This is a genomic window from Dyella telluris, assembly GCF_014297575.1.
In the GTDB taxonomy this organism is placed as follows: Bacteria; Pseudomonadota; Gammaproteobacteria; order Xanthomonadales; family Rhodanobacteraceae; genus Dyella; species Dyella telluris.
Genome location: NZ_CP060412.1, coordinates 2,168,555 through 2,225,236 on the forward strand (window position 1 = coordinate 2,168,555; position 56,682 = coordinate 2,225,236).

The following is a 56,682-nucleotide window of genomic DNA, read 5'->3' on the forward strand; positions in this document are numbered from 1 at the left end:
GCGTCACCGTCTGGCTCTGCTCGACGTCGGCAGGGCGATAGCGCTTGTAACCGGGGCCGACTTCGAACGACAGCTCGTTGCGGTCGGTTTTCAGCGCGATGTAGCCGTAGCCCACCGAGACGATGCCCTGCCACAAGTTGGCGCCGAAATCGTCATGCTCGTAGCGCAGCGCGGTCACGATGTAGCTGCGCGGATCGAGCTTGTAGCCAACGGACGCGCCGGTGTCGTAGCGGTTGGCCGTGGTGGTCAGGCGATCCACGGTGTTGCCCTGCGGGTCCTGCACCTCGACCTCGCCCTTGGAGCGCAGGCCGTTCAGGAAGAAATTGTTCTTCCACAGGTCGTTTTCCTGGTTCAGGCCGAGCTTGGCGTTGATGTTTTCCGAGCGGGAGTTGCCATAGGAGGACGCGAAACCGAATTCGCCCGAACCCGTCCAGCCGCCGTTATCTGCCGGATTGGCCGGATTGGCCGGCGCGTCGTCGGCCTGAGCGCCAAAACTGGCCAGCGCCGCGAGCAATGCGCCCGCCATCAGGGTCTTCTTCATGAGCACTTGTTCCTTTTTCGTTAAATAGTCGGCATCACGCCACCTTAACGGGGCGGATTGAACTGCCTGTGAACCGGGGATGCGGATGTTCAGCGTAGGCGCGCGACGACGCCCTAGGGGCCGTCCGGCAAGGCTGCCAGGGCTTCATCATACAAACTAAGCTCGGTCGACATACCCACCGTGCCGCTGATGGCCGCCACCATAGCCAGGGCGAGCCAGCCGAAACCGAAGCTCATCAGCAGCAAAGCGGCGCACGGCACCGCGTAGACCAGCAGCGCCGCCAGATAACGCCCCGGCTGCAATTCCAGCCGACCACGCGGCCCCACCACCCGCTGCAGCGCGGCCTGCCAACGCAAGCTTTCCACCAGGCCACGCAGCAGGGCCAGCACCAGCAGGCCGACGATCCATGCGGTGGGATGCAGGTCGGTGTTGTCGGCGCCCTGGCCGGCGGCGCAGAGCCACAGCCACAGGCCGCCCCCGTACGTCGCCGACACCACGCGGCTCAGCGGCAATTGCGTGGCCAGATGGTGATCCATCTCCGGCGCCTGGCGGCGTCCGTCGGCGTAAGCGGTAACGATGAGGCAGCACAGGCTGCACAAGGCCATGGCCGCACCGGCCAGACGCGTGGCCCAGAAGGTGTTGTCACCACGCGCCAGACCGGCCACCGCCAGCACCGGCAAGGTGCAGGCGAGGGCGATCAAAGCATCGCGCGTGGGTCGCGACCCCTTGCCGAGGACCCAACCGTGCCAGTGCGGCATCCAGCGCGAATGAAAGCCCGCCGCCGCCAGTCCAAAAGCCACCAGCAGCGCACCGAGGGCGAGGGGTACCAGCACATCGCCGCGTCCTCCGGGATACACGCCCACGGCCAGCGCCAGCCCGAGCACCATCCACAAGCCAAACCCGTTGTAGCCGCCGACATGCAACAGGGTGGCCGCCAGCGGACGTGGACGCGCCCGGAGCGGGGGTTGTCCGTAGCCCGCGGAGGCATGCCTGGAAGTGGAACGGAGCGGCTTCATGAGGATGGCGTCTTTTGTACGTGAAGGGCGGATCACGCTGGCGTGACTGCGGCGTGGTCTTGCTGAATTTCACCGTCTGGTGGACTTGCGGCTGCCGCCAACCGTGCGCATGCTACGCGGAGGCAGCCGTCGAAAATCATTTCATGGATCGTTACGAGCGCATTCTCACCCTGCACCGATTGCTGAAGTCGGCGCACTATCCCGTGCCTCTGCCTCGTCTGATGGACGAGCTGGAGTGCTCGCGAGCGACGCTTTACCGCGACGTGGCGTTCCTGCGCGATGCGCTGGGCGCGCCCATCGAGAGCGCGGGCGGCGAACATGCCGCATTCCGCTATGCCGCTGGCGAAGGCGAACGTTTCGAATTGCCGGGACTGTGGCTGACCTCCGATGAACTGGCCGCGCTGCTCGCCCTCAACGAACTGATCGGTCGCAGCGGGCCTGGTGTACTTGCGGGTGCCCTCGCGCCATTCAAGGCGCGCATCGAGCACCTGCTCTCCGACCAGGGCACCGGGAAAACGCTGCCCATCGAGCGCATCCGCGTGATCGCCTGGGGTGAGCGCAAGCTCGACCAGCAGGTGTTCCGCGTGGTGGCCGGCGCCGTGCTGGAGCGCAAGCAGCTGCGCTTCCGCTACCGCGCGCGCACCACCAATGCCGACAGCCATCGCCGCGTGTCGCCGCAACGCCTCACGCACTATCGCGACAACTGGTACCTGGACGTGTGGGACCACGACCGCGAAGCACTGCGCAGCTTCGCCGTTGACCGCATTGCCGAGCCGCAGGCGCTGGACGAACCGGCCCGCGACGTGGCCGAGCAGGATCTCAACGACGCACTTGCCTCCAGCTACGGCATCTTCGCCGGCAAACCCAAGGCGTGGGCCACGCTGCGCTTCTCGCAGCACGCCGCGCGCTGGGTGGCGGACGAGCACTGGCATTCGCAGCAGAAGGGCGAATGGCTGCCGGACGGCCGCTACGAACTGCAGGTGCCTTACTCCAATTCCAAGGAACTGCTGATGGACGTACTCAAGTACGGTCCGGACGCGGAAGTCGTGGCGCCGCTGTCGCTGCGCGAGGAAATGAAGATCCAGCTGCAGCTGGCCCTGGGTGGATATCAAAGCGAGAAGTGAGTAAACAGGAGAGAGCAGTGCGAGAGAGCCGCGGGGCCCACTCTCACTCCTCACTTCTCTCCACTCACTTCTTGCCTTTCTGCCCATGAGCGCCATTGATATCGCTGATCCTTCGACGCTTCCCGCCGAAGCCACCGTTCAGAAGAAACCGACCATCGCGCTCGCCCTTGGTTCCGGCGGCGCCAAAGGCCTGGCGCATATCGGCGCGATCGAGGAGATCGAAGCGCAGGGCTACGAGATCGTCGCCATCGCCGGCACCTCCATGGGTGCACTGATCGGCGGCATCTACGCCACCGGCAAGCTGACGGTGTATCGCGACTGGGTCTGCTCGCTGGCCAAGATGGACGTGCTCAAGCTGGTGGACTGGACCTTGTCCGGCGGTGGCCTGATCAAAGGCGAGCGCATCATCGAGACCATGCGTGGCCTGATCGGCGATGTCGCCATCGAAGACCTTCCGCTGGCCTATACCGCCGTGGCCACCGACCTGGACCGCGAACGCGAGGTGTGGCTGACGCGCGGCCCGCTGTTTGATGCCATCCGCGCCTCGATTGCCATTCCCACGCTGTTTCGCCCGCACATGCTGTCCGACCGGCGGCTGATTGATGGCGGCTTGCTCAATCCCGTGCCGGTGACGCCGCTGATTCGCGAAACCGCCGACTACCTGTTCGCCGTGAGCATGGATGGTCCGCCCGATGCCGGCACGCCGGACGTGGTGCCCGCCACGCCCACGGCCAACGATGACAGCTACCGGTCGCGCATCACCGACTTCATCGGCAAGCTGGTGCCGCACGGCCCCGACAAGCCACGCGAACCGGGCATGCTCGAGATGCTGATGCAGTCGATGGATCTGATGCAGGCCAATCTGTCGCGCCTGCGACTGGCCGCGTACGAACCGGATCTGCTGATCCGCATGCCGCGCAACGTTGCCACGGTCTACGAGTTCTACCGTGCCACCGAACTGATCGAGATGGGCCGCCAGCAGGCGCGCCAGGCGTTGGCAAACTGGCAGCCGAACCGCGGTGCGTTGTTCAACAACAGGCCGTAGGGCCTCAGTGCACGTGTTCCTTTAGCAGGGCATCGAGGTAGCACTTCAACGCCACGGCGTTGTTGTGCTCCTCGTCGTGGGCACCGAACAACAGGGTCACACGATGGCGCGCCGCCTGCGTCAGCAGCGGCCGCCAGTACTCGGCGGCGGCATCCAGTTCGGACGCGTAACGATGGCGGAAGCTTTCCCAGCGCGCGGGATCGTGGCCGAACCATTTACGCAGCGCAGTGGACGGGGCGAGCTCCTTGCTCCATGCATCGAGCGCGGCATCGTCCTTCTTCAGGCCACGGGGCCACAAGCGATCCACCAGGATGCGGTAACCATCGCTCTTGGTGGGCTGTTCATACACGCGCTTGACGGCAATGCTCATGGGCGGGCGGCCTCCCAAAGCAGGAATCATCGGCATACGCCGATGAAGGGCACGTCGAAGTGACCTTGCGCTTTTGTGGGTGGGCACTAGTGCGCGACCGCAGCCCTCAGCGTTGCCGCGGTCCAGACCCTTGCCATCAGACGCGCTTGCGTCCTTTTTTCGTAGGCTTGTCGCGCACCAGTGCGCTCCTACAGGGGCGGTGCTACTCAGATCTCTTCGACCTGGGTCACCTTGCCACGACGCATGAGCCACGCCACGCCGCGCAGGTCGGCAATGCCCACCCACAGGCGATCGAGCATGCCGTACTTGGAGGTGCCCGCCGTACGCGGGCGATGACCCACCGGCACGCTCGTGCTCTGGAAGCCCGCGCGCTTCACCAGCGCCGGCAGGTAGCGGTGCATGTGGTCGAAGTAGGGCAGGCGCATGAACACATCGCGATCGAACAGCTTCAGGCCGCAACCGGTATCGGGCGTGGAGTCCTGCAGCATGCGCGAGCGCACCGCGTTGGCGATCTTCGAGGAGATGCGCTTGTTGAAGCTGTCACGGCGCGTGGTGCGCCAGCCGGCGAAGAGCCGCACGTTCTGCGCGGCCTTGTCGCGCTCGGCGAGCAGTTTGGGAATATCGGCCGGATCGTTCTGGCCATCGCCGTCCAGCGTGGCGATCCACGGCGAACGCGCGGCACGCACGCCATTCCACACTGCCGTGCTCTGCCCGCTGCGGGTGAGGTGGCGGACAACACGCAGCTCCGGGTACTTCGCCTTCTCCGCCGCCAGCACGGCCACGCTGTCGTCACTGGAATCGTCGTCCACGTACACGACCTCGAAGTCCACCTTGCCACGCAGGGCGTTGGCGATTTCGGCAAGCAGCGGCGGGATGTTGTCGCGCTCGTTGAATACAGGCACGACGACGGACAGTTGGGGCATGGGGAGGGCCTTGTCTTGTACAGGGGGGCACGGGGGCCAGGGCGATATTCTAGTGGGTGGACGGCTTGGCGTCAGGGGCAAGGGGTTCTGGACGGGGTTGGGGGCGGGGACACTCGGGCGGTGGGTGCCTTTTCTCCCAGGGAGGGACGTCCTTTTTCGTCTCCCCTCGGGGCGCCGGGGCCTGCTCCTTTGCTCCCTCTCCCCTCCGGGGAGAGGGTTGGGGTGAGGGGTCGACCTGGCCTCTCCGCTTCGTCAGAGCGGTCATCCCAGCTGAAGCTCGAGGCGGTTTTCAACCGCCGAAGGGCGGGTCATCCAGTGCCTTTGCTCTGTGCCTTCGGTAGTCATGCCGGCGCCAGCTTGCCGCTTACGCAGCGGAGGCGTTTCGACCTCCTGCCGGAGGCCGAGTCACTTTTCTTTTGTTGGCCCAAAAGAAAAGTAACCCAAAGAAAATGGCCTGAAGAGCTGGCAGCATGCCGATGGGATAAGCCCGAACAGCTGAGGAACGTTGCTGCTTGGCAACCTCCGCCTCTACACTGCGGGTACTTCCAAGCGCTTCGCAACGCGCCGAAGCGAAGAGGACTTAACGCGGAGCGTCGTGCCGCTGCGCGGCACCTCCTTCCTTGCCACTTGGTGGTTCACGTTGAACATCACCTGTCGCTCGTCCTCTCCCGTTCGGGAGAGGACTGGGGTGAGCACTGAGGCGAGAGCGGTTCGGGCCTGATACCAGCGCGAGAGACCCACTGTAGGAGCGCACCTTGTGCGCGACCGCAGCGCCCTGTCGATACCGCTCCGTCAGGTGGTCGCGCACAGGGTGCGCTCCTACAGACAGGCTAAGCCAGCGCTCAACAGGCCGTCGCCTTGCGACGCGATATGCAGCGCAGCTGCACGAGCCGTTTGCTCTTGACCTACCCTCCCCGTTGAGCGGCGGTGAGGGGCGGACGACAGGCCCGCAGGGGGATCGGCAAGGAGGCCGATCCCTTTTCGACAGGACAGGGACGTCCTGTCGAAAAGCCCGGCCGACCCTCACGGACTGGCCGGCTCTACCGGCCAGCGCCGCGATGGGGGTGCCTTTTCTTTTGGTTACTTTTCTTTGGGCAAGCAAAGAAAAGTAACCCGGCCTCCGGCAGGAGGTCGGAACGCCCGCTGCGTAAGCGGCCAGGTCGCGACAACGCTACACGCGAAGACCCAACGCAAAGGCACTGGACCCCTGCCTCCGCAGGGGTGACGGCTAAAGAAGGAAGCCTTCCCGCGAGCACCCACCCCTCACCCCAACCCTCTCCCCGCAGGGGAGAGGGAGGAAGGCTCGCTGCGGACTGCGCCTTGGCGCAGCCCAAACCCACTATCCCTCAGCGAATCTTCCCCAGAATCCCATCCAGCTCATCGTTGCTGTGATAGTGGATCACCAGCTTGCCCTTGCCCCCGCGCCCCTGCGCCAACTCCACGCGCGTGGCGAAACGCTCGCCCAGTTCGCGTTCGAGCGCATCGACATTGGGATCGCGGGACGGCGCATGCTTGGCCTTGCCCTTGGGCGCCGTCTGCGCACGACGCGCGTGCTCTTCCAGCTCGCGCACGCTCCAGCCATGGCGCGACGCTTCCAGTGCCAGGCCCTCGGCCATGCTTTCGGGCAGGGTGATCAGGCAACGCGCGTGGCCCATCTCCAGCTTGCCCTCGTCGAGCAGGCGCTTGATGGACACCGGCAGTTCGGTGAGGCGCAGCAGGTTGGACACGGCGGCGCGCGAACGGCCCACGGCATCGGCCGCCTGCTGGTGGGTGAGGTCGAAATCGTCGATCAGGCGCTTGAGCGCGTCGGCTTCTTCCAGCGGGGTGAGGTCCTGGCGCTGGATATTCTCGATCAAGGCCATGGCCGGCACGGCCACTTCGGGCACGTCCTTCACCAGCACCGGCAGTTCGTGCAGCTGCGCGCGTTGCGCGGCGCGCCAGCGGCGTTCGCCGGCGATCAGCTCGAACTGGTTCTTGCCGATCTCTCGCACCACCACGGGCTGGATAAGGCCCTGCGCGCGGATGGAGGCGGCCAGCTCGTCGAGCGCTTCATCGTTCCAGTGGCGGCGCGGCTGGTATTTGCCGGGCTGGATCTGCTGGATCGGCAGCGTGCGCAGCTCGCCTTCCTGTTCCAGTACGGTCGGCTTGCCGGGCTCGTCCGCCCCACCGCCCAACAACGCGTCCAGCCCTCGTCCCAGGCCCCGTTTTTTCGCAGCGGACATGCTTACTCCTGGTGAACGTCGACGACGTCGTCGAGCGTCTCGTCTGATTCGGCGTGCAGCACCGGCGCGACCACGTCATTCGCCTGATCCTGCGCCGCCGCGTTCAGGCCACGCTCGCGACGAATCATTTCGCCGGCCAAGCCGATGTAGGCGATGGCGCCGCGCGAGCTGCGGTCATAGAGGTGGATGGGCTGGCCGTGGCTGGGTGCCTCGGCCAGGCGCACGTTGCGCGGAATGATCGAGCGCAGCACCTTGTCGCCGAAATGCGCGGTGAGCTGCGCCGACACTTCATTGCCCAGGTTGTTGCGCACGTCGTACATGGTGCGCAGCAGGCCTTCGATCTCGAGCGCGGGATTGAGGCGCTGACGCACCGCCTTCACCGTATCGAGCAGGCTGGAAAGGCCTTCCAGCGCGAAGTACTCGCACTGCACCGGCACCAGCAGGCCATTGGCCGCGGTCAACGCGTTGAGCGTGAGCAGGTGCAGCGTGGGCGGACAATCGATGAGGATGGTGTCGTAGCGATCGGCGACCTTGGCCAACTGCTCCTTGAGGCGGCCTTCGCGGGCAATCGCATCCATCAACTTGAGCTCGGCGGCGGTGAGGTCACCGTTGCCGGGCAGCAGGTCATAGTTCGCCTCGGTCCTGACAATGGCCTGCTCGATCGGCGCCTCTTCCAGCAGCACTTCGCAGCCGTTGGGCTTGGCGTCGCGCTTGTCCACGCCGGACGCCATGGTGGCGTTGCCCTGCGGGTCGAGGTCGACCAACAGAACACGGCGCTTGGCGGCAGCCAGCGCGGCGGCGAGATTGACGGCGGTGGTGGTCTTGCCGACACCACCTTTCTGGTTGGCGACAGCGATGATGCGGGCCATGGTGTCGTCGATACCGTGAACGAGTGAAAAGGGGGCTAGATTAGCAGCCTGATCAGCCCGTTGCCCGACTGGCTCGGGTCAAAGCCTGCCCAGCACCACGAGATGGCGTTCGCCGCCAACGTCAGGCACGTCGAGCGTGTGGATGGCGCGGATCTCGAAACCGGCCGGCACACCGGGCAGTTCTTCTTCCGGATGCCTGCCCTTCATGGCGAGCCAGATGCCGTCCTTGGTCAAAAGGTGACCACCCCAGGCCAACATGTCTTCCAGGCTGGCGAAGGCGCGGGCGGTGATGCAGTCGAACTGGCCTTCCACGTCTTCCACGCGCGACTGCACGGCGCGCACGTTCTCAAGCTTGAGCGAGCGGATGGCTTCGCGCAGGAAGCGGACCTTCTTGCCGTTGGAATCGACCAGCAGCACCTGCCGCTCGGGCGTGGCGATGGCGATCGGAATGCCCGGCAGCCCCGGGCCGGTGCCCAGGTCAGCCAGGGTTGCACCCTTCACGTAGGGAAGGATGGCCAGCGAATCGACCAGATGGCGGCTCACCATCTCGGCAGGATCGCGGATCGCGGTGAGGTTGTAGGTGGCGTTCCAGCGCGCCAGCAGCGCCTGGTAGTCCAGCAGCCGCTCAACAGCGCCCGCCGGCAGTTCCACGCCCAGCGTGGCGATGCCGCGTTCCAGGCGGGTTTGCAGGTCGTGACGGGAGCTCATGGGCGTGCCTTGGGTGGATGGCTTGGATGAAACGGGGCCGCAAGTATCCGGGTGTGTCGCGCCGGATGCCAGCCGAAACAGCCCGACGGTAGGAGCGCACTTAATGCGCGACAACCCCAAAACTCCGATAAGGCCGGTGTGCCGCGATCGCGCGCAAGCGTGCTCCTACCAAGGAGGATCAAAAGAAAAAGCCCGCGGGAGCGGGCTTCAAGGGTCTCCCCTGGGACGGGTGCTCTAGGCCACCTTCGCCCGTACCTGTCCGGCAGCACTCCGGATCAGGCAAATTCCAGTTCCACGCGCGTCACCATCATGCCGCGCTCGCGCAGTGCGCCATTCATGCTCTGCTTGAGGCGCGAGCCAAGGTCGCGGCAGTCGGCGCTGAAGGCTTCCGGCTCATCGCGCAGCGCCGCCAGCGCGCCACCACGGATCAGCTGATCGGCCTGGTCGATCACGGCGTCGGCGCGCTCAGGCTCAAGCACCTGCCAGTACACGGTGCCGCGCACGTCGTGGGCATCGGCGTCATGGGCATGGGGCAGCGGCTCCTCGAAGCGCAGCACCTGGCCGCTGAGGTTGATGCGGTGCTCCACGCGGTCGATCAGCGGGAGGGCCATGTGGGTGCCCGGCTGCAGCAGGCGATACGGCTTGCCTCGGCGATAGAGGCTATGCACCTGGTCGGCCGGCACACGCTTGATCGCGGTAACGAACGTCGCGATCAGCGCCAGGACAACGAGAGTAATCAGGGCATTCATAATAATGAATACAACGAGTTATGTGTGGTTTCTTCGCAAAGAGCTGTAGATTGATAGTACAGCTGCTTGCACCCCTTTAGATTAATCTAAATTTAACGACGAACTAAGACCGTTTTACAACCAGTCATCTGGCCTAAGTCGCTGATTTTGTGAACCCGGCGGCAGGCACGGATGGAGATGCATCGATCTTGCCATCCGTGCCGCCACCGCCAGATTCCCCCTACTGCCCAAGGCTTAACGGCGAAGGCGGCTAGTCCTTGAGCGACCTGGCGAGGCGGTAGCGGCCCAACAAAAACCCCGCCACGCAAAGCGGGGCGGGGTCGAGGGGCGCTGGTTCAGGCCGCCGGGTGGCGGGTCAAAACTTGCCGGCGCGGAAGTCGGCAATCGCCTGATGGATCTCGTCCGGCGTGTTCATCACGAACGGTCCGTAGCGGGTCACCGGCTCATTGAGCGGATGACCGGCCACCAGCAGCACGCGCGCCGCGGTGTCCCGACCGGCAATGCGCAGTTCACCACTGCGCGTCAGTACCGCAAGCTCGCTGCGGGCCAAGGGTTCGCCAGCCACGTCTGCGTCCTTGCCGTCGAACACATAGGCAAAGCCGGCATGGCCTTCGGGCAACGGAATGGTGACCGACGCACCGGGCTGCACGGCGATGTCGAGGTAGATCGGCTGGGTGACGATTTCCGCCACCGGGCCGGTCACGCCGTCGAACTCACCGGCGATCACGTTCACTTCAACGCCCTCGGCAGGACGTGCGACCGGGATGCGCTCCGGACCGATGTCCTGATAGCGCGGCGCGATCATCTTTTCCTTGGACGGCAGGTTCACCCACAGCTGGAAGCCCCACATCAGGCCGTCTTCCTGCTCGGGCATTTCCGAATGCAAGATGCCGCGACCGGCGGTCATCCACTGCACGCTGCCCGGCACCAGGTCGCCGCTGTTGCCGTGGTTGTCGTGGTGCTTCATGTGACCCGCGAGCATGTAGGTCACGGTCTCGAAACCGCGATGCGGATGCTCGGGGAAACCCGCGATGTAATCGCCTGCCTGGTCGGACCGGAACTCGTCCAGCAGAAGAAACGGATCGAGCATGTCCAGGCCGGGCTGGCCAATGACGCGCTTGAGCTTCACGCCCGCACCATCGGACGTGTCGATTCCGCGGATGCGGCGGACAATGCTGCGCTCAGTCATGGCTGTCTCCCAATAAAGTGGACTGCCAATATGATCGCGCTACGGCGCGCCGTACCCAAGACGCGCCAAGGGAACGGATTGTTCGCTTAAAGCGAGAAGTGAGTGGAGAGGAGTGAGAGAGAGCGGGCGCTTTTTTCTCGTTTCTCACTCCTCTCCACTCACTCCTGCCTTCAATGCACCCAGTGCCCGCTGCGCTGGCGCGGCGGCTGTGTGTGGTCTTCGTCCTCGGCGTCAGGGCGCACGGCGGCCTCGACCTCGGCTTCCGTTACCGGATGCTCGTTCCAGTACTGGTTCACCGCGTTGAGCACACCGGGTACCTGCGTCAGGCACTCGTCGTATTCGTCGTCGCTGAGCTTCTCGAACTCGGCGTCGGCGCTGAGGATGCCTTCGTCCACCGCCAGCGCCATCACCGGGCCCAGCATTTCCATCAGCTGCGGATCGTCGGCGAGGCGCTTTTCCCACAGGCCGGCGCGCAGGTCGATGCCACGGCTGAAACCCTCGCACCAGCCGGCGGCAGAAAGTACCGGGCCGGTTTCCGTATCCACTTCGCCCAGGATCGGTTCGTACGCGTCCACGTCGAGCTCGGCACTGATCGAGTCATTGAGCTTGGCCAGCAGCGCCAGCACGCGGTTGCCCTCGGTTTCGTCGCTGAAGGGTTCGTGCAGCACTTCGGGCAGCCATTCTTCGGGCAGCACCTGCGTGGGGCCTACCGCCAGCGCGGAGAGCAGCCCGTGCACGCCGTCGAGCAGAAGGTCGCCTTCGCCGACGTGGCCTCGCAGGTATTGGTCCAGTTCCTCAAGTTCGTTGTCGCCTAGCGAACTGGGCCATTCGGTCTTCGGTGTATTCATCAGCTGCCTGTTGTGCGGGTGTTGCCGACTTGCTTTAGATATCCAGATCCACTGTTACCGGCGTGTGATCGGAGGGGCGCTCCCAGGTGCGCGGTGTGCGGTCGATCGCGGCCGCCTTGGCCGACGCCTTGAGGGCATCGCCGATCAGGATCAGATCGATGCGCAAACCCATGTTGCGCCGGAACGCACCCTGACGATAGTCCCACCAGCTGTAGTGTTCACCGGCCGGTTCGAACAGGCGGAAGCTGTCGTGCAGGCCCAGGTCGGTGATGCGCTTGAGGGCTTCGCGCTCCGGCGGCGAGCACAGGATGTCTTCGCCCCAGGCCACCGGGTCGTACACGTCACGATCGTCCGGCGCGATGTTGAAATCGCCCAGCACCACCAGGTTGGGGTGACGCTCGATTTCGCGGGCCAGGAACTCGCGCATCTTGGCCAGCCAGTCCAGCTTGTACGCGTACTTCTCGTCACCGATGGCCTTGCCGTTGACCACGTAGAGGTCCACCACGCGAACGCCACCGATGGTGGCGGCGAGGATGCGCCGCTGCGGATCGTCCAGGTTCGGAATGTCGGTGACGACGTCCTCGAACTCACCCTTCAGGTCAGCGCGGGCCAGCATGGCGACGCCGTTGTAGGTTTTCTGACCAGAGAACACCGCGCGATAGCCTGCGGCGGCCAGTTCATCCACCGGGAACTTGGTGTCCTCCAGCTTGGTTTCCTGCAAGGCGACCACGTCGGGCTTCGCGTCGGCCAACCACTCGGTGAGGTGCGGCATGCGCACTTTCAGCGAGTTCACGTTCCATGAGGCGATTTTCATGAGGACATTGTAAGCGATGAGCGGCGGGGTGCCGCCGCCACGAAGGCGACGGCAAGGCTCAAGCCAGACCGTGACTCTTGAGCAACGCTTCGGGTTCCGGCGCACGGCCACGGAAAGCGATGAAGCTCTCGAGGGCTGGGCGGCTGGCGCCGACGGAGAGGACTTCCTTGCGGAAGCGATCGCCGGTGGCGCGGTCGATCACGCCGTGCGCCTCGAATTCGCCGAAGGCGTCGGCGCTGAGCAGCTCGGCCCACAAGTAGCTGTAGTAACCGGCGGCGTAGCCGCCCGCGAAGATGTGCGAAAACGCGTGCGGAAAACGCTGCCAGGCCGGCGGATGCAACACGGCCACATCGTGGCGCACTTCTTCGAGCACTTCCATGGTGCGCGCACCCTTGGACGGGTCGTATTCCAGGTGCATGCGGAAATCGAACATGCCAAATTCCAGCTGGCGCACCAGGAACAGGCCGGCGTGGAAATGACGCGCGGCCAGCATGCGCTGGAACAGTTCGTCTGGCAGGCGTTCGCCGGTTTCATAGTGGCGTGCGAACAGGTCGAGCGCTTCGCGGTTCCAGCCGAAGTTCTCCATGAACTGGCTGGGCAGTTCCACCGCATCCCATTCCACCCCGTCGATGCCGCCAATCGAGGGCAGCGCGATCTCGGTGAGCAGGTGATGCAGGCCGTGGCCGAATTCGTGGAAGAGGGTGAGCACGTCGTCGTGCGTGAGCAGCGCGGGGCGGCCCTCGGTAGGCGGCGCGAAGTTGCAGGTGAGGAAGGCCACCGGCAGCTGTTCCTGCTCACCGTCGCGGAAGCGGGCGCGGCACACGTCCATCCACGCGCCGCCGCGCTTGCCGTTGCGTGCGTAGAGATCGACGTACGCACCGGCGAACACGCGGCCATCGGCGTCGCGCACGTCGTAATAGCGCACGTCCGGATGCCAGGTGTCGACATCTTCGCGCACACCCAGCGCGATGCCGTAGAGACGCTGGGTAAGGCCGAACAGGCCGTCGATCACCGCCGGCAGCGGGAAGTACGGCTTGAGCTGTTCTTCGTCCAGGTCGTATTCGCGCTGGCGAAGTTTTTCCGAGGCGTAGCCAACGTCCCAGGATTCGAGGTTGTCGAGCTTCAGTTCCGTGGTGGCGAACTCGCGCAGGTGGTTGAGTTCCTGGCGCGCCACCGGCTTGGCGCGGTTGGCCAGGTCACGCAGGAAGGCCATGACCTCTTCCGTGGAGCCCGCCATCTTGGTGGCGAGGGATTCTTCCGCCGCGTTGTGGAAACCGAGCAGGCCGGCTGCCTCGTGGCGCAGCGCCATGATGCGTTCGATGCGTTGGCTGTTGTCGTACTTGCCGGCCTGCGGGCCCTGGTCCGAGGCACGGGTCTGGTAGGCCCAGTACACGCGCTCGCGCAGGCCGCGGTTGTCGGCATAGGTGAGCACGGCCTGCACGCTGGGTTGCTTGAGCGTGACCAGGTAGCCGTCGAGGTTCTGTTCCTTGGCGTACTGGCGCAGCACGGCGCGGCCGGATTCGGGAATGCCGGCCAGGTCACGCTCGTCGGTGATGTGTTCGTGCCAGGCATCGGTGGCATCCAGCACGGCATTGGAGAACTCGGTGGACAGCCGGCTCAGCTCCACGCCGATCTCGCGATAGCGGGTGCGTGCCGGTTCTTCCAGCGCCACGCCGGAGAGGTGGAAATCGCGCAGCGCGTGTTCCACCAGGGCGCGCTCCGGACGCGGCAGGCTGGCGAAATCCGGCGCGTCGGCCAGTGCCTGCACGGCCTGGTAGAGCTCACGGTTCTGGCCCACTTCGATGGCGTGTTCGGTGAGCTTTTCCTCGGCCGGGCCGTAGACCTCGCGCAGGGCTTCGCTGTCCGCCACCGCATGCAGATGGCCCACCGGCGCCCAGGCGCGCGCCAGGCGCTGCTCCAGTCGTTCCTGGGTGAGCATGACGCTGGCGAAATCGTGCGGCGCGCCGGGCTGGGTCAAGGCCTGGATGCCGGCGCGGTAATCGGCCAGCAGGGCATCGATGGCGGGCGTGACGTGTTCGGGGCGGATCTGCGAAAACGCCGGCAGCGTGTCGTCGGCCAGCAGCGGATTGTTCTGTTCCATGGTGTCTCCTGAATGCCCCGCCAGCGTGGCGACCCGATGGGTCGAAATCAAGCGGGCGTCACACCGCCTCGCTGACTGTTTGTCATATCCCCGACTCATTATCCCGCGCCATGTCCAAGCCTGATTTTTCCGCCCTTCTGCGTCGAAGCGACGTATTCGGGCACCTCGGGGACGAGGCGCTGGCCGCACTGGTTCCTGAACTGCAATGGTTTTCCCTGCCCGGCGGTCGCACCCTGTTCAAGCAGGGCGACCCCGCCGATGCGCTGTATTTCGTGGTCAGCGGCAGCCTTGGCGTGTTTGCCGGACCCACCGACTGGGTACGCCTGGTGGCGGCGGGCGACAGCATCGGGGAAATCGGCCTGATCACGGGCGACCCCCGCCACCACACGGCACGGGCGCTGCGCGACAGCGAGCTGCTGCGACTGGACCTCGCCACCTACGAGGCGCTGACCCAGCGCCATCCGCAGGCCATGCTGGGCGTGGCGCGGGTCGCCATCAACCGATTGCAGGAGCGCATGCGTGGCGACGAAAGCCCCGGCATCGCGCGCACGTTCGCCCTGTTGCCCGCTACTGCCGAGGTACCCGCCCGCTCGCTGGCGATGCAGCTGGCGATGGAGCTGGAGCGATGGGGCAGCTGCGTGGTGATCGATGCCGAGCATGGCACGGGCCGCGGCAGTGACTGGTTTGCCGAGCGCGAGGCGCAGGCGCGCTTCGTCATCTATCTGGACAGCACGGGCGACACGCTGTGGCGGCAGCGCTGCCTGCGGCAGGCGGACGTGCTGCTGCTTCCGACATTGGCAGCCCAACAGGCCCGGCCGTGGCCTGAATCGCTGCCCATGCATCCCTCCCGCGCCGGCCATCGCCCACGCCACCTGGTCCTGCTGCACCCGGGCCGGCAGCCGGCGCTGGGCGCGGCGCAGCGCTGGCGGGCCGAATTCAGCGGCGAGCTGCAGCACCATCACGTCGGCGGCCGGGCGGATATCGCGCGCCTGGCCCGCGTGATCAGCGGCAACGCCCGCGGGCTGGTGCTGGCCGGTGGCGGTGCACGCGGGGTGGCGCATCTGGGTGCGTTACGTGCGCTGTACGAAGCCGGCCACGCCTTCGACGCCATCGGCGGTACCAGCATCGGCGCCATCATCGGCGCCAGCGTGGCGGCCGGCTGGGAGCTGGACGCCACCGTGGAGACGTTCCGCCGCGCCTTCGTGCAGGGACGCCCGCTGTCGGACTGGACGCTGCCCATCGTCGCGCTGACGCGGGGGAGACGTGCGGCCATGATGCTGCGACGCTCCTTTGGCGCGCTCGATATCGAAGACCTGACCCTGCCGTTCTTCTGCGTGTCCACCTGCCTGTCGGGCGAGGGCATGATGGTCCATCGCGAAGGGCCGCTGTGGCTCTGGCTGCGCGCGTCGAGCGCGATTCCCGGCGTGCTGCCGCCGGTACTGCATCACGGCCGCGTGTTCGTGGACGGTGCACTGGTCGACAACCTGCCCACCGACGTGATGGCCGACGATGGCCTGGCGCACATCACGGCCATCGACATCCGCGCGGAGATCTCCCTGGCCACCACGGCCGAGGAGTTCGCCACGCCACCGTGGTGGCAGCTGCTGCTGGGCCGGCAGGACATCCAGCGCCCCGGGCTGGTCTCCACCCTGGTGCGCGCCGCTATGGTCAACAGCGAAGGCCCCAGCGAACACCGCCGCGAACGCGCCGACCTGTTGCTGACGCCGCCGCTGGAACACATCGGCATGCTCGACTGGAAAGACTGGGAGCGTGCGATGGAGGCGGGATACCTGTACACCAAGAAGATGCTGGAGCAGCAGCGCTGACACCGTCGCCTCCCTGCATCCTGCAGGAGCGCACTTGTGCGCGACAAACTCCTGAGCGGGGAAGCGGTCGCTTTTTTTGGTCTCGCGAAAATGGGGGAAGTGCCGTACACGGTGAGCCACGGTCGCGCACAAGTGCGCTCCTACAGAAGAGCATGGCGCGGGGGTACCATAGGCCGATGGATCCTCTACGCAAATACAAGGGCATCTGGCCCACCCTGCACCAGCGCGTCTACGTGGACGTGGCGTCCACCGTCATCGGCGCGGTGGAGTTGTTCGACGATGTCTCGGTCTGGCCGGGCGCCGTGCTGCGCGGTGACGTCAACTTCATCCGCATCGGCGCACGCACCAACATCCAGGACGGTGCGGTGGTGCACGTGACCCACGATGGCCCGTACACGCCTGGCGGCCAGCCAACCATCGTCGGCGAAGGCGTCACCATCGGCCATGGCGCGGTGATCCACGCCTGCACCATCGAGGACTACTGCCTGATCGGCATGCACGCCACCGTGCTCGACGGAGCTGTAGTGAAGAAGCACGGCTTTGTGGGCGCAGGCAGCGTGATTCCACCGGGCAAGGTGGTGGGCGAGGGCGAGCTGTGGCTGGGCAACCCTGCGAAAAAGGTGCGCGTGCTCAGCGATGAGCAGATCGAGCAGCTGCACTACTCGGCCGATCACTACGTGCGCATGAAAGACGAGTATCTCGCCGCGCGATGACCGCGCGGCGCTGACACGCCCCGCCTCAGGGCATTGAACCGCTGCCTGCCGACTGCTGCTGCGCCTGCATGGCGGCAGCGCGGGCTTCGTCCTGGCGGGTCTGGATCTGGCGTTGGGCATCGAGCTTGCCGCCCAGCAGCGAGAGGATGTAGTTGGTCTTGTCGAACTCGCGCAGCAGCGATAGCTCTCGCTGGGCTTCGTCGAGTTCGTTGTCGTTGATGGCGCGCTCCACGTCCGCGGAAGCCGATTCGAAGGAATCGTGCAGCTGGGCCTGTGCCAGCTGGTTCTGCGGGTCGAGCTGCAGCACGCTGAGGTAGAACTCGTACGCATTGCTGCCGGCCGGCGCCACCAGGCGCTTTTCGGCCTCGGCCGTCTTGGCCAGATCCAACAGGATGCCCACGCCGTTATCGTCCTTGCCTGCCGTAGACGACGCGCTGGCCAAACCGCTGCCCGTCATGCCGGGCACGCTACCGGTTGACCAGGCATAGATGCCGGCACCGATGACGACCAGCGCGATGAGGGAAACGGCGACGATCACGCGTTGGCGTGACGCGAAGAATGCGGAACGTGACATGGCAGCACTGCGTAGGGTGAAAACCGCACACAAGAAGGCCTGCCCCAGGCGTCCCGGCGGAGCTGCGTCACATTGTCGTTACACTACATGTCAGGTATGTGACTCACGAACCTCACGGCCGCAGATGCATCCACGCGCCCGGCCGGTCAGCTGAAACGTCCGCCAGTGATGCGTCCATCCTTGTCGAGCTCGGGGTAATAGCGGCTGTTGTTCATGCGGAACTCCAGCGTGGTGACCGTGCCCGGCAACACCAGCTGCACGTCGGGATAGGCCGCCCGGAACTGATCGGGCGTGGGATGCGTGGCGATGAAGGCATCGAAGGCCTTCATGTCGGTGACATAACCATGCACGGGCGCGGGCGCGGTGGGCGTGCTGGCCTGGCATCCCCCCAGGACCACGGCAACGGCAAGCACGGCAGGGGCAACGAAGCGCTGCATGGCTGAACTCCTTGATGGGCCACGGCCGATTATGCGCGTTCGCACGTGAGCCCAGCCCTCACAGGCGGAATTCGATGCGCTGGTGCATCGGCGCGGCCACCGGCTTGCCATCCTGCATACCCGGCGAGAACTGCCAGCGGGACACGGCACTGAGCGCCGCGCGATCGAACACGTACTTCGGATCGGCGTCCGATACCGTCGCACCGATGACACTGCCGTCGGGCTGCACCGTAAAGGCGACATCCACCCAGCCTTGGCGACGCGTGCGCTTCGCTTCAGGCGGATAGGCCGGCTCGACCCGATGGACAAGGACAGGCGTGCTGCCACCACCCGCACCTGCCACTGTCGCGGGCGTGGCCGAGGAAGCGCGCGGACGAACGGCGGATGCGGGCGCGGCTTCCACCGTTGTCGATTCGACATGCAGTTGGGCCACCGCTTGCTGGGCCGGCGTCAGTGCATTGGCCGGCTTTGCCGCCGGCGTTTGCGTGGGCACCGGCACAGCTGGCGCCGCGGGTACGGCGGCCGCCGCCACCACCGGCGTCGCCGCCGTCTTGCCGGCAGGCGGCGTCTGCTCGCGATGATTCGGCAGCGATGCCTGCTGCGCCTGTTGAGCCACCGCCGTGCGCTGCGCCTGCAATTTGGAACGCAGCAGGGTCAGCGTGTAGTTCTGCGGGTCGGCGCGCGTCAGCAGGTCGATCTGACGCTGGGCTTCCGCGTCATCGCCACCGTCGATGGTCTGCTCCGCTGCGTTCGCGGCGAACGGGAAGACCTCGCGCAGCGCATCCTGCGCCACGCGATTGCCGGGCTGGCGCTGGAGCACGGCCAGGTAGAACTCGAAGGCATTGTTGCCGGCGGGCGCCAGCAGGCGCTGCGCGGTCATGGCCTCGCGCGCATGCTGCAGCAGTTCGTCCGTGCCCAGCGTGGTGCGCGCCACCGATCCCGAGGCAGCCACTACGTCGTGCGTGGGTTGCTCGGCATCGTTGCCGTGGCGGATCTGCCAGTAGATCAGGCCGCCCGCCGCGGCGATCAGCGTGATGAGGATGGGCAGGCTGTAGCGAACGACACCTTGGGCACGACGACGCGACGAAGCGGGAGACATGAGCCACACATGGACGAAAAGGCCGGCGCGCCGGCAGGGCGCGCAAGCTTAGAGGCGTCATATTGCGAAGATGTTGCCCCCTGTCCAGAACTGGGACGCCGCTCGCACGCCGGGCAGGATGGCACCGGCGTGCGACGGGTGGGGTCTTCCTCAGCGACCGGGCAGCAGGCTGCTGCTCGGCGCGCCGTCGGGATGGGCGAACCAGGACACGCGGTTGGCGCCATCCGGGCAGCCCTTGCCCGAGGCGTAGCTCGCCACCGCGCCGGACTGCGTGGTGAGCGATGCGCGATAGCAGCCGCCCAGCGTGTCGTGGAAGGCAAACGCCTGCGCACTCTGCTGGCCACTGTGGCTGGTGAGGTTGCCGTTGGCGTCGAACACCAGGGTGTCCTGCGAATCCACCGTGTTGTCGACATTGGCGCCATAGGCCAGCAGCCCGAACAGGTGCTGCTCGTCGCGCTGGCGATAGCCCTGGTGCACGGTGGAAGCCGCGCTGGTGCTGCCGTCGCTGGCCAGCTGCTGGTTGTAGTCCAGCGTGAAGGGATAGCTGACGTGCAGCTGCCGCTCGGTCAGCGGGAAGTTGCCCAGGCGGCTTTCGCTCTTGCTGTCCGACCAGGTGCGCTGTCCGGTGACCTGGCGATAGGTGCTGCTGTTGATGGTGAAGGTCTGCGTGTCATCAAAGCCGGTGTTCTGCGTCACCGTGCTGGTGATGCGGCCGTGCGAGGTATTGGCATAACCCTCGATCACGAAGTGCCGGTCCAGCCGGGTGGTGATGGCCCCAGAAACATCACCGTTACTCGCCGTCACCAGCGTGTCGCCAATGGTCGGCGTGGGGGCCTGGCCGACCAGCGTGTTGCGGGTGATCTTGCCGGTGACCTGCTTCGCGTGCGCGTCGCGATAGACCAGCAGCGCCGCCGTGGCGGAGAAGTAACCATGCGCGCCGGCCACCTGCACGGCCACGGCATGCGGGTTGCCGTCACTGAGCTGTCCGGCGAACGGTGTCAGGTCGACGCGGTAGGGCAGGAAGTTCAGCGTCTGTACGCCGGGCGTTGGCCGCCAGAGATAGGGATCGATGCCACCGGTGTAGACCCACGGATACACCGGCGCGACACCGGCCGGCTGGCCGTCGATGCTGATCTCCGCTTCGCGGAAATTGCCGCCGCCGCACTCATTGGTTTCGGCGGCGTAGGCATCGGGCACGCAGGTGTACCAGAACTCGTCCCCGCCCTGGCTCTGGGTGAAGACGTCCAGATACGCGCGCTCCACATTGGTGGGCAGGGTCAACGTCCTGGACAGCGTGTCGGTGGAGGTATTGAGCGATACCGTGCTGCCCACCGGATCGCTGCCAAGCGGGTATACCGCATCGGGTGCATCCGCAGCGCGGGCGCGCGCCGACGCCGGGTAGAACAGCAGGCGGGCACTGCCATGGATCACCCCGGTGTAGGTGCTGTTCACCACGTTGCCGATGATGGCCTGGCCCTGGCCCGCGTTGCGCAACAGTGCGCTGTAGTCGGTAAGGTCACGTTCCACGTGCCATGCCGGTGACACGGCCGCCGACGGCTCCTGTGTGGTGCCGAAGTAGATGTTCACGCCGCCCAGCCACAAGGTGGCGGTGCGGTCGTACTGGCGGCCGGCCGTGACGGAGAAATCCGCCTCCAGCACCACCTTGGACCACGCGCCGGTGCACGAGGCTGGCGGCGTATAGCTGTAGGGGCGGGTAGCGAAGTCGTCGAAGGTGTCGTTGGTGAACAGCGTCACCACGCATGGCTGGCCCGGCGGACGCGGCACGGTTGGGTCGGCCGTTGCCACGTTGGTCGAACCCACGACCGGATCGGCGGCGGCACGCGCCGTCAAACCCGCCGCCAGCGTTACCGCCAGCACGGTTGCCGCCAGATGGCGGACGAAATCCCCAGGCACCATGACGTTCTCTCCCCGCAATGTGCCCCCCTGCGCGGCGCACGCTAGCACGTTCGGATGTTGTACGGACGTCCATACGCCCATTCATGGTGATGCCGTCGACCCGTCGTGAAGAAAACGTCAGGCAAAGCACTTTCTTGCGGGCGGCTGACGTTCTTGCGTCACGTGTAAAGGCGGTCACGCCATCGTTTGCACGGGCGGTTGACGGTGCGTGTGCGTTAATCGGTAAACCAGTCACCTCTGCCGACGTGCCCTTACCGTCTGCGTTGCCGATGGTTCGTGGCGCGCCGCTATGCGGGTGTGGTCGGGCTTCGTGTGCTGGGGAAACCGTTATGTGCACGTGGTGGCGTATCGCCGTGACGCTGGTGGTGCTGGCATGGCCGGCCTTGGTGTGCGCGCAGAAGGACGACGCCGGTCACCATGAAGGCGACGGAGTCGGCTATCCCTACGCCAGCCTTCCACCGGTCCCCGGACAGTCCCTGCCGCTCGCGACGAACCCGACGGCCCCCGACTACCCAAGCCCGCCGCCCGTCATGGCAGCCGGATGGTCCGGCCTGTTTGCCGCCACGCCCATTCAGCAGTGGGGGTCATCGCAGGGACATTGGCACTTCACGTCATTGATTGCCGAATCGTACGCGGTAGGGCTGCCTCTTCTGGCGGTGGGCACCGGGTCCCCGGGCTCGGCGCAGACTGCCGGAGTCGTGGGAGTGGTTCTTTCGCCGTTGACCACGAGCTACCAGATCGGCTCGTCCTATCGCGTCTCCGTGTCCATGGGCCTGATCGTGCCGGCCACGCGTGAGCGCGGCGTCCACGGCGATATCAGCGCCAGCGACGTGTGGGCCATGAAGCCCAAGGTGGCCTATACGCGCGTGGTGTCGGCATCGAACGCGGATTCGTCGGTGATCGTGGCCGTAGGTTCGTTTTCGCGCCAGGCGGTGTCCTATTACCAGAACGGCGCGGTCGGCCGCATTGAAGCCCTGGTCATGCAGCGCGCGCCCAACGGCTGGTCGTACGGCGGCGTGGCCGCCGCACTGCAACCGTTGAACGTGTCGCCGATGACGTCATCGGCGGCGGGCTATCTGCCGCCCAATGCCAATACCTCCGGCAACGGCGGCTATGCGCTGGGAGTGGGCCCCCAGCTCAACTGGAGCACCCGCTGGCGCGGCACCGGCGTGGATTTCCAGTACCGGCTGCTCTACGAGTTCCATTCGCCCACCGGACACACCGACCAGCCGATGCTGCTGTCAGCCACGCTGCATCTTTGAATCGCGGTCAGCTGTACCGCTGGCGCAGCTCGGCATAGACCGGGTCGGTGTCCGGGCGCTTGCCGTGCCACAGCTCGAAGGCGTCCGCGGCGGTTTCGATCAGCATGCCCAGGCCGTCGAACGCGTAGCGCGCCTTGGCGGTGCGAGCCCAGGCGAGGAAGCCCGTGGCTGCCACGCCGTAGGAGAGGTCATAGCAGAGTGCTCGATTGCCCACGATGGCGAACGGCAGGTCCAGCGACTTGCCCAGCACGCCGGCAGAGGTGGCGTTGACGATCAGGTCAAAGGCGCCAAGGTCGGCCAGATCTTCCCAGTAGCGCGTATGCGCCCGCGCGGGTTCACCGATGGCGTCGGCCAGGGCGTCGGCCGCTTCGGGCGTGCGGTTGACGATGGTCAGCGTATCCACGCCGGCGTCGAGCAACGACCACGCCACGCCATGCGCCGCGCCACCCGCACCCAGCAGCAGGGCCGTGTGGCCGCGCAGGTCCACGCTGTGGCGTTCGGTGATGTCGCGCACCATGCCGGCGCCATCGGTGTTGTGGGCAGCGAGCCGGCCACCCGGCAGCGGGGTGAGCACATTGGCGGTGCCGGCGCGCTGCGCGGCATCGCTGCGCTCGTCAGCCATGGCGAAGGCCGCCGTCTTGTGCGGCAGCGTCACGTTCGCGCCAAGGCCACCGTCGGCAAAGAAACGACGCACGGCCGCCTCGAACTCGCCCGGGGCGGCGTCGATGGTGCGGTACTCCAGATCGATGCCGAACTGGCGGGCAAACGCCTGGTGGATATGCGGTGACAACGAATGGCTGATGGGGTGGCCAAACACCGCGAACTGTCCTGCACTCATGCACGCTCCTGATGACTGTTGCTGCCGCGCTGGGGCGGGGTCCGGCACGGCCGGGCCGCCTATGTTAGCCCCGCAGGCCGCATCGCGTGAGGCATCGCAGGTTTTGAGATCCCGTCCGGTCACGCTCCACCCCACACCCGATGACGGAACACCCTCATGCGCCCGACCACCCGAATCGCCCATCACGAACGCCTGCTCGGCGCGGCCCTGCTGTGGCTGCTGGGCGGCGCGGCCCTTCTGCTGACCACCCTGGTGCCGGTGCACAACGACGCGCTCGGCTGGACGCCTGCGTTCTGGCTCGTGGGCGCGCCGTTGGTGGTGTTGCTGGCACTGGAACCGTCGCTGCCGCGCCAGCTGCTCGGCCTGGTGCTGCGCGGCCGCCGCCGCAACACCTCACAGCTCATCTGGAACTGACGAATTCACTTGGCAGTGGATGCCGCGACCGGACCGTCGCGGCGTGGGGCCCCGTGCGATGGCCTGGGATGGCTGGGCACCTTGCCGGGGCGGCGCAACGGATCGCGCCCGCGTGACGGCAGTCCAGGGAAGGGCTGCCGGAATCACCCCACTGGCCAGCCAGGTCACAACGACTTGTAGGAGCGCACCCTGTGCGCGACAAAAGCGCTTCGGCATTGTTCAACGCCTGATCATCGCGATACAACGCTTCGGCGGCCACCCGACACTGGGCAAGCGACATGCTCTGCGGTCGCGCACAGGGTGCGCTCCTACCCCGGGGGTGAGGACGCCGTCAGCAGTCCATCAGTCCGCATCACCCGCGCGCTTGAGCTCCATGCGCCGCAGGAACTCCTGCATGATGCGCCGGTAGAGCTCTTCGCCCAGGTATTCGTCTTCCACGCCCGCATCGATGGACGGGTTGTCGTTCACTTCGATCACCACCGGCTTGTCGCCGACGCGCTTGATGTCCACGCCGTACAGGCCATTGCCGACCGCCTGCGTGGCCTTGAGCGCCAGCTTGACGACGTCAGCCGGTGCCTTTTCGATGGGCAGGGTTTCCGATTCGCCGGATTTCGATGTGCCCTTCGCGCCATGGTTGTAGATCTGCCAGTGGCCGCGCGACATGAAGTACTTGCAGGCATACAGCGGCTCGTTGTTGAGCACGCCGATGCGCCAGTCGAATTCCGTGTACACGAATTCCTGCGCCAGCAGCAACGCACTGTGCTGGAACAGTTCGCTGGTGGCCTTGGTCAGCGCGGCCTCGTTCTCCACCTTCACCACGCCGCGCGAGAACGAACCATCGGGAATCTTCAGCACCAGCGGATAGCCGAACCTGGCTGCGAGTTCCTTCAGCCCCTTGGTGTCGTCGCGGTAGAGGATCTCCGTGCGTGGCACGGCGAGCTTGCGCGACACCATCAGGTCGTTGAGGAAGATCTTGTTCGTGCAGCGAAGGATGGAGGTGGGATCGTCCATCACCACCATGCCTTCGCGTTCGGCGCGATGCGCGAAGCGATAGGTGTGGTTGTCGCTGGCGGTGGTTTCACGGATGAACAGGCCGTCGTATTCCGCCAGCCGCTGATAGTCGTTCTTGCCGATGGGGTCGACTTCAATGCCCAGTTCCTTGCCCGCGGCAATGAACAGCTTCTGCGCCTTCCTGTTCGACGGCGGCATGGCCTCGTGCGGATCGACCAGCATCGCAATGTCGTAACGGAACTGCTTGCGCGCCTTGGGCTTGCGCCACAGCTTCTTGCTGAAGCGGTCCAGTTCCTCGGCGAAGGCATCCTCCTGCGCATCATCCAGCGTATGCAGGCCCACCGGTTTGATGGCGCTGATCTGCCACACGCGATCACGCTCGAACTCGATGCGCAGCAACGGGCAGGGGAACATTTCGAACACCTGGCGAGCCAGGTCCTGCAGCGCCGGTTGAGAGGTCTGCCCGAAATACACGAGGATGCCGAAGTCGGTGGTGTCGCGCCCCCCGGCCGGCAGGAAGTGCGTGAGCTTGGCGCTGAGATCCTCGATCTCCAGGCCATACAGCGCGCGACGGCGCAGGTCGTTCACCGTGCGCACCGACGGCATGACGCGATGCCCGCGCGCTTCGGCCAGCAACGACACGTAGTAGCCCGTGCCCAGGTACTTGTAGCTACGGCAGAGGTTGATGACGTGGGTGCGCTCGTCGTCGACGCCGACAGGTTCGCGCAGGTAATCCATGGCCGTGATCACGTCGGCAGACGGGTAGTAGACGCTCCAGTCGGAGGCCTTCTCGACAACCAGGACGAGACGGGTCATGACACCTCTGTCAGATGGAACCGAGGAGTGTCGTCACGCGGGAGAACGGGGCGGCACGGCGCAAGTGGCGCAGTGTGCGCAGATGAGCTGCGCGACACAAGCCGGCAGATCAGGCGGACTCAGAGGCGGTTCAAACTAAGCTTGTCGAAGGCATGGACCCCATGAACGCCAGGCTGACCCAGGTGCCTTCCGTCACCCCGTTGCGCCGGGACATCCACCTTTTCGTTACATCCTGCGATCACCGCGGCCTGGAGATTGAACCTGCTCTTAAATCCGCCACAAGTCATCGTTGCCCCTGGGGGATGAGGGGTCTACAGTGCGCGCCTTGTTTCATTGCGCGCCAGCGGAACCGCCCCTGATGACACCCATGCCCGCGACCGCCGCCGTACGCGTGCGGCGTGCAGAACTCTCCGATCTCGATGACCTCGTTGCCCTTGAAGAGAGCAGCTTCGCCACTGACCGCCTGAGCCGGGCCCAGTACCGCCGCCACCTCGACAGCGAAAGCGCCCAGGTACTCGTGGCCAGCGCCAATCATCGCCACTTCCTGGGTACCGCCGTGGTGTTCTTCCGCAAGGGCACCCAAGTGGCGCGGCTGTATTCCATCGCCACCAAGTCCGAAGCGCGCGGCAAGGGCGTGGGGTCGGCACTGCTCGAGGCGTCCGAAAAGCTGGCCGAGCGCCGGCGCTGCACGGCGTTGAGGCTGGAGGTGCGCACGGACAACGAGGATGCCATCCGTTTGTACGAGCGGCTGGGGTATCGCCGGATGGGGCGGTACGCGCGGTATTACGGGGATGGGGCGGATGCGTGGCGATATGAGAAGGTGATTGATTGAGGGGGTGTTCTTCTCGGCGTTGTGTTCTTTAGCCGTCATCCCGCCGCTTCGCCCTTTGCTCGTCATTCCCGCGAAGGCGGGAGGCGCTTTTCAACCGCCGAAGGGCGGGTCATCCAGAGCCTTTGGTCTCGGCCTTCGGTAGTCACGCAGGCGCCAGGTTGCCGCTTACGCAGCGGAGGCGTTTCGACCTCCTGCCGGAGGCCGAGTCACTTTTCTTTTGCTGGCCCAAAAGAAAAGTAACCCAAAGAAAATGGCCTTAAAGGCTGGCAGCATGCCGATAGGATAAGCCCGAACGGTTGAGGAACGGTGTTGCTTTGCAACCTCCGCCTCTACACAGCGGGTACTTCCAAGCGCTTCGCAACGCGCCGAAGCGCTGAGGACTTAACGCGGAGCGTCGTGCCGCTGCGCGGCCCTTCCTTCCATGCCACTAGGTCGTTCACGTTGAACATCCCCTGTCGCTCGTCCTCTCCCGTTCGGGAGAGGACTGGGGTGAGCACTGAGGCGAGAAAGAAACGGGCTTCACACGGTGCGAGACACCCCTGTAGGAGCGCACCTTGTGCGCGACCGCAGCGCCATGTCGATACCGCTCCGTCAGGTGGTCGCGCACAGGGTGCGCTCCTACAGACAAGCCAAGCCGGCAAGCCATACGCCGTCGCACCATGCGACGCGATGTGCAGCGCAGCTGCACGAGCCTTCGGCTTTTGACCTCCCCGCCCCCTTGAGCGGCGGTGAGGGGCGGACGAGGAGGCCCGCAGGGGGATCGGCAAGGATGCCGATCCCTTTTCGACAGGACAGGGACGTCCTGTCGAAAAGCCCGGCCGACCCTCACGGACTGGCCGGCTCTACCGGCCAGCGCCGCGATGGGGGTGCCTTTTCTTTTGGTTACTTTTCTTTGGGCAAGCAAAGAAAAGTGACCCGGCCTCCGGCAGGAGGTCGGAACGCCCGCTGCGTAAGCGGCCAGGTCACCGTAGCGCTAGAACCCGAAGGCCAAGAGCAAAGTCACTGGACCCCTGCCTTCGCTGGGGTGACGGCTAAAGAAGGAAGCCTTCCCGCGAGCACCCACCCCTCACCCCAATCCTCTCCCCGATGGGGAGAGGGAGCAGGCACTAAACCTCCAACCGCCCCGTCAGAACGGCTGCGCAATCTTCTGCTGCGTGGCCTCATCCGGCCGCGCCACCAACGCCCCGGTCCGCATCAGGCTCACCGAGTAATGCCCCTGATCGACCAGCGGCAGATACACGCCACTGCCGAAGAGCACATCCACGTCCGGCACCCAACGCGGATATTGCTTGTGCAGATCGAGCAGGTCGACATCACCTGCCTCGCGGAAATCGATCACCGTGCGCGGTGCATGCATCTCGTCATTGGGATCGTCATAACGACCCGACAGGCGGTCCAGCCGGTACAGCGGCGGCAATAGCGGCGTTTTCCACTTGAGCACCACCGCTTCCACACGCCATGCATCGCCATCCACCTCGGCGCGGCGGAGGGTGCCGTCCGGCCAGTGCAGCACGAGCAGCCAGCGCTGCGGGGAGAGGATGCGTGCATCGATATCCACGACCGGCGCTTCTTCGGTGAGCAGCCGATACCCCCGCAACGAGAAACCCAGGCCGGTCAGCACGAGGGTGATGGCGAAGGCCAAAAGAAGCAGCACGGCGCGTCCGGCGGCCGCCAGCCGCTGCCCGTGGTCGAGCCGGTGACGCAGGGCTACCAGCTGGAACAGGGTGAACAGCAGGGCAACCGCCGCCAGGATCAGCAGGATCGTCGAAGGGAGACGCAGTAACGCGGTCCAGTCCATCGTCGTACTTCTTGTGTGCGTGTAGGCCGCGTGCGGCGGCGACGGCGGCATCATAGCGGCTGGCAGGCCGTTGACGGGGCTAAACGCTCGCTCGCCACGTTTTCGGCGCTTGCCTATACTGCCCGGGTTCCCGCCGGATACCCCGACATGCGCCGATCCCTACTGCTGCTTTCCCTGTGCTCCATTTCCGCCCTGCTGGCCGGCTGTGGCAACAAGGGACCGCTGTACATGCCCAAGGCCACGCCGGCGGCGACCGTGAAGCCAGCGGCGCCCGCAGTGAAACCTGCCGCTACGGCCACCCCGGTGGCAGCTCCTGCGCCTGTGCATGGCTTCGTGACCGATACGACGGCTTTCGACACGTTCATTGCCACCCATCCCACGCCCGACCAGTTCCGCGCCGCCTATCCGGACGTGCTGCTGGTGCTGCCGGGCACGGTGGCCACGCGCGAATTTCGCAGCAACAACAGTCGCTATTTCGCCGAACTGGATGCCAACGGCCGGATCACCGGCGGCAAGTTCATGTGATGACGCTGGCCTTCTCCAAGATGCACGGCATCGGCAACGACTTTGTGATGGTCGATTGCCGCCAGCGTGCGTTTCCGCTGGAGCAGGCGCAGATCCGCGCCATCGCGGATCGCCGCACCGGCGTGGGCTTTGACCAGCTGATCAGCATCGAGCCGCCGCGCGATGCGTCGTGTGCGTTCTATTACGGCCTGTGGAACGCCGATGGCTCGCCGGCAGGGCAGTGCGGCAATGGCGTGCGCTGCGTGGCGGCCTGGCTGCATCGTGCGGGCGAGCTGGCCATCGGCGACACGGTGCGGCTGGAGAGCCCCTCCGGTCCGGTGACGGTGCGCCTTACCGGACCGAATGAAGTCACGGTGGACATGGGCGTACCGAAGCTGGAACCGGCGAGCATTCCGTTCCGCGCTGACGCCACGGCGACTCAGTACGCCATCGAGGTCGACGGCGACGTGCTGCAGATCGGCTCGCTGTCGATGGGCAACCCTCACGCTGTGGTGGTGGTGCCGGACCTGCAGGCGCCATCGCTGGATCGCCTCGGTCCGCTGCTGACCGCGCACGAGCGGTTCCCGGACGGCGTCAACGCCGGCTTCGTGCAGCAGATCGATCGCGGCCAGCTGCACCTGCGCGTGCATGAGCGTGGCAGCGGCTGGACGCTTGCCTGTGGCACCGGCGCCTGTGCCGCCATGGCCGTGCTGCGACTGCGTGGCGAGGTCGACGCGCAGGTCAAGGTGACCCTGCCCGGTGGCACGCTCTCCATCGAGTGGGCTGGCCCGGGCGCCACCCTGTGGATGACCGGTCCGGCGGCCTTCGTTTTCGAAGGCGAATGGTGGGGTTGAGGCCTTTTCTGTCTGTTCCGGTTGAAAGGCAGTAGCCGGGCGTCGCACACTCGGGCCCGCGACGCATCGACTCCGCCGAGGTAGACATGTCCGACACCGCCACCGCAGACACGCTTTCCGCCAGCGACGTCGCGGCGTACTTGCGCCGCCATCCTGAGTTTCTCAGCGACTATCCCGATATCGCCGCGCAGCTCACCTTGCCACGCGAGCAGGGACGGGTCGCCTCGCTGGCGGTCTATCAGTTGCAGAGCCTGCGCGAGAAGAACGCGGAGCTGGAAAAGCAGCTGGCCACGCTCAAGACCATCGCCGCGGAAAACGAGCGGCTGATGCAGCGCGTGCACGACCTCAACATCGCGGTGCTGCGCGCCGGCACGCCGGCCGTCGCGGCCCGCAGCGTGGTGGCGCGACTGTCGGAGGATTTCCAGACCGATCAGGTCCGCCTCATGTTGTTCGGCGCCAACAACCTGCCGCCCGCCGACTGGCTGGTGCAGGTACCGGGTGGCCGTTCGCAGGCACCGGAGTTCGCCGATTTCCTGGCCCACCATGAACCCGTCGCCGGTCGCCTGTCGGCGGAACGCCTGTATCGCCTGTTCGGCGACCATGCGCCGGAGATCCGCTCCGCCGCCATGATGCCGCTGGGCGAGTTCGGCATCCTTGCCATCGGCAGCGGTGACGCGGACCATTTCCAGCCAGGGATGGGCACGGTGTTCCTCAAGATGATCGCGGCCACCCTGACCGCTGCGCTGCATCGCTCGCAGGAAGTGCTGTAAGCGCGCCAGCCATGTCCCGTCCGCAAGATCAGGTCGACGCCTGGCTCGCCCGACTGGCGGGAGAGAAACAGGCGTCGGCGCATACGGTGGATGGCTATCGCCGTGACCTGGCCAAGCTGCTGCGCTGGATGGAAGGGCAGGGCATCGCCCACTTCGACACACTCGAACCCAACCGCATGCGCGGCTTCGTGGCCGCCGAACACCGCGCCGGCTTGTCGCCCAAAAGCCTTCAGCGGCTGCTGTCGTCCTGCCGCAGCCTGTTCCGCCAACTCACGCGCGAAGGCCTGCTCAACCACGATCCGCTGGCCGGTGTGCGCGGACCCAAGGTGCACCGCAAGCTGCCGCAGGTGCTGGACGTGGACGAAGCCACCTCGCTGGTGGAGGCGCAGACCGACGGCGCATTGAACCTGCGCGACCGCGCCATGCTGGAACTGTTTTATTCCTCGGGCCTGCGCCTGTCCGAGCTCACCGGCCTGCGCTGGATCGACCTGGACCTGCCGCAGGGCGAAGTGCGCGTGCTCGGCAAGGGCAACAAGACGCGCATCGTGCCCGTGGGTCGCCACGCGGTTACCGCGTTGCGCGCCCTGGGCGAGGCAGAAGGCACGCTGCCGGAACAGCCGGTATTCAAGGGGCGCGGCGGCGCGCCGATCAGCCCGCGCACCGTGCAGTTGCGCATGAAGACGCTGGCGCTGCAGCAGGGCATGGCCAAGCGTATCCATCCGCATCTGCTGCGGCATACCTTCGCCAGTCACATGCTGGAATCCTCCGGCGACTTGCGTGCCGTGCAGGAACTGCTGGGTCACGCGGACATCGCCACCACGCAGATCTACACGCACCTGGATTTCCAGCACCTGGCGCGCGTCTACGACGCCGCCCACCCGCGCGCCAAGCGCAAATGACCGGTGCGATGAACCTGCTGATCAAGTCGCTGATCGGCGCCCTGATGGTGTTGCTGATCGGCCTGCTCGCACGCACCCGCAACTACTACATCGCCGGCCTGCTGCCGCTGTTTCCCACCTTTGCCCTGATGGCGCACTACATCGTGGGCAGCGAACGCGGCACCGCCGATCTGCGCGCCACCATCGCGTTCGGTATGTGGGCAGTGGTGCCTTACCTGGCCTATCTCGGCTCGCTGTACTGGCTGGTCGGGCGCATGCGGCTGGTGCCGGCGCTGGGGTCGGCACTGGTGGTGTGGTGCGCCGTTGCGGCAATGCTTGTCGTGGCATGGAACCGGCGGTAGGCAGGGCCCTTCTGTAGGAGCGCGCTTGTGCGCGACCCAACCTCAGACGGAGCGTTACCGGCAGGGCGCAGCGGTCGCGCACAAGTGCGCTCCTACAAGGGTCCGACTGCCTCACCGCTTGGATTCCGCCCGCCCGGCCCCACCTTTTGCGAATTCACTCTTTACGGAGTCCCTCATGGAATCCTTTCACGCCACGACCATCGTCTCGGTGCGCCGCAACGGGCGGGTCGTGATCGGTGGCGACGGCCAGGTCACCCTGGGCAACACGGTGATGAAGGCCAATGCCCGTAAGATCCGCCGCCTGGGCAAGGGCAATGTGCTGGCGGGCTTCGCCGGCGCCACCGCGGACGCCTTCACCCTGTTCGAACTGTTCGAGCAGAAGCTGGACAAGCACGGCGGCAACCTGACCCGCTCGGCCGTAGAACTGGCCAAGGAATGGCGCACCGATCGCCGCCTGGGGCGCCTGGAAGCCATGCTCGCCGTGGCCGACAAGGATGCCTCCCTGCTGATCTCCGGCAACGGCGACGTGCTGGAACCCGAGCACGGCTTGATTGCCATTGGCTCCGGTGGTCCGTACGCGCAGTCGGCGGCCCTGGCGCTGCTGGAAAACACCGAGATGGATTCGCGCCAGATCGTGGAGCGGGCACTGAAGATTGCCGGCGACATCTGCATCTACACCAACCACAACACCTCGATCGAGGAGCTGTAAGCGCACGGCGCGACGGCCCTTGTGGTCGTCATGCCGGCTTGCCCCGCCCACGGGCGCAAGCGCTGGCATGACGCTCAAAACCAACTTCCGGTGATCCCATGTCTGAACTGACACCCCGCGAAATCGTCAACGAACTCGACCGCTACATCATTGGCCAGCACGACGCCAAGCGCGCCGTGGCCATTGCGCTGCGCAACCGCTGGCGCCGCATGCAGCTCGAGCCGACGCTGCGTGACGAAGTCACGCCCAAGAACATCCTGATGATCGGCCCCACCGGCGTGGGCAAGACCGAAATCGCCCGCCGCCTTGCCACGCTGGCCAATGCGCCGTTCGTGAAGGTGGAAGCCACCAAGTTCACCGAGGTGGGCTACGTGGGCAAGGACGTCGAGTCCATCGTGCGCGACCTGGCCGACGTCGCTTACAAGCTCACTCGCGAGCAGGCCATGAAGCGCGTGCGCACGCAGGCGGAAGATCGCGCCGAGGACCGCATCCTCGACGCGCTGCTGCCGCGCCGCCAGACGCCCACCGACTGGACCCACGACGCCGCCCCCAGCGCCGAACAGAGCGATACCCGCCAGAAGCTGCGCAAGCAGCTGCGCGAGGGCGCGCTGGACGATCGCGAGATCGAGCTGGACTTCGCCATGAACGTCGGCGTGGAAATCATGTCGCCGCCGGGCATGGAGGAAATGGGCCAGCAGCTGCGCCAGATGTTCCAGAACATCGGCGGCGCCAAGACCCAGCAGCGCAAGGTGCCGATCAAGGCCGCCCGCCCGATGCTGATCGAGGAAGAAGCCGCCAAACTGCTCAACGAAGAGGAAGTCCGCGCCCAGGCCATGCAGGTGGCCGAGCAGAACGGCATCGTCTTCATCGACGAGATCGACAAGGTCGCCCAGCGCTCCGAGTGGGGCGGCGCCGGCGTCAGCCGCGAAGGCGTGCAGCGCGACCTGCTGCCGCTGGTGGAAGGCTCCACGGTGTCGACCAAGTACGGCCCGATCAAGACCGACCACATGCTGTTCATCGCCTCCGGCGCGTTCTCGCTGGCCAAGCCGTCGGACCTGATTCCGGAGCTGCAGGGTCGCCTGCCGATCCGCGTGGAGCTGTCGGCGCTGTCGGTGGAAGACTTCAAGCGCATCCTGCGCGAGCCGCATAACGCCTTGACCAAGCAGTACATCGCGCTGCTGGGCACCGAGGGCGTGAGCGTGACTTTCACCGAATCGGGCGTCGACCGCCTGGCCGAGGTGGCGTTTCACGTGAATGAACGTACCGAGAATATCGGTGCACGCCGCCTTCACACGGTGATGGAGCGCCTGCTGGAGAAGATCTCCTACGAAGCTGCGGACAAATCCGGCGAAAACTACGTGATTGACGCCGAATATGTCGACAAAAACCTTGGAACGCTCGTCCAGGACGAGGATCTGAGCCGTTACATCCTGTAAACAAGGGGAAAGCCCCGGGCTGCTAAAATTTTGTCCATGGGAAATGTGATTGAACTGAAGACCACCGGTCAGCGGGCCCAGCTTCGCGAAGCGCAGCAGAACCACCAGCTGATCCGGTTGTGGCGCGGCGAACTCGAACACGGCAGCTTCTGCGGTTACGTGGGCGGTGTGGGCCGTGAATTCTTTCTGCTGTGGGTCGTGGGTGACGGCATCACCTATGACGGCATGTATGTGATGCGCCATCGCGACGTGTCCGAACTGGAAGCACCGGACAAGCACGCGCCCTTCATGGAGAAGGCGCTGGCCCTCAAACACCTGATGCCGCGCACCCCGCGGGGGTTCCCGCTGGACGACATCCGCAGCGTGATCCAGGCCGCTGCCGCGCAGGCGCCGGTGATCGGCGTGCACGTGGACAGCGAGGACGAGGCAGAGGTCTGCTACATCGGCCGCCTGGTCAGCGTGGAAGAAGACGGCTTCAACATGCAGGAGATCTCCCCCGACGCCGAATGGCTGCGCGAGGCGTCGTTCTTCTCGTGGGACGAGGTCTCCACGGTCAGCATCGAGGACGGCTACGCCACCTCACTGCTCGCCGTAGCCGGCACCCCGCCGCCGCTGGAGCAGGGCGACTCGGGCGTGGGACACGCGCAATGAGATAGCTGTTCGATTGAATGAAAAGGCCGCCCCTCAGGCGGCCTTTTTTTGCGCCGCGATGCGATGTGCAGCGCAGCTGCACGAGCCTTCGGCTCTTGACCTACCCCTCCCCTTGAGCGGCGGTGAGGGGCGGACGAGAAGGCCCCGCAGGGGTGCCGGGCAGGAGCCCGGCACTTTTCGTCGGGGCAGGAGCCCCGTCGAAAAGCCCGGCCGGCCCTCACGCACTGGCCGGCTCTACCGGCCAGCGCCGCGATGGGGTGCCCTTCTCTTTGGTTACTTTCTCTTGGGCACGCAAGAGAAAGTGACCCGGCCTCCGGCAGGAGGTCGGAACGCCCGCTGCGTAAGCGGCCAGGTCGCGACAACGCTACACGCGAAGACCCAGCGCAAAGCACTGGACCCCTGCCTCCGCAGAGGGTGACGGCTAAAGAAGGATGCGTTCCCGCGAGCACCCGCCCCTCACCCCAGCCCTCTCCCCGAAGGGGAGAGGGAGCAAAGCGCGCTCGCCGACACCATCACCGCGTGGTGGTCGCCGCCGCTGGCTGGGTCACCGGCTTCGTCGCAGCCGGCGCCGCAGCCCCCTTCACCTGCTGCTGAAAGAAATTCTCGATCAGGTGATACACGTGGCTGCGCTGGCCCGGCAGGTTCAGGCCATGCTTGGCGCCCGGGTAGGCCATGAACTGGAACTGGGTGCCGCGCTTCTGCAGCTCCGCCATCAGCTCGGTGGAGTTGAGGAACAGCACGTTGTCGTCCGCCATGCCGTGCACCAGGTACAGCTTGCTGGTCAGCCCATCCAGCCACGCCAGCGGCGAGCTGCGGGTGTAGCCGGCATCGTTGTCCTGCGGGCGCCCCAGGTAACGCTCGGTATAGAAGGTGTCGTAAAGGCGCCAGTTGGTGACCGGCGCCACGGCCACGCCACCCGCCAGTTCGTCGGATGCCTTGGCCAGCATCATGGTGGTCATGTAGCCACCGTAGCTCCAGCCGAACACACCGACATGGCGGCCATCCACCCATGGCTGCGACTTCAGCCAGTGGATGCCGACGAGCTGGTCGTCCACCTCGGCCGCGCCGAGCTGCTGGTAGATCACGCTGTCGAACTGGCGACCGCGCCGGGCCATGCCGCGGTTGTCGAGCGTGAACACCACGAAGCCCTGGTTGGCCATGTACTGGTTGAAGTAATCGCCCCACTGGTTGGCGACCATCTGCGCATGCGGGCCGCCGTAGTACATGTCGAACACCGGGTATTTCTTGTTCGGGTCGAAGCCCGCCGGCTTGTACAGGCGGTAGTACAAGATCTGCCCGTCGGCGGCCTTGAGCGTGCCGAATTCCGGCTTGATCAGGCTGTCGCGGTAGGGCCAGAACGGGTGTTTGTCGTCGAGCTTGTTCGGCTCGATCCAGGTGACCAGGCTGCCGTCCGCCTTGTGCAGGCTGACCTGGGGCGGCGTGTCGACGCTGGAGAAGTTGTCCAGGTAGAAGCTGCCATCCGGCGCAAAGGTGGCGCCATGCATGCCAGCGCCCTGGCTGATGCGCAGCGGGGCTTTCGACGTGCTGCCATCGAGCTTCAGCGCGTAGATCTGCTTCTCCGGCACGGCGTCCTTGTTCGAGGCGACGTAGACCATGCCGGCGTGTTCGTTCACCGCCAGCAGGCCATCGATCGGCCACTCGCCTTCATCGATGGCGTGCTTGAGCGTGCCATCGATGCCATACAGGTACAGATGGTGGAAGCCGCTGCGCTCGCTGCCCCACAGGAAACTCTTGCCGTCCTTGAGGAAGGTGAGGTCGTCGTTGAGGTTGATCCACGTGTCACTGGTTTCGGACACCAGCGTGCGCTGCGCGAGCGTTTTCGCATCCACCAGGCGCAGGTCCAGCTTCTGCTGGTTGCGCGGCATGCGCTGGTAGCTGAGGTGCTTGCCGTCCGGCAGCCAGTTCACGCGCACCAGGTAGATGTCCGGATCCTTGCCCAGGTCGATCCAGCGCGGCTGGCCGCCGGCCGGCGACACCAGGCCCAGCTTCACCGCCACGTTGGGCGTGCCGGCGGCGGGGTAGCGCTGGTCGATCACATCGGTGTGGTCGGCGTAGAGCTCGGTGCGCTTGGTCACCGGCACCTTGGATTCGTCGTAGCGCTCAAAGGCGATGGCGGAATCGTCGGGCGCCCACCAGTAGCCGCTGCTGCGGTCCATCTCTTCCTGGGCGACAAACTCGGCCTCACCGTTGTGCACGGTGCCGCCGCCATCGTGGGTGAGCTGCTTCGCCTCGCCGGTGGCCAGGTCGATCACCCACAGGTTCTGGTCACGCACATAGGACACGAAGTGGCCCTTGGGCGAGATCTTCGGATCGATCACGTTGTCGCCGGCATCCAGCGGCTTCGGTGCGGCGTCGGAGGTGCCCGGTGCGTACACGTAGAGCTTGCCGCCGATGGGAATCAGCAGCTGCTTTCCATCGGGCGACCACTGGTAGCTGACGATGCCGTGCAGGCCGGCGGTGCGCTCGCGCTCGCGACGCGCCTTTTCCGCATCCGACAGCTGCTCGCCGTTGGGCTCGAGTTTCTTCGAATCCACCAGCAGGCGCGTCTTGCCACCCTTGAGCTCGTATTCCCACAGGTCCAGCTGGTTCTGGTCGTCCGGCTTGGCGCGCAGGAAGGTAACCCGGCTGCCGTCGGGCGAAATCTGCAGGCCGCGCGGAGCGGCGCCGGCCAGATTGCCGCCGTCGAAGATGCGTTCGATCGTAAGTTTTTCAGCCATGGTCGGCAGGGCCACCATCGTCAGGGCGGCAAAGAAGAGGGCGCGCATGGATACTTCCTTGGGCAACGCGTCGTACGTAAGAACAAGCGGCGATTAGAACGCGTTGCACGCGGGGAAACCAGCGGTTTTTGAAGGGAATATGTGAAGGGTGGGCGGCGGTGATGCTCCGCTGGCGAACTTCATGAGGACACCGTGGCGCGCATCGTCCCTCTCCGTCATCCCTGCGAAAGCAGGGACCCAGCGTCTTTCGCTCTTCCCGCTTGCCTCAAGGAAGCACGCTACCCCTGCTTTCGCGGGGATAGCGGTGAAAGGAAAACTCAGCGCTTCGCGCCCTGCCCGAAGAGGATCTTGCGCGCGTCCTCATCCGTGCTCAGGTCGAACTTGCCCTTGATCTCGTCGCCCAGCGCATACGCGCGCTTCGTGGCGGGTCGCTCGCGGATGGCCTCGAACCAGGCCTTCAGATGCGGGAATTCCTCCAGCGTCATGCCCTGGTTCTCGTACGGCACGATCCACGGATAAGCGGCCATGTCGGCAATGGTGTAGTCCTTGCCGGCGATGAAGGCGCGCCCGTCCAGCCGCTTGTCCAGCACGCCGTACAGGCGCCGCGTCTCGTTGACGTAGCGGTCGATGGCGTAAGGGATTTTCTCCGGCGCGTAGCGGTTGAAGTGGTGATTCTGGCCCAGCATCGGGCCCAGCCCGCCCACCTGCCAGTACAGCCATTCCAGCACCGTGTATTTCCCGCGCACGTCGGTGGGCATGAAGCGGCCGGTCTTCTCGGCCAGGTACTGCAGGATGGCACCGGACTCGAACACGCTCACCGGATCCCCGCCGCCGGCGGGCGCGGTATCCACCAGGGCCGGCATGCGATTGTTGGGCGAAATGGCGAGGAACGCGGGCTGGAATTGCTCGCCCTTGCCGATGTTCACCGGCTTGATCGTGTATGGAATACCGGCTTCTTCGAGAAACAGCGTGATTTTGTGGCCATTGGGCGTGGGCCAGTAGTGCAGCTCGATCATGACGGTTCCTGTGGATAAGTAACGCGCGGCGGACGATTTGTTGATGTTCGGGGCACTAGGCTGGGATTCAACCCGACACGGTTGCGGTCACCGTCAACCGCCGCCGTGCGCCCGCGTTCCCCGCAGGACATCCCCAGGAGAGCCGCCATGAATCGCCTTCCCGCCTTTGCCGCCTTTGCGCTGGTCGCCGCCTTGTCGGGCGCCGCCATCGCCCAGCAGAGCGCCCCCGCGCCCACCACGGGCGGCGGCAACCCTCCGGCGGCCGGCAACCAGCACATGCACAAATTCGATGCGCAGACGCAGCTGGAACGCCTGACCAAGCAACTCCAGCTGACCACCGACCAGCAGGCCAAGATCGGCCCGATGCTGCAGCAACGCGATCAGCAGCTCGAAGCGCTGCACGGCGACGCCAGCCTCAAGCCGGCCGATCGCCGTGCCAAGGCACAGGCCATCATGCAGGACAGCGAAGGCCAGATCGGCGGCGTGCTGACCCAGCAACAGAACGACAAGTGGAAGGCCATGCGCGAGAAGGCGATGGAGCGCATGCAGGAAAAGCGTGGCCAGAAGGTGCCATCGTCGTCGGCCAGCACCGGCGGCTGATCGCACGACAGGGCATCGAATCGCGCCATCCCGTATCCTGCGCCATCCCCGCATGAAGCAGTGATGGAGCAGGTATGGCACGCGTCGTCGTGGTCGGCAGCATCAACATGGACCTGGTGACGCTGGCGTCGCGCTTCGCCGGGCCCGGCGAAACCATCCTCGGCGAACGCTTTCTTACCGTGCACGGTGGCAAGGGCGCCAACCAGGCCGTTGCCGCCGCACGCCTCGGCGCCGAGGTAGCACTGGTTGGCGCCGTCGGCGACGACGCCTTCGGCATGCAACTGCATGAAGGCCTGACGCGCGAAGGCGTCGCACTGGAACACGTAGCCCGCATCGCCGACTGCGGCAGTGGCACTGCCTCGATCACCGTCGCCGAAGGCGAGAACCACATCATCGTCGTGCCCGCGGCCAATGCACGCGTGACACCGCAACAGATCGAGCGGGCGCAATCCACGCTGGCCAGTGCGGACGCCATCCTCGTGCAGATGGAGATTCCGCTGGAATCGGTCGAAGCCACCTTGCGGCTCGGTGACAAGCTCGGCAAGCCGGTCATCCTCAATCCCGCGCCCGCGCAGCCGCTGCCGGTGGAATGGCTGAAGCTTGCGCGCTACCTCACGCCCAACCAGCACGAGTTGGCCATCCTGCTCGGCGCCGATGGCAACGAGGATTTCCGCTCGTTGATGGAACGCGCGCCCGCCCCGGTGGTACTCACGCGCGGTGGCGACGGCGCGTGGTACCGCGACGGCGGCGAGCCGACGCATCAGCCCGGCTTCAAGGTCGACGTCGTCGACACCACCGGCGCCGGCGACACCTTCAACGCCGCACTGGCGGTGTTCCTGCATGAAGGCCTGCCCACGGCGGTACGCAAGGCGTGTGCAGCGGCGGCGCTTTCGGTTACCCGGCTTGGCGCGCAGGGCGGCATGCCGACGCGTGCGGAACTGGACGCCTTCCTCTAAGAAACACCTATCTTTCTTTGTAGGAGCGCACGTCTGCGCGACCGAGACACCAGGCACACGCCGCGCCAGGGTCATCGCAATACAAGCCACCAGCTCGCATCACCCCATAGGGCTGTCGCGCACACGAGCGCTCCTGCAAGGATGTGCAGCGTCTACTCGGACGGCCCCGGCGCCAGCACTTCGCGTTGGCCGTTGATGCCCATCGGCGAGACCAGGCCCGCTGCTTCCATCGCTTCGACCAGTCGCGCGGCGCGGTTGTAGCCGATGCGGAACTGGCGTTGCACGAAGGAGATGGACGCACGGCGCGAACGCAGCACGAAGGCGGCGGCTTCGTCGTAGAGCGGATCGAGTTCCGCATCGCCATTTTCTTCGGTGAACAGATCGCCGGAGCCTTCGCTCGGCGGACCGGCGAGGATTTCGTCCTTGTAGTCGGGTTCGCCGTACTGCTTGAGGTGCGACACGATGCGGTGCACTTCCTCGTCGGCGACGAAGGCGCCGTGGATGCGCTGTGGATAACCCGTGCCCGGCGGCATGAAGAGCATGTCGCCCTGACCGAGCAGGCTTTCCGCGCCCATCTGGTCGAGGATGGTGCGCGAGTCGATCTTGGACGACACCTGAAAGGCAACGCGCGTGGGGATATTCGCCTTGATCAAACCCGTGATCACGTCCACCGACGGGCGCTGCGTGGCCAGGATCAGATGGATGCCGGCTGCACGGGCCTTCTGCGCGAGTCGCGCGATCAGCTCTTCGATCTTCTTGCCGGCGACCATCATCAGGTCGGCCAGCTCATCGATCACCACCACGATCATCGGCAGCGTATCGAGCAGCTCGGGCACTTCCGGATGCGCAGGGAATGGATTCATCAACGGACGTCCAGCCGCCCGCGCTTCACGCACCTTCTGGTTGAAGCCGGCCAGGTTGCGCACGCGCAGGTCCGACATCACGCGATAGCGGCTTTCCATTTCACCGACGCACCAGGCGAGCGCATTGGCGGCGAGCTTCATGTCGGTGACGACCGGCGCGAGCAGATGCGGAATGCCCTCATACACCGAGAGTTCCAGCATCTTCGGATCGATCATGATCATGCGCACGTCGTCGGGCGTGGCCTTGTAGAGCATGGACAGGATCATCGCGTTCACAGCGACGGACTTGCCCGAACCGGTGGTGCCGGCGACCAGCATGTGCGGTGCCTTGGCCAGATCGGCGACCACGGCTTCACCGGTGATGCCCTTGCCCATGGCCAGCGTGAGCAGCGAATCGGACTCACGGTAGACCGGCGAATCGAGGATTTCGGATAGCGCGATCATCTGTCGCTGCTCGTTCGGCAGCTCCAGGCCCATGCAGGTCTTGCCGGGAATGGTTTCGACCACGCGAATGGACGTCCGTCCGAGGCCGCGCGCCAGATCTTTCATCAGCGCCACGATCTGGTTGCCGCGCACGCCGACGGCAGGCTCGACTTCAAAGCGCGTGATCACCGGGCCGGCCGACGCGCCGACCACGGTGACCGGCACCTTGAACTCGCGCAGGCGCTGCTCGATCAACTCGCCCGTCTCGGCGAGCTGCGCTTCGTCGATGGAGGCGATCTCCGTTCGCGGCGCAGCCAGCAGGGAAAGCGGCGGTAGCATCGCCGTCGAATGCTGCCGCGACGGCACGGTGACCGGCGGCGCGGAGACGCTGACCTGCGGAACGATCGCTTCATCGTCGTTCGCTGCGTAACGGCGAGCCGGCGCAATGGAGGTGACGGTGGACGCGGCGCTGGTCGTTGGCAGATCGACCTCGAACGGCGCGTCTTCGATTGGCTCGTCGTCAATCGGCTGTGGTGCGTCGACCATGGCCGGTGCCACGGGCTCCGGATCCGGTGGCAAAACGTCCATGCCGATGGCGGTCGGCAGTTCCTCCGGCACGGGAATGGGCACCGGCACCGCCGGCATCATGACAGCCGGTGCTCCCAACACGGCGGCGGATGCGGCAACCGGCATCGCACTCATCTTCGGTGCAACCGGGCTGGTCGCCAGCGCGGGAGCAGGGCGGCTCAGCGGTGCGCGCGGCGGGGGAGCAACAGGGCGCCCGTGCTTGGGTGTGAGCCAGGGTTCGCGTATGACCTTCTCTTGTTCCGCGGCATAGCGCACGCGTGAGATGGGTGCGGGCGCGACGGGGGCCGGCGGTTGCGCGACGGGTTCGGGCCTGGCTTCCGCCACCGGCGGCGATGCCACCTGCGTACGGCGCGTGGCCGGCGTACCGGTGCGACGCGCCTGCTTCGACGCACGCTCCACCCGCCGCACCGCGCCGCGGGGCCCGCGAGACGTGGAAGGGCGGCCCCGACGTGCTGCCACGGCGTCGAGCACGCGCTGCAGCAGGCCGGCGATGACGTCCACGCCGGCTGCGATGGTCTTGAACATTGCCGGCCAGCTCACGCCGAGATACCACGGCAGCGCGGCAGCCATCACCGCAAGCATGACCAGCGCGGACAACCCGCCGCCCAGCAGGCCACCGATGCCATGCGAGAGGGCGCGGCAAACCGCTCCACCCGCACTCGCATCGTCGGTGTATTGATCGATGACCAGGCCTTCCAGCGTCGCACTGGCCAAAAGCACCAGCAAAGCGCCCAACCAGAAGCGGATGGAGCCTTCGCCGCCGCCCGACAACGTGCGCCGCTTCAGCAGGGTTCTGCCGACGCGCCAGATCAGGGGAACAAGCCAGAGGGTAGACAGCCCGAAGGCGCCGAAGAAGAAATGGAGCATGCCTGAGATATCGAATCGCTTGCGTGCAAACTCAGCATGTTAGCGCCAATGCATCAGCTCCGTCAGCAGAGTGGCCGGTAACGGGCTGTTATTCTTGATGTATTGATGGCCATCTGGCGCGCTGTCCAGGCGATGCCTGGCGCGGAGCCCGACGCCGGCACGCTTATTTGCCGATGCAGAACGAGCTGAAGATCGCCCCCAGTAGATCGTCGCTGGTGTAAGTGCCGGTGATTTCTCCCAGCGCGTGCTGGGCCTGGCGCAACTCTTCGGCGGCCAGTTCGCCGGCGCGCGTGGCGCGCAGCACGTCATCGGCGGCTCCCAGGTGCACGGACACCTGTTCAAGCGCCAGCACATGGCGTCGGCGCGCGCTGAACGCACCTTCCCCGCCGCCCGCCCCGGCGAGTTGCTTGAGGTGGTCGCGCAGCGCATCGAGTCCGGCACCGGTTTTTGCCGAAGCCCAAACCCAGATGGCATCGGGGCGCACGTCGTACTGCGCCACGTGGCTGGCCAGATCAATCTTGTTCACCAGCACGATGCGTTCAACGCTGGCCGGCAGGTCACCGAGCAGGGCAAGGTCATGCTCGGCATGGTCGGCATCGGTGACCAGCAGTGCCACGTCCGCCCGTGCCAGTTCGCCATGGGCGCGGCGCACGCCTTCGCGCTCCACCGGATCGTCCGTTTCGCGCAAACCGGCGGTGTCGGCCAGTTCCAGCGCAATGCCATCGAGGTTGAGTTGCTCGCGCAGGACGTCGCGCGTGGTGCCCGCAATGTCGGTGACGATGGCACGATCGCTGCCGGCCAGTGCATTCAGCAGGCTGGACTTGCCGGCGTTTGGACGTCCAATGATGGCGACGCGCAGGCCATCGTTGAGCCGCACGCCACGCTGCGCTTCGAGCAACAGCTCGTCCAGTTGCACACGCAGCGCTTCGAGCTGCTGCATGATCAGCGGATCGGCCAGGAAATCGATCTCTTCCTCGGGAAAGTCGATGGCCGCTTCGATGTGCACGCGCAGCGCGATCAGATCCTGCAGCAGCTCGTGCACCTTGCGCGAGAACACGCCCTCCATCGACTGCAGTGCCGCGCGCGCACCGGCCTGCGAACGTGCGGCGATCAGGTCGGCCACGGCTTCCGCCTGAGCCAGATCCAGCTTGCCGTTGAGAAACGCGCGTTCGGTGAATTCGCCGGGACGCGCCAGTCGCGAGCCCATCGCGCAGACGCGGCGCAGCAGCGCATCGAGCAGCACAGGGCTGCCATGGCCCTGCAGTTCCAGCACGTGCTCGCCGGTATACGAGGCGGGGGCAGGGAAGTAGAGCAGCAGGCCGCGATCGATCAGCTCACCATCGCGTTCGCGGAAAGCGGCGAAGTGAGCACGACGCGGCTCTGGATTGCGCCCCAGCAGTTCGGCGGCAATGCCCGGTACCGCCGGGCCCGAAACGCGCAGCACGCCGACACCGGCGGCACCGGATGCACTGGCGATGGCGGCGATGGTGTCGGTATGGGTCATGGGATGGATTATGGAGGTTGGAAGATGGCTGGGAAAACGCCTGGACTTTCTCTGCGTCATCCCTGCGGAAGCGGGGATGACGAGCCCAAAGAAAAAGGCCGCTTGCGCGGCCTTTTTCCGGAAGCTTTCCAGCGATCAGGCCGCCTTGGCCTTCTCGTCCGCGCGCTCCACGCTGCGCGTGATCAGCCACTGCTGCGTCAGGCTGGTGATGCCGTTGATCACCCAGTACAGCACCAGGCCCGCGGGGAAGAACAGGAACATGAAGCCGAACACCACCGGCATCACCTTCATCATCTTCTGCTGGGTCGGGTCCATGCCCGCAGCGGACGGCGACAGCCACTGGGTGGCCAGCATCACCAGGATGTAGAGCACCGGCAGCACGAAGTACGGATCGGGCGCGGAAAGGTCATGCACCCAGCCGAAGAACGGTGCATGGCGCAGCTCCACGCTTTCCATCAGCACGCGGTACAGGCCGAAGAACACCGGCATGGTGATCAGCACCGGCAGGCAGCCCGACATCGGGTTGACCTTCTCCTTCTTGTACAGCTCCATCATGGCCTGCTGCATCTTCATCTTGTCGTCGCCGTAACGCTCCTTCAGGGCGTTCACGCGCGGCTGCAGCTTGCGCATCTTGGCGCCGGAGCGGAACTGCGTGGCAGTCAGCTTCCACAGCGCGCCCTTCAGCAGCAGCACCAGCAGGATGATGGCCACGCCCCAGTTGCCGGCGATGGCGTGCAGCTTGGACAGCAGCCAGTGCAGCGGCTGCGCCACCACGGTGAGCATGCCGTAGTTGGTGGTCAGGTCCAGGCCGGGGGCGACCTGGTCCAGCGTGCCCTGCAGCTTCGGGCCGACATACAGGCGCGAGGCGGTGTTCTGGCTCTGGCCCGGGGCCACATTGATGGACGGACCCACGGCACGGATCAGGTACACCGGCTGCGCGGTATCCGGATTGATCACGCTGGTGCTGTAGGTGTTGGCGTCCTGCGCGGCCGGGATCCACGACACGAAGAAGTAGTGCTGCAGCATGGCGGCCCAACCGCCGGTGATGGCGTGATTGAGCGGCTTCTTCGCGAAGTCCGCGAAGGGCAGCGTGGACATCTTGTCTTCCGGGCTGTACCAGGCAGCGCCATAGAAGCTGTGCGAGGTCGGGTCGGTGAAGTTCTGCCACCAGCCCTTCTGCTGGGCCGGCGCCACGCGCTGCAGCTGCTCGTAGGTGTTGCCGGTCCAGGTGGTGCTGCCACCGTTCTCGATCTTCTGGTCCACGGTGACGGCGTAGTCGCCGCGCTTGAGCACGAAGGTCTTGGTGACCTTGAGGCCGGCGCTACCCTGCCAGGTCAGATCAACCTTCAGCTCGTTCTGGCCGTCGGCCAAGGCGTAGCTGGCCTGCGCGGTGGAAAACACGGCGCGATGGTCGGGCGCTTCGCCCTGGTTGCTCACCAGGCCGTTCTGCGCCACGAAGTACTGGGCGCGATCGTCATCCAGCAGGCGCACCGGCGCCGGGTCGGGATTCTTCTTGGTGACCGGCGCCACCGGGTAGTGCAGCAGCTCGGAGCGCACCACGCTGCCGCCTCGCGTGTCGATGGTCAGGCGCAGCACGTCGGTGGTCACGGTGACCAGCTGGGCCGACGCTTCGCTGACCGTGCCCGGCACGGCGGCCGGAGCGGTCGACGCGGTGGCACCCGGCACGCTGTTGTCGGCGCTCGCTGCGGTGGCGGCAACGGCCGGCGGCTGCGGGCCGTAATCCTTCTCCCAGGCCTGGAACAGCAGGTAGGCCACGGCAAGCAGGGCGAAGATGAGGAACGTGCGCGTTTGATTCATCGCGGAGCGGATCCATTGCATGCCGCGACGCCGTGCCGCGGAAGAGGGTGGAGAAAGGTCAACGCGCGATTGTGCCGGTCGGGTCGCCCGGCTTCAACGTGAGGTCGACTTTGGCGGAACGCAATTTCTTCCACAGCTGCTGCAATTCGGCGAGCAGCTCCGGGCCGGGCAGGCCACAGGCCTGGTCGCGCGCCATCACCATGAGGTCGACGGACGGAAGCTCAAGGCGGGCGCGACGAAACGACTCGCGGATGAGGCGCTTGATGCGGTTACGGTCGACCGCGCGCTTGGAGACACGCTTGGATATGGCCAGGCCCAGGCGCGGATGGCCCAGGTCGTTGACCCTGTAGCGCACAGAAAAACAGCGGCCGCCGAAGCGGCCGCTGGCTTGTCGCAGAGCAGCGAAATCACTGGCGCGGCGGAGCCGCGCCTCGCGCGGCAAGCCGGCGGTAGGCATGAATGCCTGCCGCTTACGGGATCAGGCGCTTGCGGCCCTTGGCGCGGCGGGCGTTGAGGATCTTGCGACCATCGGCCGTGGCCATACGGGCACGGAAGCCGTGGGTGCGGGCACGCTTGAGCTTGCTGGGCTGGAAGGTCCGCTTGGACATGGCTTCCTCCAAAGTAAGTTGATAAAAAGGTTGGAAATTATGCGGGGTGTTTTGGGGCCCTGTCAAATGGGGTGTTTTCGGGGTTGACAAAAGGCTGTTGATTGCCTGTGGATATCCATGTGGATATCCGTACCAAAAACGGTGGTTCCTGCTGCTAGACTTTCCGGTCCACCCCGCGCGAAAGCGCTCCTTGCAGTGGTTGAAGACTTCCCATGAGTGACCTGTGGCGGCGCTGTCTCGAGCGTCTCGAAGGCGAATTGAACGCCGAAGACCTGCATACGTGGCTGATGCCGCTGCAGGCACGCGACGACACGCATGGCTTGAGGCTGTTCGCGCCCAATCCGTACACGCTGGACACCGTGCGCGAGCGCTATCTGGCCCGCATCGAAACGGTGATCAGCCAGCTGACCGGCCATGACCTGACCGTCCGCCTGGAGGTGGGCTCCAGCGCGCCGCGCGTTGCCCCGGCCAGCAAGCCGGCGGCCGCACCGGCCCCCGTCCGGGTGGAACCGGCGGTGCCCGAGGCGCCGGCCTATACCCACAACCTGGACCCGCACTACACCTTCGAAACCTTCGTCGAGGGCAAGTCGAACCAGCTGGGCAAGGCCGCCGCCATGCAGGTGGCGATGAATCCGGGCCGTGCCTACAACCCGCTGCTGCTGTACGGCGGCACGGGCCTGGGCAAAACCCACCTGATGCACGCCACCGGCAACCTGATGCGCGAGCGCAATCCGGATTTCAAGGTGCTGTACCTGCGCTCGGAGCAGTTCGTCGGCTCGATGATCGAGGCGCTGCGCACCAAGAGCATGGACGAGTTCAAGCGCCGCTTCCGTTCGGTGGACGCGCTGCTGATCGACGACATCCAGTTCTTCGCCGGCAAGGACACCACGCAGGAAGAGTTCTTCCACACCTTCAATGCGCTGTTCGAATCCAAGCAGCAGATCATCCTGACCTGCGACCGCTACCCGAAGGAAGTGGACAAGCTGGAGCCGCGCCTGAAGTCGCGCCTGGGTTGGGGTTTGTCGGTGGCGATCGAGCCGCCGGACTTCGAAACCCGAGCCGCCATCCTGCTTTCCAAGGCCCACGACAAGGGCGTGGCGGTAGGGGAGAACGTGGCGATGTTGTTGGCCAAGCGCATCCGCTCCAACGTGCGTGACCTGGAAGGTGCGCTCAACACACTGGCCGCCCGGGCCAACTTCTACGGCAAGCCGATCACCATCGACTTCGCCGAGGAAACGCTGCGCGACCTGCTGGCCACGCATGCGCAGGCAGTGACGGTGCCGAACATCCAGAAGACGGTGGCCGATTACTACCAGGTGCGCCTGCAGGATCTGCTGTCCAAGCGCCGCGTACGTTCGCTGGCTCGTCCGCGCCAGATCGCCATGGCGCTGTCCAAGGAGCTCACCGAGCACAGCCTGCCGGAGATCGGCGAGGCATTCGGTGGCCGCGACCATACGACGGTCCTGCACGCCTGCCGCACCATCAAGAAGCTTTGCGAGACGGACACGCGCATGCGGCAGGATTGGGAACAGCTCATACGCATCCTCACCGGCTAAAAACCGGTGGGGCTGTGCACGGATTGCTTGAAAAGTACGGTGGCAACCTGTGGATAATAGGTGGACGATTTGGCCTTCAAAGTTATCCACAAACAACGCACAGTCGTCAGGCCATTTGGAACACAATGTGAGAATCATCTAAATCGTTGATTCTTATGGGTAATTTCAGATTTTTGAGTTATCCACGGCACCTACCACCACCACAGAACTTCTTTAAAAACAGAAAAGCAGGATTGGGGAAGCGCATACATGCAATTCAGCATTCAACGAGAAGCTCTGCTCAAACCGTTGCAGCAGGTCGTAGGCGTGGTCGAACGCCGCCAGACTTTGCCGGTGCTGGCCAACCTGCTGGTGAAGGTCGCCGACGGCAAAGTGTCGATGACCGGCACCGATCTGGAAGTGGAAATGATCGCCACGACCGCAGCTGACAAGCTGCTCGATGGTGAGATCACCATTCCCGCCCGCAAGTTGTTCGACATCGTTCGCGCATTGCCCGACGGCGCGCAGATCGAGTTGAAGCTCAACGGCGACCGTGTGGCGATGAATGCAGGACGTAGCCGGTTCACGCTGGCAACGCTGCCTGCCACCGAATTCCCGACCATCGATGAAATAGAGCTGGTTGAGCGGGTCACGCTGCCGGAAGAAGTGCTGCGCGATCTCATGGAGCGCACCGCGTTCGCCATGGCCAACCAGGACGTGCGCTACTACTTGAACGGCATGCTGCTGGATCTGCAGGAGCACACGCTTCGTTGTGTGGCTACTGACGGTCATCGTCTGGCGCTGAAAGAAACCAAGCTGGACAGCAAGGTTTCGTCGCGTCGCCAGATCATCATTCCCCGCAAGGGCGTGAACGAGTTGATCGGTTTGTTCGAAACAGGCGATGGCCAGATCGAGCTGGAGTTTGGCCGTAATCACCTTCGCGTCCGTCGTGGCGATGTGGTGTTCACCTCCAAGTTGATCGACGGTCGTTTTCCGGACTACGAAGCGGTGATTCCGCTCGGCGCCGACAAGCAGGCCACGCTGGATCGCGAAGTGTTGCGTGGTGCCCTGCAGCGCGCGGCCATTCTTTCCAACGAAAAGTACCGCGGCGTGAAGCTCGAACTGTCGCCGGGCAAGCTGCGCATCGTGGCTCACAACCCCGAGCAGGAAGAGGCCGTGGAAGAGGTCGAAGCCGAAACGCCGGTTTCCGATCTCGCCGTGGGCTTCAACGTGGGTTATCTGCTGGATGCGCTGGGTGCGCTGCGTGGCGAGAAGGCCCGCCTGAACCTGCGCGACGCGCAGTCCAGCTGCCTGGTGCAGGAAGACGACAGCGACCAGGCCCGCCACGTGATCATGCCGCTGCGCCTCTGATTGCGATGAATCGTTTGCCTTTTGAGGGCAAGCCAGAAGAGAACGCCGGAGCCGTCGAAAGACGCTCCGGCGTTCTTGCTTCAGGAGCTTGCTGACATGCGCCTGGAAAGCCTGCGGATCCGGGGTTTACGTTGCCTGGAAGACGTTGCCGTGCCGCTGGGTCCTGGGGTTACGGTGTTTGCCGGGGCCAATGGAGCGGGCAAGACCAGCATCCTGGAAGCCGCTTTCCTGCTTTCACACGCTCGCTCGTTTCGCTCCGGCGCGAAAGATGCGTTGCTACAACGCGGTGCGGCCGGTTTGTCTGTTTTTGCCGAGCTTCGTCATGACGACGGAAGAGGGCAGCGGATTGGTTTGGGCAGGCAAGGCGTTCGTTGGGAGGCCCGGGTCGACGGCGATGTCGTCAGCCTGAGTGAGCTGGTCGGCGAGTGCGCCGTGGTGTGTTTTGAGCCGGGCTCGCACGACCTGATCGCTGGTGGCGCGGAAGAGCGCCGGAGATACCTCGATTGGGGCGTGTTCCACGTGGAACATGAGTTCATTTCGGCCTGGCGACGCTATCAAAGAGCCCTGAAGCAGCGAAATGTCCTTCTCCGGGCGTCCACCGTGCCTCCAGAGGCCTTGTTCCTGCCTTGGGAGGCCGAACTCGATGCTGCAGCGGGGGTTATCGACCGGTTGCGCGACCTGTATTTGACGGCACTTCGCCCCCATATAGAGAAAGCGATGGCGGGCCTGTTGCCCGAGCTTGGCCCCATGGAGCTGCGGTATCGGCGTGGCTGGGCTGAGGACGCGCCTCTGGGCGAATTACTGGCTACACAGCGTGGCAGGGATCTGGCCCGAGGGCACACCACCATCGGATCACACCGGGCAGACTGGTCGATTGCCTTCGAACACGCGCCTTTGCGGGAACACCTCTCGCGTGGCCAGGAGAAACTGACTGCATTGGGCTGCGTGCTGGCCCAAGCCTCCCTCTACGCCGAGCGGAAAGGGGAGTGGCCCATCGTCTGTCTGGACGACCTGGCGTCGGAACTCGACAAGGCCCACCAGGCCGCCGTGGTGGGTCAGCTGGGCGCCGTTGGTGCCCAGGTACTGGTTACCGGAACCGAGGTGCCAGAGGCTCTGCAGGCGGGTCCGACGCGCGTGTTCCACGTGGAACAAGGCCATCTCGCCCCCCTGCTATAATCACTCGATTGTGTCCCCATCCGGCCCTGAAAGGCGCCGAACCGGGTGGGAAAAGGCGCCAGGAATCGGTCAACGAATGAACGATAAAACCTACGACTCGAGCAACATCAAGGTTCTTAAAGGCCTGGAAGCGGTGCGCAAGCGCCCCGGTATGTACATCGGCGACACCGATGACGGTACCGGCCTGCACCACATGGTGTTCGAAGTCGTCGACAACTCGATCGACGAAGCCTTGGCCGGTTACTGCGACCACGTCATCGTGACCATCCTCGAGGACGGCTCGGTCAGCGTGAGCGACAACGGCCGCGGTATTCCTGTCGATATGCACCCGGAAGAGGGGCGTTCGACCGCCGAAGTCGTCATGACGGTGCTGCACGCCGGCGGCAAGTTCGACGCCAACTCGTACAAGGTCTCCGGCGGCCTGCACGGCGTGGGCGTATCGGTGGTGAATGCGCTCAGCTCGCACCTGTGGCTGACCATCTACCGCGACGGCAAGGAGTACCAGCAGGAATACGCGCTGGGCGAGCCGCAGTACGCCGTGAAGGAAGTGGGGCAGGCTGCCGACAAGCGCGGCACCACGGTGCGCTTCCTGCCCAGCACGGCCACGTTCTCCAACATCGAATTCCACTACGACATCCTGGCCAAGCGTCTTCGCGAGCTGGCGTTCCTCAATTCGGGCGTCACCATCGACCTGAAGGACGAGCGCGGGGAAGGGCGTAGCGACCGTTTTGCCTACGAAGGCGGCATCAAGTCCTTCGTGCAGCATCTGGCCCAGCTCAAGACCGCGTTGCACCCCAACGTGATCAGCCTGAGCGCCATGCAGGAAGGTATTTCCGTCGAGCTGGCCATGCAGTGGACGGACGCCTACCAGGAAACGATGTACTGCTTCACCAACAACATCCCCCAGCGCGACGGTGGCACGCATCTCACGGGCTTCCGCGCAGCGCTGACGCGCTCGCTGCAGGGTTATATCGAGAAGGAAGGCCTGGCCAAGAACGCCAAGGTGGCGCTGTCGGGCGACGACATGCGTGAAGGCCTGATCGCCGTGCTGTCGGTGAAGGTGCCGGATCCGAAGTTCTCCTCGCAGACCAAGGACAAGCTGGTTTCCTCCGAGGTGAAAACCGCGGTGGAGCAGGCCGTCAACGAGAAGCTGGGCGAATTCCTGCTGGAACACCCCAACGAAGCCAAGGCCATCGCCTCCAAGGTGGTGGATGCCGCGCGCGCCCGCGAAGCCGCCCGCAAGGCCCGCGAGATGACCCGCCGCAAGGGCGCGCTGGATATCGCCGGCCTGCCGGGCAAGCTCGCCGACTGCCAGGAAAAGGATCCCGCCCTGTGCGAGCTGTTCCTGGTCGAGGGTGACTCCGCAGGTGGCTCGGCCAAGCAGGGCCGTAACCGCAAGACCCAGGCCGTGCTGCCGTTGAAGGGCAAGATCCTCAACGTGGAGAAGGCCCGCTTCGACAAGATGCTGTCCTCCGCCGAAGTCGGCACGCTGATCACCGCGCTCGGCACGGGCATCGGCAAGGAGGAGTACAACCCGGACAAGCTGCGCTACCACCGCATCGTCATCATGACCGACGCGGACGTGGACGGCTCGCACATCCGCACCCTGCTGCTCACGTTCTTCTATCGCCAGATGCCGGAACTGATCGAGCGTGGCCACGTCTACATCGGCCTGCCGCCGCTCTACAAGATCAAGCAGGGCAAGACCGAGATGTACCTGAAGGACGACGCGGCCCTCAACGGCTACCTCGTCAACAGCGCGGTGGACGGTGCCGGCCTGGAAACCACGGCCGGTGCACCGCCGATCAGCGGTGAGCCGCTCGAGAAGCTGCTGCGTGACTACCAGACGGCGCTGGACCAGATCGAACGCCTCGGCCACCGTTTCGACGCCACCGTGCTCACCGCGTTGCTGGAACACACGCCGCTCGAACCGGCCGTGTGGGCCGACGACGCGGCCATGCAGGGCTGGCTGAAGGGCGTGGAATCGCGTCTGGCTGCCAGCGGCCTAGGCAAGCCCCGCTACCGCCTGGCCCTGCGTCCGGCCGAAGGCGAGCATTCGGCGGCCATCGAGGTGGTGCGCGACCAGCATGGCCTCAGCCACACCTGGCTGCTGCCGCAGCCGTTCTTCACCAGCGCCGAGTTCCGTCCGATCCTGCAGATGAGCCAGCAGCTCGCCGGCCTGGTGCAGGCCGATGCCGTGGTTCGCCGCGGCAACGGTTCGCGCGGTGTGCAGAACTTCGCCGAGGCGCGCCACTGGCTGCTGGAAGAGGGCAAGAAGGGCCGCATGATCCAGCGCTTCAAGGGCCTGGGTGAAATGAACCCCGAACAGCTGTGGGAAACCACGGTGAACCCGGAAACGCGCCGCATGCTGCAGGTGGGCATCGAAGACGCCTTCGCGGCCGATCAGATGTTCTCCATGCTGATGGGCGAGGCGGTGGAGCCGCGCCGTGACTTCATTGAAGCCAATGCGCTGAAGGTCGCCAACCTGGATATCTGACGCACCGGCCACCGGGAGCGGCGACGTTCGCCCCCGGTGGCCTTTTCTTTGGCATCACGTACTAATGCGTTAGTACGCTAATTCAAGTCAGGAAAGCTGACGCCGGGAACGTGTTTCCAGGCCAAAAAGTCACGGCCGACAGGGGGCTTGGCCCCGGAAATTATGTCCAGTCGCCGGCGTATGGCTCAACTTATTGATTTTTAACAATCTTTCATGTCGCGCTGCGACTTGTTATCTCTTACCTAGTCAGGTTACGCTCAGCGATCCCCCGCGCTGTAAGCGCGTGAAACCTACATTGAGGACTGCCATGAAGCGTGTTCCCCTGATCAAGTTGCTTGCCGGTTCGGCGCTGGCCCTGGCCGTGGTGAGCACGCCGGTCATTGCAGCCAGCAATTCGTCCAAGGACAAGAAGGAAGCGCTGTACCCCAACGCGACCCGTCCGGAGCCGAAGCTGGACCTGACCAGCGAGAAGGATCAGAAGGCGATCAACGAAGGCCTCGACGCGGTCAACAACCAGGACAAGGAAAAGGCGATCCAGATCCTTCAGCCGATCGCCGACGGCAGCAAGAGCAAGTACGCACAGGCGCTGGCCCTGCAGGGTCTGGCCAACGTGCACTACAACGACGGCGACGTGAAGGGCGCCATCGATCTGCTCAAGCGTGCGCTCGACAACGGCACCATGCCGAACGACACCTACTTCCAGCTCCAGTTCATGCTGGCCCAGTTCTACCTTGCCGATGAGCAGTACCAGCTGTGCATCGACACCGTGAACAAGTGGCGCGACGAGGGCAAGAAGGAAACCGCCGACTCCTACGCGCTGCAGGGCAACGCGTACTACCGCCTCGAGAAGTTCCCGGAAGCGATTGCCGCCATCAAGAAGGCGCAGTCGATGACCGACAAGCCGAACGACAGCTGGAACCAGATCCTCATGGCCAGCTACTCCGAGTCCGGCCAGGGTGACCAGGCTGCCCAGGTGGCCCAGCAGCAGCTCGCTGCCAACCCGAACGATCCGAACGCGCTGAACAACGCCGTCGCCGTGCTGATGCAGGCCCAGAAGTATCCGGAAGCGATCTCGCTGATGGAGAAGGCTCGCGCCTCCGGCCAGCTCAAGACCGAGAAGGACTACGTCAACCTCGCCAAGCTCTACCTGGTGAGCGGCCAGAACAGCGGTGACCAGAAAGAACCGGCCACCAAGGCTGCTGCCGTGCTGCAGGAAGGCTTCAGCAAGGGCATCGTGACCTCCACGGCCGAGAACTACTCGCTGCTGGGCGCCGCCAACTACATGTCCGACAACACGTCGGGCGCGCTGGCTGCCTACCAGAAGGCGATTCCGCTGGCGAAGGACGGCGAGGCGAACATTCGCGCCGGCCAGCTCCTGATCCAGGACAACAAGTTCAGCGAGGCCAAGAGCCTCATCCAGCAGGGCATCGACAAGGGCGTGCAGCACAAGGGCACCGCTTATATGTTGCTGGCCGAGTCGTGCCGTGGCCTGAAGGACAAGCCGGGTACGATTGCTGCCATGGAGAAGGCCGCACAGGATCCCGAAACCTCAGCAAAAGCAAAGGCTTGGCTGAAGGCACAGGGCGCGGGCAAGTAAGGCTGGCGTGTAACATTTGCGAGTCAGATGGACGTCCATTTGTCTGCCTCACAAGTGCTATACAAATGCCATGTGCTGTTGTACCGTTGAAACCTTTCCGTGCTCCCGTCCAGTGGCAAATGTCATCCCTATGGATCGATTTGCCACCGGAATTCGTGACCACGTCTCACCGATTGATTAGCTCCAGATAGTGACAGATGGCCTCAAGTAACGAAGCAACCGGCCAAGGGCCGTTCAATTGGAGGCGTACCTGGGCGCTGGCAGTTGCCATCGCGCTACATGCGTTCGCGTTCCTGTTGCTGGTGGCGCCTATGGCACCGCCGAAGCAGGTCCAGAAGGAAAAAGAACGCACGGTCCAGGTGAACTTTATCGAGCCTCCGCCGCCGCCGCCGCCACCGCCGCCGCCGCCGCCGGAGCCGCCGAAGCAGCCGCCGCCGAAGATCATTCAGCAGGTTAAGCCGCCGCCGACTCCGCCGCCGCCGGCTCCGCCGCCGGCCGTCGAGGAAGCGTCGACCAACGCTATCCCGGCACCGCCGCCGGCACCGCCTGCTCCTCCGGCTGCGCCTGCGGATATCACCGCAAGTCAGGACATCAGCTACAACAGCCGTATCCAGCCCAAGTATCCGCCGCAGGCTATCCGCCAGCGTCACGAGGGCACGGTCACGCTGATGATCCTGGTGGGCGTAGACGGTTCGCCGAAGGACATCAAGGTGGAATCGTCCAGCGGTTTCCGCGAGCTGGACCAGGCCGCGATTGAAACGGCACGCAAGTGGCGCTTCAATCCGAACGTTAGGAACGGACAAAAGACGGAAGGCTATGTCCGCGTCCCGATCAACTTCAATCTCAATCAGCTGTAACTTCGGTTACGGTTAATCAGTTCACGCTTGACTTTCCAAGGGTAGCGTTATGTTCCTGCAAACTTCTCCGGCCCCCGCGGGCGGTACCACCAACGCCGAAGCCATGAAGTCGATGGGCTTTGACCACCTTATCCACAACTTCGATTTCCTTGGCTGGATCGTGTTCGTGGTGCTGGTGGTGATGTCCTTCTCCTCCTGGTACTTCATTGTCGCCAACGCAATCCGCAACTCGATGGTTCGCGGTCGCGCCGACAAGGTCATCAACGGTTTCTGGTCCAATGGCTCCACGCAGGATGCCATTCGCGAACTCGAAGCCCAGCCCAAGGGCGAACCGTTCTCGAAGATCGCCCTCGACGCCGCTTCGGCCGTCGCTCACCATCAGCAGGCTTCGGCCGGTGGTGGCCGCCTCGCCGAGTCGCTCAGCCGCTCCGAGTTCATCGACCGCGCCCTGCGCCAGGCCGTTGCTCGCGAGAGCCTGCGTCTGGAAGGCGGCCTGACCCTGCTCGCCACGGTCGGTTCGTCGGCTCCGTTCATCGGTCTTCTCGGTACCGTGTGGGGCATCTACCACGCGCTGATCAAGATCTCCGCGTCGGGCAACGCTTCGATGGAAGCTGTGGCCGGTCCGGTGGGTGAAGCTCTGATCATGACCGCCTTCGGTCTGTTCACCGCCATCCCGGCCGTGCTTGCCTACAACTTCTTCAACCGTTCGAACCGTCTGACCTACGCTCAGTTCGACGAGTTTGCGCACGACCTGCACGACTTCTTCGCCACCGGCGCTCGCGTCGAAGGCAAGTGAGGATCTGACCCATGGCAATGAGTACCGGAGGCAATGCCGGCGGTCCGATGTCGGAGATCAACGTTACGCCGCTCGTCGACGTGATGCTGGTGCTGCTGATCATCTTCATGATCACGGCTCCTTTGATGTCCCATCGAATCACGGTTGAACTGCCCACTGCGAATCCGAAAACCACGGATACGGAGCAGGTGACGCCGATGGACTTGGCCGTGAAGCCGGATGGCTCGCTGTACCTTGACGACATCGAAGTCAACGAAGGCGAGCTGAAGGCAAAGTTCGCGGTTGCGGCGCAGCAGTCGCCGCAGCCCGAGTTGCAGATCCGTGCGGACAAGACCACGGAATACAAGATCGTGAAGAAGGTCCTCGCCGACGCCAAGGAAGCTGGCATGGTGCATGTCGGCTTCATGACGACCGGCAAGGAGTAACAAGCCATGGCATTCAGTTCTGGAAGTGGCAAGGGCCCCATGGCCGATATCAACGTCACGCCGCTCGTCGACGTGATGCTGGTGCTCCTGATCATCTTCATGATTACGGCTCCGATCCTGACCCATAAGGTGAAGATCGATCTTCCGCAGCCGAACCCGAACGTGGTTCAGCCGGAAAACCCGCCGGAACCCGTCCGCCTCAAGATCGACCAGTCCGGCGCGCTGTA

At 65.1% G+C, this 56,682-nt stretch carries 51 protein-coding genes and 2 pseudogenes (2 of these 53 only partly in view); 26 read left to right on the plus strand and 27 right to left on the minus strand.

Translation table 11 applies throughout. The features are described from left to right. Positions 1-541, minus strand: partial view of a DUF481 domain-containing protein gene (locus H8F01_RS09775; RefSeq protein ID WP_187058833.1) — the 5' portion only. The gene continues 305 nt to the left of window position 1, outside the view; 541 of the gene's 846 nt are visible here — the first part of the coding sequence; the start codon lies at positions 539-541; its stop codon lies beyond the left edge, outside the window. 113 nt (positions 542-654) lie between these two features. After that, positions 655-1,557 carry a hypothetical protein gene (locus H8F01_RS09780; RefSeq protein ID WP_187058834.1) on the minus strand — a complete coding sequence of 301 codons (903 nt, stop codon included), beginning with the start codon at positions 1,555-1,557 and terminating at the stop codon, positions 655-657. A gap of 143 nt (positions 1,558-1,700) precedes the next feature. Here H8F01_RS09780 and H8F01_RS09785 point away from each other — a divergent pair, with 143 nt between their 5' ends. After that, on the plus strand, positions 1,701-2,681 hold the full coding sequence (locus H8F01_RS09785; RefSeq protein ID WP_187058835.1) for a helix-turn-helix transcriptional regulator: 981 nt from the start codon (positions 1,701-1,703) through the stop codon (positions 2,679-2,681). A gap of 85 nt (positions 2,682-2,766) precedes the next feature. Next, positions 2,767-3,726, plus strand: coding sequence for a patatin-like phospholipase family protein (locus H8F01_RS09790; protein ID WP_187058836.1), 960 nt, complete (start codon positions 2,767-2,769; stop codon positions 3,724-3,726). A gap of 4 nt (positions 3,727-3,730) precedes the next feature. Here the strand turns inward: H8F01_RS09790 and H8F01_RS09795 are convergent, their stop codons facing one another. From H8F01_RS09795 to H8F01_RS09840, 10 genes are all read right to left on the minus strand, one after another. After that, a complete protein-coding gene (locus H8F01_RS09795; RefSeq protein WP_187058837.1) occupies positions 3,731-4,096 on the minus strand; it encodes a DUF488 domain-containing protein in 366 nt (121 codons plus the stop codon). Between the two features lie 206 nt (positions 4,097-4,302). After that, positions 4,303-5,019 (minus strand): glycosyltransferase, encoded by a 717-nt coding sequence (locus H8F01_RS09800; protein ID WP_187058838.1) that lies wholly within the window; start codon positions 5,017-5,019, stop codon positions 4,303-4,305. Positions 5,020-6,365: 1,346 nt separating this feature from the next. Then, the gene (locus H8F01_RS09805; RefSeq protein ID WP_187058839.1) at positions 6,366-7,241 is read right to left on the minus strand and encodes a ParB/RepB/Spo0J family partition protein; all 876 of its coding nucleotides are present in this window, start codon (positions 7,239-7,241) and stop codon (positions 6,366-6,368) included. Positions 7,242-7,243: 2 nt separating this feature from the next. Then, positions 7,244-8,110 (minus strand): ParA family protein, encoded by an 867-nt coding sequence (locus H8F01_RS09810; RefSeq protein WP_187058840.1) that lies wholly within the window; start codon positions 8,108-8,110, stop codon positions 7,244-7,246. A gap of 78 nt (positions 8,111-8,188) precedes the next feature. After that, positions 8,189-8,818 carry a 16S rRNA (guanine(527)-N(7))-methyltransferase RsmG gene (rsmG, locus tag H8F01_RS09815; protein ID WP_187058841.1) on the minus strand — a complete coding sequence of 210 codons (630 nt, stop codon included), beginning with the start codon at positions 8,816-8,818 and terminating at the stop codon, positions 8,189-8,191. Positions 8,819-9,093: 275 nt separating this feature from the next. Beyond that, complete coding sequence (locus H8F01_RS09820) at positions 9,094-9,567, minus strand: SPFH domain-containing protein (protein WP_187058842.1); 474 nt, start codon at positions 9,565-9,567, stop codon at positions 9,094-9,096. Positions 9,568-9,922: 355 nt separating this feature from the next. Further along, positions 9,923-10,756, minus strand: coding sequence for a pirin family protein (locus H8F01_RS09825; protein ID WP_187058843.1), 834 nt, complete (start codon positions 10,754-10,756; stop codon positions 9,923-9,925). 170 nt (positions 10,757-10,926) lie between these two features. Then, positions 10,927-11,604: a YecA/YgfB family protein gene (locus tag H8F01_RS09830; RefSeq protein WP_187058844.1), complete on the minus strand. Its 678-nt coding sequence runs from the start codon at positions 11,602-11,604 to the stop codon at positions 10,927-10,929. A 34-nt stretch (positions 11,605-11,638) separates the two neighbouring features. After that, complete coding sequence (xth, locus tag H8F01_RS09835) at positions 11,639-12,418, minus strand: exodeoxyribonuclease III (protein WP_187058845.1); 780 nt, start codon at positions 12,416-12,418, stop codon at positions 11,639-11,641. Positions 12,419-12,476: 58 nt separating this feature from the next. After that, positions 12,477-14,519 (minus strand): M3 family metallopeptidase, encoded by a 2,043-nt coding sequence (locus H8F01_RS09840; RefSeq protein ID WP_187058846.1) that lies wholly within the window; start codon positions 14,517-14,519, stop codon positions 12,477-12,479. Between the two features lie 110 nt (positions 14,520-14,629). Here H8F01_RS09840 and H8F01_RS09845 point away from each other — a divergent pair, with 110 nt between their 5' ends. Together H8F01_RS09845 and H8F01_RS09850 are read left to right on the plus strand one after the other, a co-directional pair. After that, positions 14,630-16,345, plus strand: coding sequence for a patatin-like phospholipase family protein (locus H8F01_RS09845; RefSeq protein ID WP_187058847.1), 1,716 nt, complete (start codon positions 14,630-14,632; stop codon positions 16,343-16,345). A 176-nt stretch (positions 16,346-16,521) separates the two neighbouring features. Then, on the plus strand, positions 16,522-17,058 hold the full coding sequence (locus H8F01_RS09850; protein WP_187058848.1) for a gamma carbonic anhydrase family protein: 537 nt from the start codon (positions 16,522-16,524) through the stop codon (positions 17,056-17,058). Positions 17,059-17,083: 25 nt separating this feature from the next. Here the strand turns inward: H8F01_RS09850 and H8F01_RS09855 are convergent, their stop codons facing one another. The 4 genes from H8F01_RS09855 to H8F01_RS09870 all read right to left on the minus strand — a co-directional run bounded on the left by H8F01_RS09855 (position 17,084) and on the right by H8F01_RS09870 (position 21,085). Continuing rightward, a complete protein-coding gene (locus H8F01_RS09855) occupies positions 17,084-17,632 on the minus strand; it encodes a hypothetical protein (RefSeq protein ID WP_187058849.1) in 549 nt (182 codons plus the stop codon). Between the two features lie 146 nt (positions 17,633-17,778). After that, the gene (locus H8F01_RS09860) at positions 17,779-18,069 is read right to left on the minus strand and encodes a hypothetical protein (RefSeq protein ID WP_187058850.1); all 291 of its coding nucleotides are present in this window, start codon (positions 18,067-18,069) and stop codon (positions 17,779-17,781) included. 58 nt (positions 18,070-18,127) lie between these two features. Continuing rightward, positions 18,128-19,168: an energy transducer TonB gene (locus tag H8F01_RS09865; protein ID WP_187058851.1), complete on the minus strand. Its 1,041-nt coding sequence runs from the start codon at positions 19,166-19,168 to the stop codon at positions 18,128-18,130. Positions 19,169-19,318: 150 nt separating this feature from the next. Continuing rightward, positions 19,319-21,085, minus strand: a complete 1,767-nt coding sequence (locus H8F01_RS09870; RefSeq protein ID WP_187058852.1) for a peptide-N4-asparagine amidase — start codon at positions 21,083-21,085, stop codon at positions 19,319-19,321. A 329-nt stretch (positions 21,086-21,414) separates the two neighbouring features. Between H8F01_RS09870 and H8F01_RS09875 the strand changes: the two genes are divergently transcribed. Further along, on the plus strand, positions 21,415-22,347 hold the full coding sequence (locus tag H8F01_RS09875) for a hypothetical protein (RefSeq protein ID WP_187058853.1): 933 nt from the start codon (positions 21,415-21,417) through the stop codon (positions 22,345-22,347). Between the two features lie 7 nt (positions 22,348-22,354). Here H8F01_RS09875 and aroE read toward each other — a convergent pair whose 3' ends face one another. Continuing rightward, positions 22,355-23,185 carry a shikimate dehydrogenase gene (aroE, locus tag H8F01_RS09880; RefSeq protein ID WP_187058854.1) on the minus strand — a complete coding sequence of 277 codons (831 nt, stop codon included), beginning with the start codon at positions 23,183-23,185 and terminating at the stop codon, positions 22,355-22,357. 156 nt (positions 23,186-23,341) lie between these two features. Between aroE and H8F01_RS09885 the strand changes: the two genes are divergently transcribed. Continuing rightward, positions 23,342-23,599: a hypothetical protein gene (locus H8F01_RS09885; protein ID WP_187058855.1), complete on the plus strand. Its 258-nt coding sequence runs from the start codon at positions 23,342-23,344 to the stop codon at positions 23,597-23,599. A 342-nt stretch (positions 23,600-23,941) separates the two neighbouring features. Here the strand turns inward: H8F01_RS09885 and H8F01_RS09890 are convergent, their stop codons facing one another. Beyond that, complete coding sequence (locus H8F01_RS09890) at positions 23,942-25,426, minus strand: RimK family protein (RefSeq protein WP_187058856.1); 1,485 nt, start codon at positions 25,424-25,426, stop codon at positions 23,942-23,944. A 367-nt stretch (positions 25,427-25,793) separates the two neighbouring features. Between H8F01_RS09890 and H8F01_RS09895 the strand changes: the two genes are divergently transcribed. Beyond that, entirely contained in the window at positions 25,794-26,258 is a 465-nt protein-coding gene (locus H8F01_RS09895) for a GNAT family N-acetyltransferase (protein ID WP_425490097.1), read from the plus strand. Positions 26,259-27,384: 1,126 nt separating this feature from the next. Here H8F01_RS09895 and H8F01_RS09900 read toward each other — a convergent pair. Beyond that, the gene (locus tag H8F01_RS09900) at positions 27,385-28,056 is read right to left on the minus strand and encodes a hypothetical protein (RefSeq protein WP_187058858.1); all 672 of its coding nucleotides are present in this window, start codon (positions 28,054-28,056) and stop codon (positions 27,385-27,387) included. 147 nt (positions 28,057-28,203) lie between these two features. Between H8F01_RS09900 and lptM the strand changes: the two genes are divergently transcribed. The 8 genes from lptM (at position 28,204) to H8F01_RS09945 (ending at position 34,220) form a co-directional block, all read left to right on the plus strand. Then, the gene (gene lptM, locus H8F01_RS21850) at positions 28,204-28,581 is read left to right on the plus strand and encodes an LPS translocon maturation chaperone LptM (RefSeq protein WP_238481211.1); all 378 of its coding nucleotides are present in this window, start codon (positions 28,204-28,206) and stop codon (positions 28,579-28,581) included. Further along, positions 28,581-29,414 (plus strand): diaminopimelate epimerase, encoded by an 834-nt coding sequence (gene dapF, locus H8F01_RS09915; protein WP_187058859.1) that lies wholly within the window; start codon positions 28,581-28,583, stop codon positions 29,412-29,414. The genes lptM and dapF overlap by 1 nt, the downstream gene beginning before the upstream one ends. Before the next feature lie 86 nt (positions 29,415-29,500). Then, complete coding sequence (locus H8F01_RS09920) at positions 29,501-30,184, plus strand: DUF484 family protein (protein ID WP_187058860.1); 684 nt, start codon at positions 29,501-29,503, stop codon at positions 30,182-30,184. Positions 30,185-30,195: 11 nt separating this feature from the next. Continuing rightward, positions 30,196-31,083: a tyrosine recombinase XerC gene (gene xerC / locus H8F01_RS09925; RefSeq protein WP_187058861.1), complete on the plus strand. Its 888-nt coding sequence runs from the start codon at positions 30,196-30,198 to the stop codon at positions 31,081-31,083. Positions 31,084-31,091: 8 nt separating this feature from the next. Next, positions 31,092-31,424, plus strand: a complete 333-nt coding sequence (locus H8F01_RS09930; RefSeq protein ID WP_187058862.1) for a GlpM family protein — start codon at positions 31,092-31,094, stop codon at positions 31,422-31,424. 175 nt (positions 31,425-31,599) lie between these two features. Next, the gene (gene hslV, locus H8F01_RS09935) at positions 31,600-32,133 is read left to right on the plus strand and encodes an ATP-dependent protease subunit HslV (protein WP_187058863.1); all 534 of its coding nucleotides are present in this window, start codon (positions 31,600-31,602) and stop codon (positions 32,131-32,133) included. Between the two features lie 98 nt (positions 32,134-32,231). After that, a complete protein-coding gene (hslU, locus tag H8F01_RS09940) occupies positions 32,232-33,569 on the plus strand; it encodes an ATP-dependent protease ATPase subunit HslU (RefSeq protein ID WP_187058864.1) in 1,338 nt (445 codons plus the stop codon). Between the two features lie 36 nt (positions 33,570-33,605). Then, positions 33,606-34,220 (plus strand): hypothetical protein, encoded by a 615-nt coding sequence (locus H8F01_RS09945; RefSeq protein WP_187058865.1) that lies wholly within the window; start codon positions 33,606-33,608, stop codon positions 34,218-34,220. Between the two features lie 512 nt (positions 34,221-34,732). Here H8F01_RS09945 and H8F01_RS09950 read toward each other — a convergent pair. Both H8F01_RS09950 and H8F01_RS09955 read right to left on the minus strand, forming a co-directional pair. After that, complete coding sequence (locus tag H8F01_RS09950; protein ID WP_187058866.1) at positions 34,733-37,006, minus strand: S9 family peptidase; 2,274 nt, start codon at positions 37,004-37,006, stop codon at positions 34,733-34,735. A 269-nt stretch (positions 37,007-37,275) separates the two neighbouring features. Continuing rightward, complete coding sequence (locus tag H8F01_RS09955) at positions 37,276-37,974, minus strand: glutathione binding-like protein (RefSeq protein ID WP_187058867.1); 699 nt, start codon at positions 37,972-37,974, stop codon at positions 37,276-37,278. Positions 37,975-38,121: 147 nt separating this feature from the next. Here H8F01_RS09955 and H8F01_RS09960 point away from each other — a divergent pair, with 147 nt between their 5' ends. After that, positions 38,122-38,574, plus strand: a complete 453-nt coding sequence (locus H8F01_RS09960; RefSeq protein WP_187058868.1) for a hypothetical protein — start codon at positions 38,122-38,124, stop codon at positions 38,572-38,574. A 74-nt stretch (positions 38,575-38,648) separates the two neighbouring features. Continuing rightward, the gene (gene rbsK / locus H8F01_RS09965; RefSeq protein ID WP_187058869.1) at positions 38,649-39,530 is read left to right on the plus strand and encodes a ribokinase; all 882 of its coding nucleotides are present in this window, start codon (positions 38,649-38,651) and stop codon (positions 39,528-39,530) included. A 152-nt stretch (positions 39,531-39,682) separates the two neighbouring features. Here the strand turns inward: rbsK and H8F01_RS21855 are convergent. From H8F01_RS21855 to rpmH, 6 genes and pseudogenes are all read right to left on the minus strand, one after another. Continuing rightward, a pseudogene (locus H8F01_RS21855) lies at positions 39,683-41,152 on the minus strand (DNA translocase FtsK); the annotation flags it as partial. A gap of 774 nt (positions 41,153-41,926) precedes the next feature. Further along, positions 41,927-42,271, minus strand: a pseudogene (locus H8F01_RS21860) (DNA translocase FtsK 4TM domain-containing protein); the annotation flags it as partial. Positions 42,272-42,434: 163 nt separating this feature from the next. Continuing rightward, positions 42,435-43,775 (minus strand): tRNA uridine-5-carboxymethylaminomethyl(34) synthesis GTPase MnmE, encoded by a 1,341-nt coding sequence (gene mnmE / locus H8F01_RS09975; protein ID WP_187058871.1) that lies wholly within the window; start codon positions 43,773-43,775, stop codon positions 42,435-42,437. 135 nt (positions 43,776-43,910) lie between these two features. Continuing rightward, positions 43,911-45,593 carry a membrane protein insertase YidC gene (yidC, locus tag H8F01_RS09980; protein WP_187058872.1) on the minus strand — a complete coding sequence of 561 codons (1,683 nt, stop codon included), beginning with the start codon at positions 45,591-45,593 and terminating at the stop codon, positions 43,911-43,913. Positions 45,594-45,651: 58 nt separating this feature from the next. After that, the gene (gene rnpA, locus H8F01_RS09985; RefSeq protein ID WP_187058873.1) at positions 45,652-46,050 is read right to left on the minus strand and encodes a ribonuclease P protein component; all 399 of its coding nucleotides are present in this window, start codon (positions 46,048-46,050) and stop codon (positions 45,652-45,654) included. Between the two features lie 13 nt (positions 46,051-46,063). After that, positions 46,064-46,201, minus strand: a complete 138-nt coding sequence (gene rpmH, locus H8F01_RS09990; RefSeq protein ID WP_019464789.1) for a 50S ribosomal protein L34 — start codon at positions 46,199-46,201, stop codon at positions 46,064-46,066. A 212-nt stretch (positions 46,202-46,413) separates the two neighbouring features. Between rpmH and dnaA the strand changes: the two genes are divergently transcribed. The 9 genes from dnaA to H8F01_RS10035 form a co-directional block, all read left to right on the plus strand. Next, positions 46,414-47,757 (plus strand): chromosomal replication initiator protein DnaA, encoded by a 1,344-nt coding sequence (gene dnaA / locus H8F01_RS09995; protein ID WP_187058874.1) that lies wholly within the window; start codon positions 46,414-46,416, stop codon positions 47,755-47,757. 249 nt (positions 47,758-48,006) lie between these two features. Then, a complete protein-coding gene (gene dnaN, locus H8F01_RS10000; protein ID WP_187058875.1) occupies positions 48,007-49,107 on the plus strand; it encodes a DNA polymerase III subunit beta in 1,101 nt (366 codons plus the stop codon). 96 nt (positions 49,108-49,203) lie between these two features. Beyond that, positions 49,204-50,283, plus strand: a complete 1,080-nt coding sequence (recF, locus tag H8F01_RS10005) for a DNA replication/repair protein RecF (RefSeq protein ID WP_187058876.1) — start codon at positions 49,204-49,206, stop codon at positions 50,281-50,283. 76 nt (positions 50,284-50,359) lie between these two features. Next, positions 50,360-52,780, plus strand: coding sequence for a DNA topoisomerase (ATP-hydrolyzing) subunit B (gene gyrB / locus H8F01_RS10010; protein ID WP_187058877.1), 2,421 nt, complete (start codon positions 50,360-50,362; stop codon positions 52,778-52,780). A 307-nt stretch (positions 52,781-53,087) separates the two neighbouring features. After that, positions 53,088-54,377, plus strand: coding sequence for a tetratricopeptide repeat protein (locus tag H8F01_RS10015; RefSeq protein WP_187058878.1), 1,290 nt, complete (start codon positions 53,088-53,090; stop codon positions 54,375-54,377). 197 nt (positions 54,378-54,574) lie between these two features. Next, entirely contained in the window at positions 54,575-55,234 is a 660-nt protein-coding gene (locus tag H8F01_RS10020; protein WP_187058879.1) for an energy transducer TonB, read from the plus strand. 49 nt (positions 55,235-55,283) lie between these two features. Beyond that, positions 55,284-56,030, plus strand: a complete 747-nt coding sequence (locus H8F01_RS10025) for a MotA/TolQ/ExbB proton channel family protein (RefSeq protein WP_074549498.1) — start codon at positions 55,284-55,286, stop codon at positions 56,028-56,030. Positions 56,031-56,041: 11 nt separating this feature from the next. Then, a complete protein-coding gene (locus H8F01_RS10030) occupies positions 56,042-56,455 on the plus strand; it encodes an ExbD/TolR family protein (protein ID WP_187058880.1) in 414 nt (137 codons plus the stop codon). Between the two features lie 6 nt (positions 56,456-56,461). Continuing rightward, positions 56,462-56,682, plus strand: the 5' portion of a protein-coding gene (locus tag H8F01_RS10035; protein WP_109124654.1) for an ExbD/TolR family protein. It continues 196 nt past the right edge of the window; 221 of the gene's 417 nt are visible here — the first part of the coding sequence; its start codon is at positions 56,462-56,464; its stop codon lies off the right edge, out of view.

Excerpts from the sequence above, each read along its gene's own strand:
- H8F01_RS09900 (WP_187058858.1), bottom strand. The coding sequence starts at position 28,056 with ATGGACTGGACCGCGTTACTGCGTCTCCCTTCGACGATCCTGCTGATC.
- xth (WP_187058845.1), bottom strand. The coding sequence starts at position 12,418 with ATGAAAATCGCCTCATGGAACGTGAACTCGCTGAAAGTGCGCATGCCG.
- lptM (WP_238481211.1), top strand. The coding sequence starts at position 28,204 with ATGCGCCGATCCCTACTGCTGCTTTCCCTGTGCTCCATTTCCGCCCTG.
- rsmG (WP_187058841.1), bottom strand. The coding sequence starts at position 8,818 with ATGAGCTCCCGTCACGACCTGCAAACCCGCCTGGAACGCGGCATCGCC.
- H8F01_RS09845 (WP_187058847.1), top strand. The coding sequence starts at position 14,630 with ATGTCCAAGCCTGATTTTTCCGCCCTTCTGCGTCGAAGCGACGTATTC.
- H8F01_RS09800 (WP_187058838.1), bottom strand. The coding sequence starts at position 5,019 with ATGCCCCAACTGTCCGTCGTCGTGCCTGTATTCAACGAGCGCGACAAC.
- H8F01_RS09785 (WP_187058835.1), top strand. The coding sequence starts at position 1,701 with ATGGATCGTTACGAGCGCATTCTCACCCTGCACCGATTGCTGAAGTCG.
- hslV (WP_187058863.1), top strand. The coding sequence starts at position 31,600 with ATGGAATCCTTTCACGCCACGACCATCGTCTCGGTGCGCCGCAACGGG.
- H8F01_RS10025 (WP_074549498.1), top strand. The coding sequence starts at position 55,284 with ATGTTCCTGCAAACTTCTCCGGCCCCCGCGGGCGGTACCACCAACGCC.
- H8F01_RS09955 (WP_187058867.1), bottom strand. The coding sequence starts at position 37,974 with ATGATCGAGCTGCACTACTGGCCCACGCCCAATGGCCACAAAATCACG.
- H8F01_RS09945 (WP_187058865.1), top strand. The coding sequence starts at position 33,606 with ATGGGAAATGTGATTGAACTGAAGACCACCGGTCAGCGGGCCCAGCTT.
- H8F01_RS10020 (WP_187058879.1), top strand. The coding sequence starts at position 54,575 with ATGGCCTCAAGTAACGAAGCAACCGGCCAAGGGCCGTTCAATTGGAGG.
- rnpA (WP_187058873.1), bottom strand. The coding sequence starts at position 46,050 with ATGCCTACCGCCGGCTTGCCGCGCGAGGCGCGGCTCCGCCGCGCCAGT.
- H8F01_RS09930 (WP_187058862.1), top strand. The coding sequence starts at position 31,092 with ATGAACCTGCTGATCAAGTCGCTGATCGGCGCCCTGATGGTGTTGCTG.
- H8F01_RS10015 (WP_187058878.1), top strand. The coding sequence starts at position 53,088 with ATGAAGCGTGTTCCCCTGATCAAGTTGCTTGCCGGTTCGGCGCTGGCC.
- H8F01_RS09960 (WP_187058868.1), top strand. The coding sequence starts at position 38,122 with ATGAATCGCCTTCCCGCCTTTGCCGCCTTTGCGCTGGTCGCCGCCTTG.
- H8F01_RS09840 (WP_187058846.1), bottom strand. The coding sequence starts at position 14,519 with ATGGAACAGAACAATCCGCTGCTGGCCGACGACACGCTGCCGGCGTTT.
- H8F01_RS09860 (WP_187058850.1), bottom strand. The coding sequence starts at position 18,069 with ATGCAGCGCTTCGTTGCCCCTGCCGTGCTTGCCGTTGCCGTGGTCCTG.
- H8F01_RS09895 (WP_425490097.1), top strand. The coding sequence starts at position 25,794 with ATGCCCGCGACCGCCGCCGTACGCGTGCGGCGTGCAGAACTCTCCGAT.
- H8F01_RS09950 (WP_187058866.1), bottom strand. The coding sequence starts at position 37,006 with ATGCGCGCCCTCTTCTTTGCCGCCCTGACGATGGTGGCCCTGCCGACC.
- H8F01_RS09850 (WP_187058848.1), top strand. The coding sequence starts at position 16,522 with ATGGATCCTCTACGCAAATACAAGGGCATCTGGCCCACCCTGCACCAG.
- H8F01_RS09795 (WP_187058837.1), bottom strand. The coding sequence starts at position 4,096 with ATGAGCATTGCCGTCAAGCGCGTGTATGAACAGCCCACCAAGAGCGAT.
- gyrB (WP_187058877.1), top strand. The coding sequence starts at position 50,360 with ATGAACGATAAAACCTACGACTCGAGCAACATCAAGGTTCTTAAAGGC.
- H8F01_RS09920 (WP_187058860.1), top strand. The coding sequence starts at position 29,501 with ATGTCCGACACCGCCACCGCAGACACGCTTTCCGCCAGCGACGTCGCG.
- H8F01_RS09830 (WP_187058844.1), bottom strand. The coding sequence starts at position 11,604 with ATGAATACACCGAAGACCGAATGGCCCAGTTCGCTAGGCGACAACGAA.
- H8F01_RS09810 (WP_187058840.1), bottom strand. The coding sequence starts at position 8,110 with ATGGCCCGCATCATCGCTGTCGCCAACCAGAAAGGTGGTGTCGGCAAG.
- aroE (WP_187058854.1), bottom strand. The coding sequence starts at position 23,185 with ATGAGTGCAGGACAGTTCGCGGTGTTTGGCCACCCCATCAGCCATTCG.
- H8F01_RS09875 (WP_187058853.1), top strand. The coding sequence starts at position 21,415 with ATGTGCACGTGGTGGCGTATCGCCGTGACGCTGGTGGTGCTGGCATGG.
- H8F01_RS09820 (WP_187058842.1), bottom strand. The coding sequence starts at position 9,567 with ATGAATGCCCTGATTACTCTCGTTGTCCTGGCGCTGATCGCGACGTTC.
- rpmH (WP_019464789.1), bottom strand. The coding sequence starts at position 46,201 with ATGTCCAAGCGGACCTTCCAGCCCAGCAAGCTCAAGCGTGCCCGCACC.
- yidC (WP_187058872.1), bottom strand. The coding sequence starts at position 45,593 with ATGAATCAAACGCGCACGTTCCTCATCTTCGCCCTGCTTGCCGTGGCC.
- H8F01_RS09825 (WP_187058843.1), bottom strand. The coding sequence starts at position 10,756 with ATGACTGAGCGCAGCATTGTCCGCCGCATCCGCGGAATCGACACGTCC.
- xerC (WP_187058861.1), top strand. The coding sequence starts at position 30,196 with ATGTCCCGTCCGCAAGATCAGGTCGACGCCTGGCTCGCCCGACTGGCG.
- H8F01_RS10030 (WP_187058880.1), top strand. The coding sequence starts at position 56,042 with ATGGCAATGAGTACCGGAGGCAATGCCGGCGGTCCGATGTCGGAGATC.
- H8F01_RS09890 (WP_187058856.1), bottom strand. The coding sequence starts at position 25,426 with ATGACCCGTCTCGTCCTGGTTGTCGAGAAGGCCTCCGACTGGAGCGTC.
- H8F01_RS09885 (WP_187058855.1), top strand. The coding sequence starts at position 23,342 with ATGCGCCCGACCACCCGAATCGCCCATCACGAACGCCTGCTCGGCGCG.
- H8F01_RS09805 (WP_187058839.1), bottom strand. The coding sequence starts at position 7,241 with ATGTCCGCTGCGAAAAAACGGGGCCTGGGACGAGGGCTGGACGCGTTG.
- dapF (WP_187058859.1), top strand. The coding sequence starts at position 28,581 with ATGACGCTGGCCTTCTCCAAGATGCACGGCATCGGCAACGACTTTGTG.
- H8F01_RS09780 (WP_187058834.1), bottom strand. The coding sequence starts at position 1,557 with ATGAAGCCGCTCCGTTCCACTTCCAGGCATGCCTCCGCGGGCTACGGA.
- H8F01_RS09865 (WP_187058851.1), bottom strand. The coding sequence starts at position 19,168 with ATGTCTCCCGCTTCGTCGCGTCGTCGTGCCCAAGGTGTCGTTCGCTAC.
- dnaA (WP_187058874.1), top strand. The coding sequence starts at position 46,414 with ATGAGTGACCTGTGGCGGCGCTGTCTCGAGCGTCTCGAAGGCGAATTG.
- hslU (WP_187058864.1), top strand. The coding sequence starts at position 32,232 with ATGTCTGAACTGACACCCCGCGAAATCGTCAACGAACTCGACCGCTAC.
- dnaN (WP_187058875.1), top strand. The coding sequence starts at position 48,007 with ATGCAATTCAGCATTCAACGAGAAGCTCTGCTCAAACCGTTGCAGCAG.
- recF (WP_187058876.1), top strand. The coding sequence starts at position 49,204 with ATGCGCCTGGAAAGCCTGCGGATCCGGGGTTTACGTTGCCTGGAAGAC.
- H8F01_RS09790 (WP_187058836.1), top strand. The coding sequence starts at position 2,767 with ATGAGCGCCATTGATATCGCTGATCCTTCGACGCTTCCCGCCGAAGCC.
- rbsK (WP_187058869.1), top strand. The coding sequence starts at position 38,649 with ATGGCACGCGTCGTCGTGGTCGGCAGCATCAACATGGACCTGGTGACG.
- H8F01_RS09855 (WP_187058849.1), bottom strand. The coding sequence starts at position 17,632 with ATGTCACGTTCCGCATTCTTCGCGTCACGCCAACGCGTGATCGTCGCC.
- H8F01_RS09870 (WP_187058852.1), bottom strand. The coding sequence starts at position 21,085 with ATGGTGCCTGGGGATTTCGTCCGCCATCTGGCGGCAACCGTGCTGGCG.
- mnmE (WP_187058871.1), bottom strand. The coding sequence starts at position 43,775 with ATGACCCATACCGACACCATCGCCGCCATCGCCAGTGCATCCGGTGCC.